The following is a 53,828-nucleotide window of genomic DNA, read 5'->3' on the forward strand; positions in this document are numbered from 1 at the left end:
CTTCTCTCCAATCTGACGCAGAGTCATTCCCTGGCTGCGAAGCTCTATTATTTCCTTCTCGTGTTCCTGAATGTGGCTGTATTTTCTGGGCATAGCAAAGACCTCCTGTAGTAGTTTTATTCTACCACAGGAGGCCTTCTTTTTTCATTTTCTACTTTTACTGGAGCGGTTCATGCCGCGGAGGCGTTTTTCTGTATATTTTCCCCGAAATATTGCAATTTGTAAATCATTCTCCCGCAAAACCGCAGAATGCGGTTTTGGAGAAAAAAGCTTTTTGCGCCGCTTTTTCTCGAAAAAGCGGCAAACCTCAAGTCCGGGCCGGGACCTTGCCGGTGTTGAGCCGCCAGACGATCCGGTCGATGAGGAAACTGCCCCCCAGCAGGACCACCGCCCATAGGCAGGACACCCAGACCGGCTGCTCATAGATCTTGAAGAAGGGATAGGGCCCTTCCAGCACCCGGGCCAGGTTCATGGCCAGAGCCGCCGCGCCATAGAGGAGGGTGGGCACCAGGTCATACAGGGCCGCCCGGCGGGGCAGCCGGGGCGCCCGCTCAAAGAGCACCAGGGAGAAAAAGGACACCACCGGGTTCAGGAAATGATGATAGAGCATGGAGCCGGTGAGCAGCAGCACATAATACCCGCCGGGGCCGTAGATGGGCGCCAGGACAAAGACCACCGTCAGGAAGGTGAGCATCAGACAGCAGGTGGACATGTACTTGAGGGTTTTCACCCAGCGGGGCACCTCGCCCCCGGTGAGGAGGGCGCCGATCTGGGCCGCCGCCATCAGGGCACAGGCCAGAGTGGAAAAGAGATTGCTGTTCTCGGTGTAAAAGGTAAACATTTCCATCCCCACTCCCTCCCAGCTGATGGGCAGGGCAATACTCTCCCAATAGAGGATGAGCAGGTTGCAGAAGATGGAGAGCAGTTTTTGCAGTTTGGTCGTTCTCATGGGTCGATTCTACGGTACTCCTAATGGGGGCCGAAAGGGCAAAAGCGGGCGAAACCGCCCGCTTTCCGCCCCGGCCCTGTATGGCTGGGATTATTTTGCTGTGTTGATAAAGCTGCGGTTGTCCCACAGATACTTGATGCCCGACAGGGCGGTGACCAGGGCCACCAGCCAGCAGAGGACCATGCTGATGGTCCCCACCGCCAGCGGGTCGCTGGGCCCCGAGAGGGCTGCCGCAAAGTAATAGAAGATGATGGTCAGCATCTGGAGCACGGTCTTGACCTTGCCCCACATGTTGGCGGCGATCACCTTGCCGTCCTTGGCGCCGGCGGCCACCATCCGCAGGCCGGACACCGCAAACTCCCGGGCCAGGATGATGGCCAGCACAATGGGCGAGCAGATGCCGTCCCGCATCATGTAGAGGAACGCCACCGTGGTCAGCAGCTTGTCGGCCAGGGGGTCGGCGAATTTGCCGAAATCGGTGACCATATGCCACTTGCGGGCCAGATGGCCGTCCAGAAAATCGGTGAAGCTGGCCAGGGCAAAAACGACGCCCGCCACTAGATACCAGCTGGAATTAAAGTTGGATGTGCCGTACTGGGACAGGGACGCAAAGACCATGAACACCGGCACCAGCAAAATCCGCGCCAGGGTGAGCTTGTTCGGCAGATTCATAGAGTCCTCCTTGTTTTCCGTTCCGGCATATTTTGATATTATATGCCGGTTTGTAGTTTATTTTTCCTCCACGACGCCGTACAAATCGTACAGATCGCTTTCTTCTACACGGATGGTATAAAATTCGCCAGGATAGAGGGGGGTCTCGCTGGAAACGCAGACGCAGCCGTCCACCTCGGGGGCGTCCCCTGCCGTCCGGCAGAGGTAGAGCCCGCTCTCCTCGTCGATGCCGTCGCAGAGGGCCCGCACCGTCTGGCCCACCTTGGCGGCCTGCTTCTGGGACATGATGCCGGTCTGAATCTGCATCACCAGTTCGGCCCGGCGGTCTTTGGTCTCCTGGTCCAGCTGGCCCTCCATCCGGGCGGCCAGGGTGTTCTCCTCGGCCGAGTAGGCAAAGCAGCCCAGGCGGTCGAACTGGACCTCCTTGACAAACTGGCACAGCTCCTCGAACTGCGCCTCGGTCTCACCGGGGAAGCCCGCGATCAGGGTGGTCCGCAGGGTGATGCCGGGGATGGCGGCCCGCAGGCGGCCGATGACTTCCAGCAGCTCGGCCCGGGTGCTGCGGCGGTTCATGTTGTGGAGGATCTCGTCGTTGCAGTGCTGGATGGGCAGGTCCAGATAGGGCACCACCTTTTTGTTCCGCTGCATGGCGGCGATGAATTTATCGGTGATCCGCTCGGGGTAGGCGTACATAATCCGGATCCACTCAATCCCCTCGATCTCGTTGATCCGGTCCAGCAGCTCGCAGATGCTGCCGGGCTGGCCCCAGTCCTCGCCGTAGGCGGTGGGGTCCTGGGCCACCACAATCAGCTCCTTGACCCCCTCAGAGGCCAGCCAGCGGGCCTCGGCCAAACAGTCCTCCAGGGGGCGGCTGCGGAGCGGGCCCCGGATCAGGGGAATGGCGCAGTAATGGCAGCGGTTGTTGCAGCCTTCGGCGATCTTTAAGTACGCATAGTGGGCCGGGGTACCGATCACCCGCTTGCCTCCCAGGGGGAACTCCTTCTTGGGGCCGTAGCTCTCCAGCTGCTCGCCGCCGGTCACCCGGGCGACGATGGAATCGATCACACCGTTGGAGGCACAGCCCACCACGGCATCCACCTCGGGGATCTCCTCCCGGATCTGACTGCGGTACCGCTCGGCCAGGCAACCGGTGACCACCACCTTCAAATTGGGGTTCTGCTCCTTGCAGGCGCAGGCCTCGAGGATGTTCTCGATGGCTTCGGCTTTGGCGCTCTCGATGAAGCCGCAGGTGTTCACCAGGGCCACATCCGCCTCGCTGAGGTCAGCCACCGTCTCGTGGCCGGCGGCCAGCAGGGTGTGGACCATGCAGTCCAGGTCCACCTGGTTTTTGGGGCAGCCAAGGGATATACAGGCAATTTTCATAGGCTTTTAACCTTCCTTTGTCGTTGTTGTCAAGTTACAGATCGGAGGTTTGTTCCACCTCGGCCAGGGCACGGCGCACCACCGGATAGCCGAAGCCCCGCCGCAGCAGAGCCGCAGCCACCAGATCCCGCCGGCCGGCGGCCAGCTTGGCCTGGTAGCGCCCCTGCACCAGGGCTATGGCAGCGGCCAGCTCGGGGTCCTCCCCCTCTTCGGGAGCGGCGTAGACTTCCTCCAGGGCCTGCTGGACCTGTTGGTTGGTCAGGCCCTTGCCCCGCAGGACGTGGGCCGCAGCGCGGCGGCTTTTGCGGGCGTAGAGCAGGCTCTGGGCCCGCATCAGGGCGTACCGGGTATCGTCCAGCCAGCCCTGCTCCACCAGGTCGGCGATGGCCTGGGCCGCGGCGGCCTCGGTATATCGGCGGCAGAGCCGGTCGTAGAGCTCAGCGGCCGAGTGCTCCCGGGCCGCCAGATATTCCAGCCCGGTGGCCCGGGCTTTGGCCGGATCGGCCGATTTTTCCGCCTCGGGGCGGCGGCGTCTTGCCCAGGCCATGGGTTAATCCTCCACCATGATATCCAGTTCGCTCTCGTTGCTGGGAGCCGGGGCCTTGACCACCGGCTCACGACCGGCACGGGGCTTCTCCTCCCCTGCTGGGGCCGCCGGAGCTGCGGCGGCGCGGGGGCCGGGGCGGCGGGTAGCGTAGAGCTTGTCGGCGTTGGCCCGGATCTGGCCCTCGATGTCGTCGGCAATCTCGGGATTCTCTTTCAGGAACTGTTTGGCGTTGTCCCGGCCCTGGCCCAGGCGGATATCGCCGTAGTTGAACCAGGCGCCGCTCTTCTGGACGATGCCCAGCTTGACGCCCACATCCACCAGCTCGCTCATCTTGGAGATGCCCTCGCCGAACATGATGTCGAACTCCGCCTCACGGAAGGGGGGCGCCACCTTGTTCTTAACCACCTTGGCGCGGGTGTGGTTGCCGATGAACTGGCCGGAAGAATCCTTCAGGCCCTCCACCCGGCGGACGTCGATCCGCACCGAGGAATAATACTTCAGAGCCCGGCCGCCGGTGGTGACCTCCGGGTTGCCGTACATGACGCCCACCTTCTCGCGCAGCTGGTTGATAAAGACACAGACGGTGTTGGTCTTGCCGATGACCGAGGTCAGCTTCCGCATGGCCTGGCTCATGAGGCGGGCCTGGAGGCCCACATGGCTGTCGCCCATCTCGCCCTCGATCTCGGCCCGGGGCACCATGGCGGCCACCGAGTCGATGACAATGGCGTCAATGGCGCCGGAGCGGACCAGGGCCTCGCAGATTTCCATGGCCTGTTCTCCGGTGTCCGGCTGGCTCACCAGCAGGCTGTTGATATCCACCCCCAGGGCCTCGGCATAGGTGGGGTCCAGAGCGTGTTCAACGTCGATGAAGGCCACCTCGCCGCCCTTCTTCTGGGCCTCAGCCAGGATGTGGAGGGCCAGGGTGGTTTTACCGCTGGATTCGGGTCCATAGATCTCGATGATACGGCCGCGGGGCACACCGCCCACACCCAGGGCCAGATCCAGCCCCAGGCTGCCGGTGGAGATGGCCTCCACCTGCATGGCGGCATTATCTCCCAGTTTCATGATGGCGCCTTTGCCGAACTGCTTCTCGATCTGGGAGAGGGCAGTGGCCAGGGCGTCCTTTTTTGCGTTGGGCTCGGTCTTCTGTACGGCCGTGGAGACCGCGTTATTCTGATTTTTTGCCATAGTGTTTTCTCCTTTGTCTTGGCTTTGGCCCCGGATTTCAGGGCCATCGCGGGGGATCATTTTATGTCCGCTTCCAGTATACCACAAAGAAAAAATATTACAACAAGAAGTTGTTGATTTATTTCATTTTTTGAGGGCGCCGGGCCGTGACGCACCGGTCGTTTCCACCGTAATCTTTCCGGCAGGCGATTTCAACCCAGCCGGACCGGGCCAGCAGTTCTTCCACCGCCTGACGCTGCTGCCAGCCGATTTCCAGAGCCAGGGCACCGCCGGGGCGAAGGGCTCTCTGGTAGTGTTCCGCAATGGCCCGGTAAAATTCCAGGCCATCCTCCCCTGCCGCCAGAGCCATGGCAGGTTCCCGGGCGGTTTCGGGCTGGAGATCTTTCATCTCCTCGGCGGTCAGATAGGGGGGATTGGAGACGATGAGGTCCAGCTCCCCCTCCGGCAGGGTCTGCCAGTAGGTGAAAAGATCCCCCGCCACCGGCTCCACCGCCGGGGCCGCAATTCCCTGCCCGGCCAGGGCCTGGGCCGCGTTCTCGGCGAGATAGCGGAAAGCCTCGGGGCTTTTTTCGAGGCATACTACCCGGGCCCCGGGGCAGAACATCTTGACCCCCAGCCCCAGGCAACCGGTGCCGGCGCAAAGATCCAGCACCCGGGGGGCCGAAATGCCCGCCAGCATCCCTGCGGCAGTCTCGGCCACCACCTCGGTATCCCCCCGGGGGCAAAGCACTCCCGGCCCCACCGCCAGCTCAAAATTCAAAAAAGGCCACCGCCCATAGAGGTATTGCAGGGGTTCCCGTTCCGCCCGCCGGGCGGCCAGGGTTTCCAGCGTGGCCGCCTCTGCCTCGGTCAAAGGCGCTTCGGTCAGGCGAGGGTTCCGCCCGGTGGCCAGCCGGAACAGCTCCCCGGCGTCAAAATCGGCGTCCGGACAGCCCACCGCGGCCAGCTGGGCCTCCACCTGCTCCACCGCCTGGCGGGGGGTGAGACCCGGCCTTACCATTGGCCATCCTCCCGGCGCTCGGGCAGAACAGGGGTCACGGCGGCAATGGCCACCTCGATCATACTGTCGTCCGGCTCGAATACGGTCAGCCGCTGGACCCAGAGACCGGGCTGACGGACCAAATTGGTGATCAGGTTATCCGACCGGCCGCACCATTTCAGCAGCTCGTAGCTGATCCCCATGACCAAGGGCAGCAAAAGCAGCTTGAACAGCACCCGCAGCCCCACGCTGCCCCAGGGCAGCACGCTGTACAGAAAGACGCTGACGATTACCACCAGGATCAAAAAGCTGGTGCCGCAGCGGGGATGGAACCGGGTATATTTCCGGATATTCGCTACGGTCAGCTCCTCCCCCGCCTCGTAGCAGGCGATGGTCTTGTGCTCGGCGCCATGGTACTCAAACACCCGGTGTATCTCCTTCATGTGGGAGATCAGAACCATATAACCCAGGAAGATGGTCACTTTAAACAGAGCTTCCAGAATCACCCGGGGCCACCGGCCCAGCTCCACAAAATAGCCCACGCCCCCCACCAGAAGGGTGGGCAGCACCGTAAAGATCAGGATGGCGCCCAGGCCGCCGACCACCGCCGCTGCCGCCAGAACCAGGTCCTCGGCCTTTTTGCCCAGGTGTTCCCCGATCCACTTTTCAAAGGCGGTCTCCTCGGCGGCTTCGTCGTACTCCTCGCCCATACTCACCTGGGCCGAGTACATCATATAGCGGTAGCCCATCACCAGGCTCTCGATCATGGAGACCACGCCCCGGACCAGGGGCAGCCGGGCCAGCCCCGTATGCCGGGGGGTGGGCTCGAGCTTGGTCTCGATGGTGCCGTCGGGCTTGCGGACCGCGCAGCAGATCCGCTCCGGGCCCCGCATCATGATGCCTTCCAGCAGGGCTTGGCCGCCCACACTGGTTTTAAAACATTCCGGTTTTTTCATAGATTGTGTGTTTCTCCTGTTGATGATATCCCCTCAAAAGGGGCTCGCCCTTTTTCAAGAAAAGCGGCGCAAAAAGCAAAAGGGGGCTTACTTCCGGTAGATGGGCAGCCCCAGGGTGACCACAGTCCCCCGGCCCAGGGTGCTCCGCAGATCCAGCGTACCATCCAGAGCGGTCATAATGGATTCCACCAGCGCCAGGCCGATGCCACTGCCCCGGACCGCATTTTTTCCCTTGAAGAACTTGGCCTTGACATTGCCCAGATCCTCGGGGGGGATGCCCCGGCCCTGATCGATGATCTCGATAAAGGCCTTGTATTCCCCGGCCCAGATCTTGACGGTAATCCGCCCGCCGGGGGCCGAGTATTTGATGGCGTTGTCCAGAATATTGATGAACACCTGGCGCAGGCGGTCCGGGTCGGCGTGGACCGGGATCATCTCCTCCGGCTCGGCGTAGGAGAGCACCAGCCCCGCCTGGCGGATCCGCGGCTCGCAGAAGAGCACCGCGTCGGTGAGCTCGGCCACCAGGTCCAGGGGGCGGCATTCCATCTTGATGCCGCCGTTTTGCAGCCGGCTGAAATCCAAAAGTTCCTCCACCATGTTGTAAAGGCGGGTGGTCTCGCTGCTGATGATCTGGAGGCCCTTGCGGTAGTTTTCGTCGGAGGGGTCGTCCAGGGTGTTCAGGGTTTCCACCCATCCCCGAATGGAGGTCAGAGGGGTGCGCAGCTCGTGGGAAACCGAGCTGATGAACTCGTTTTTCATCCGCTCGGTCTCGGCCAGGCCTTCAGCCATCCGGTTGATGGTGCTCCGCAGACGGTCCATCTCGTCCCGGGGAACCACGGCCTCGGGCAGCCGGACGTCCAGGTCCCCCCGGGCGATGTCGGCGGCGATCCGCTCCACCTGGCCCAGAGGGGCCACAATGCTCCGCACGAAATACAGCCCCGAAGCCACCGTAAAGGCCAGGGCCACCAGCACCACCAGCGCGCTGAGCAGAAAGGCGTTTTTGATCTGGGTCTGAATCAGGGTCATACTGGTGACCAGCCGCATGGCCACCACGTCCTCGGCGGCATAGGGAACCAGGCAGCAGACCGACATCACCGGCTCCCCGGAGGAAGTCTCATAGAGTGCCACCCCCATGCCGTCGGGGGCAGTCTGGGCCTGTTCAAAGTCCTCCCAGGTGACGATGCCCTCGGCTCCGGTGCCGCTGGTGGAGGCGATGACCTCGCCGTAGCTGTCCAGCAGCATAAACTCGTATTTGTCCTTGTCGGAGAACTGTTCCACCATCCGGCGCAGGGCTACGCTGCGGTTGGCCGCGGCCTTCTGGGAGGTATCGCCGCTGTACACCTTGAGCTGGCCGGTAATGGAGGAGAACCGCTGGTACATGCTCTGCTGCACCCCGTCGTAGTAGCTCTCGGTGTAGTTGTAGAGGAACATCCCCTCCACCACCAGCATCAGCAGCACCGTGATCAGCAGGTTGCCCCGCAGCCAGCGGGCGGTGATGCCATTTTTCAGGCCAGGGTTTTTCTGTTTTCTTGCCATCTTTCGGTGCGGTTCACTCCTCCCAGCGGTAGCCGTAGCCCCAGACCGTCAGGATGTGGGCGGGGTGGGAGGGCTCGTCCTCCACCTTCATCCGCAGACGGCGGATGTTGACATCCACAATTTTGACGTCGCCGAAATAATTCTCGCCCCAAACCCCTTTCAGGATCTTTTCCCGCACCAGGGCGGTGCCCGGGTTGCGGAAGAACAGCTCCATGATCTGGAATTCCACCTGGGTCAGCTCGATGGGCTGGCCCCGCTTGAGCAGCACCCGGCGGTTCTGGTCCAGCACAAATTCGCCGCTCACCAGGACGGTGGGGTTCTCTTCCGGTTCCTGGGCCGGGGCGGTGCGTCCCACCCGACGGCAGAGTGCCCCCACCCGGGCCAGCAGCTCGCTGACGCTGAACGGCTTGGTCATATAATCGTCCGCCCCGATGGAAAGGCCCCGGATCTTGTCCTGTTCCTGGCCCTTGGCGCTCAGGATGATGATGCCGATCTGCTGGTCGGTGCGGCGGATGGTCTCGCAGAGGGAAAATCCGTTCATCCCGGGCAGCATCACATCCAGAATCGCCGCGCTGCAGCCGGGCTGCTGTTCCAGCAGCGCCAGGGCCTCTTCGGCGCTGGCGGCTTCCAGGGCTTCCATCCCGGCCATCCGCAGGTTAAGGGCAATCATCTCCCGGATGCTGGCCTCGTCTTCCACGATGAGCACTTTCACCATAGGGGTTTCCTCCGTTTTCCGCGTTTTACAGGATATACAGGGACCGCGACAGCCGGTAGAGCGGGTCTTCAATCACCGCATCCGGCTCCAGCCGGGCCTGGATCTGGCGGGAGGCAATGACCCCCAGCCGGGTCCAGCCGACGGAGGACTCCGCCGTCCCGGCGATCCGTACCGTCATATACAGCTGCTCACCGTCCAGGCTCCGCAGTTCCACAGCATTTTCGTATTCGGTGCTGTCGGTCAGCAGAAGGTTGCCCTCCCACTCCATCGGCAGCTCCAGGTAATAGCCCATCTCCTCATCCAAAAGGCCAAAGCTCTTTTGGGGCTGGGGGCTGGTGTAATCCATCCAGACGATAAAATCCATCCGGCGGCCCTGGCTCATATTCAGCAGGCCCGCTTCCTCCGGCTGGGTGGGGATCTCGACCACCCCATCCCCGTCCAGGTCCTGGCTGATCAGGGTGGAGACGTTGCGGAACGAGGCCTCATACAGCTCATTGGTGCCAATCTGCTGGGCCGGTTCCATCTGCTGGGTTTCCTCGTTGAACCGCAACAACACCGAGGCCAGATTGGTGCCCGAGACGCCGGTCCAGCCGTCCAGCACCAGATACTGGCCGCCGTCGGCCCCCACTCCCGCCGCCAGAGAGGCACAGCCCACAAACCGGTCGGGGAAAAGCCCCATCACCGCCACCTGACGGAAGCCTCCCTCCCGGTCGGAGGTCAACAGCTCGATCTGGACGCCCCCTTCTTCACTGGTGCCCATCAGAATCAAATCTTCGCAGCTTTTGCTGGTGATCTGCTCGATGAGGTACTGCTCACAGGGCTGTTCCAGAATGGAGAGGATCTGTCCGTCCGCATAGGAATAGACCGCCAGGTAATACTCCTCCGGGGAGGCTGCATACCCCAGCACAATCTGGTCGGCGCCGCCCTCCTGCAAGTGGGCGAACCGGACGCTGTCCACCGACTCGGTCAGCCCCTCGATGGCGTCCTTCACCTTCCATTTTCCCTCGGTGTCCCGCTGGAGCAGGGCCAGGCAGACATTGGGGGTACCGCTGGTGGTGTAAAGAACCGCCGCGTCCTGGACCCCATCGCCGTCGTAGTCGCTCATGAGAAAGGGGGAAACCAGTTCCCCGCTGAGAGGATATTTGAGCTGGGCGCTCTCCCCCAGCCACTCATTCAGGGCCGACTGGATCATGCCGTAATCGCCCGCCAGCTGAGGCGCCCGGAGCAGTTCCTCCATCGAGGCGCGGCTGCCCAGGAACCCATTGCATCCTGCCAGCATGAGACAGGCCAAAAGCCCCGCCAGAATTCTTGCACGCCGCTTCATCCGTCGCCCCCCTTTCTCCCCCCGGCCAGGGCAGCCCCGGCGGAAGGGTGTATCGAACAGATACAGTATATCACGCTAGGATGGCGATTCCAAGTGTCATTCCACAGACTCCCACCGCAAACCCCGCTGCAGCGTCGGCTTTCTGTCCCAGGGAAAAGCCGTTGACCAACAGCTCGGCCACGCTGACCCAGCACATCACCCCAGCAGCCAGGAGGGACATTCCCTGCAAGAGCATTTCGTTCAAAAAGGGGGCCAGCACCAGATAGGCCAGCACCGCCCCCACCGGCTCGGCCAGGCCCGAGGCGAAGGCCGCCCCGGCGCTCTTGACCCGGTTGCCGGTGGCGTACCAGAGGGGGGCGGCGGTGCTGATCCCCTCGGGCAGGTTGTGGAGGGCGATGGCCAGAGAGAGCCGCAGCCCGGCCCGAGGGTCCTGCACCCCGCTGAAGAGGGTCAGAATCCCCTCCGGCAGGTTGTGGAGCACCAGAGCCAGCCCCACCGCAATGCCGCAGTGAAGCGCCCGGCTGCGGGAAAGAGCGATGTCCCCCACCTCCGGTTCCCCGGCCAGCTGAGTCATCAGCCGGCCTTCATCGGGCAGCAGCTCCCCCATCAGGGCGGCCAGGGCCATCCCCGCCGCCAGCAGCAGCCCCACAGCGGCCCCGGCCCCAGCGGACGAAAGCCGGGTCTCAAAAAAAGCAAGGCTCCCCGGCAAAAGATCCCCCAGACTCACCGAGAGCATTACCCCCGCCGCAAAACCCAGGCTGCGGGCCAGCATCCGGCCGGTGGGCACAAACCAGAGCACCGTCAGCCCGCCCAGCCCGGTGGACAGCCCCGCCAATATGGTCATACAGAGCGCTGCCAGAAACGGATTTTGTTCCATTCGATTTTCCCCCTTGCTGGTTTTTTCAAACAAAGGGCTTTGCAGCCCTTCTCTTAGGGTATCTATGCAGGGGGGCGGTCTTTTTTGCCTGAAAAACACAAAAAGCCCCTCCCCCATCGCTGGGGGAAGGGCTTCGGTTCAAGAATTTATTGGCAGCGGTTCGGCCCTGTTAAGGCTTAGACCAGCTCCAGGATCGCCATCTCGGCAGCGTCGCCGCGGCGAACGCCAATCTTGATGATGCGGGTGTAGCCGCCGTTGCGGTCAGCGTACTTGGGGCTGATCTCGTCAAACAGCTTCTTGGCCACATCCTCCTTGGTAACGTAGCTGTAAACCTGACGCTTGGTGTGCAGGTCGCTGCTCTTACCCAGGGTAATCATCTTCTCGGCCATGGAACGAACGTCCTTGGCACGGGTAACGGTGGTTTCGATCTTGCCATTCTCTAACAGGTAGGTAACCATAGCGCGCATCATTGCCTTGCGGCTGTCGCTGGTTCTACCGAGCTTTCTGGTACCGGGCATCCCGTTTCACTCCTTAAAATATTTTAATTAGTCATCGTCTGTGTTCAGCTTGAAGCCCAGGGAGTCCAGCTTTGCCATGACTTCCTCAAGGCTCTTGCGGCCGAGGTTGCGAACCTTCATCATTTCGTCCTCGCTCTTGCTGACCAGGTCCTCAACCGTGTTGATGCCTGCGCGCTTCAGGCAGTTGAAGGAACGAACGCTCAGGTCCAGCTCTTCGATGGTCATCTCGAGAGCCTTCTCCTTGTCGTCGTTGGTCTTCTCCACCATGATTTCGGCGCCGGCGGCCTCATCCGACAGGTTGACAAAGAGGTTCAGGTGCTCGGTCAGGACGCGGGCGGCCAGACTGACGGCCTCCTGCGCGTTGATCGTACCATCCGTCCAGACCTCGATGGTCAGCTTGTCGTAGTCGGTGATCTGCCCAACGCGGGTGTTGTCCACGCTGTAGTTCACCTTCAGCACGGGGGTATAAATACTATCAACGGGGAGAGTGTTGATATCGTTCTTCTCGATGATAGCCTGTTTGTTGCGCTCCGCGGGCACATAGCCGCGGCCCTTGTCGAAGGTCAGCTCCATGACGAGCCGGGCGCCCTCGCCCAAGGTGGCGATGTGCCATTCGGGATTCAGGATCTCGATCTCATCGCCCTGATTGATGTTGTCGGCGGTGACCTCACAGGGGCCCACTGCCTCAACACGCACTGTTTTAGGCCCGTCAGAGTAGAGCTTTGCAGCAACACCCTTCAGGTTCAGGACAATTTCGGTAACGTCTTCCTTGACGCCCTCAATGGTGGAGAACTCGTGGACCACGCCGTCGATCTTGACGCTGGTCACGGCGACACCAGGCAGAGACGAAAGAAGTACACGACGCAGGCTGTTGCCCAGTGTGATGCCAAAGCCCCGCTCCAGCGGCTCTGCCACGAATTTGCCGTAGCGGCCATCCGGCGAAAGGCTTGCCGTTTCGATTTTGGGACGTTCAATCTCCATCATATCTATGCCCTCCTTGTACAACCGATGTCTCCATCGGCCCATTTATGAAATTCTTTCAGAAAAGAACGTGAGTTGGCAGGCGCCCATGCGGGGAGCCTGTCCCCCCAAAAATGGTTTTACTTGGAGTACAGCTCGACGATGAGGTGCTCTGCGACTTCGTAGTCGATGTCGCTGCGCTCGGGCAGACGAGTGACGGTGCCCTTCAGGGTGCCGGCCTCGCGCTCCAGCCATGCGGGCAGAGCAACGACAGGGGCCTCGGGGCCAACCAGCTTAGCAAACTTAGCGGAAGAGCGGCTGCTCTCGCGCACTTCGATCACATCGCCGGCCTTGATCTGGTAAGAGGGGATGTTGACCTTCTTGCCATTGACGGTGAAGTGAGCGTGGGAGACCAGCTGACGGGCGTCGCGGCGGGTCTGAGCGTAGCCCAGGCGGAACACGACGTTGTCCAGACGGCACTCCATCATCTGCAGCAGGTTCTCACCGGCCTGGCCGGGACGAGAAGCTGCCTTCTCGAAGGCGTTGCGGAACTGCTTCTCCAGAACGCCGTAGATGAACTTAACCTTCTGCTTCTCCTTCAGCTGCATCGCATACTCGGACTGCTTCTTGCGCATGTTGTTGCCGGAGTTGCGGGTGGTATTCTTCTTCGCATAGCCCATGACTGCAGGAGAAATGCCCAGGGCCTTGCAACGCTTTGCGATAGGCTGCGTATTCTTTGCCATAATTTAGTTTCCTCCTTCAATCAGACACGGCGGCGCTTCGGGGGACGGCAGCCGTTGTGGGGGATGGGGGTCACGTCCTTAATCAGAGTGACCTCCAGGCCAGTCGCCTGAAGTGCGCGGATAGCGGACTCACGGCCAGCGCCGGGGCCCTTGACGTAGACCTCAACGGTCTTCATGCCGTGCTCGATTGCGGTCTTGGCTGCGGTCTCGGCAGCAGACTGGGCTGCAAACGGGGTGCTCTTGCGGCTGCCACGGAAGTTCAGGCTGCCGGAGGAGCACCAAGACACTGCGTTGCCCTGCAGGTCGGTGATGGTCACGACCGTGTTGTTGAACGTAGACTGGATATGAGCCTGACCGGCTGCGATATTCTTACGCTCCTTCCGCTTGGTGCGGACGGCGCCTTTTTTGGCGTTATTCACATTAGCCATTTCTCAAATCCTCCTTACTTCTTCTTGTTGGCAACAGTGCGCTTCGGGCCCTTGCGGGTACGAGCATTGGTCTTGGTGCGCTGGCCACGGCAGGGCAGATTCTTGCGATGGCGAATGCCGCGATAGGACTGGATCTCAACCAGGCGCTTGATGTCCAGAGCAACGTTGCGGCGCAGGTCGCCCTCAACGATGATGTTAGCCTGATCGATGTAGTCACGGATCTTAGCCTCTTCCTCGAGGGTCAGGTCCTTGACGCGGGTGTCGGGGTTGATGCCAGTAGCTGCCAGGATCTTGTTGGCAGTGGTCTGACCGATACCGTAAACATAGGTGAGACCCACCTGGATCCGCTTCTCGCGGGGCAGGTCAACGCCGGCAATACGTGCCATAATAAATTTCCTCCAAATCATCCCATGTCAGTGTCGGGGTCTGCGCCGGGACTCTACGCACTCGACCCCCAGGCGCCTGGAATTAGCCCTGGCGCTGCTTATGCTTGGGGTTCTGGCAGATGACCATCACGCGGCCTTTGCGGCGGATGACCTTGCACTTTTCGCAGATGGGCTTCACGGAAGGTTTAACCTTCATGATGATGAACCTCCTTTTGATAGTTCCCCTGGCACTTATTTAGAGCGCCAGGTGATGCGGCCCTTCGTCAGATCGTAGGGCGACATTTCGACTGTGACCTTGTCTCCGGGCAGGATGCGGATGAAGTTGGTCCGCAGTTTGCCGGAGATGTGCGCTAAGAGGACGTGGCCACTGGGCGTGAGCTTCCCGGTTGCCTTATCCTCGCTCAACATTTCCACCTTAAAGATGGCGTTGGGCATGGCCTCGCGCACAATGCCTTCGATTTCGATGACATCTTCTTTAGACAAGCTAATTGCCTCCTTATTGGATCTGCTCAGTTTGCCTTGTGCGGACGGGCGGCAGTGAACGCCACATACTTTTTCTCCGCGGCACGAAATCCGCCAACAGGCAGAATGACCCTGCCTGCCGAGAAAGCATCTGGCTCCCACAGCCATTATCAGATTATACACCTTTTCTGCAAGATTTGCAAGAGTTTTTTCCGTCTTTCCGATAAAAATTTCCGCCTTTGAGACAAAGGCGGAAATTCTCTCTGCCTTCGGGTGTTTTGCACCCTTTGGGCAAAAATGTGAAGATTTTTTTGGCGAATCCTCCGACACACACCTTATTAAAGGGTGAAGTCGGGGTCCTCCCAGCCGCGGGTCATGACCTCGGTGTGATCTTTCAGGATGGCCACCGAGTGCTCGAAGTGAGCCGCCAGACCACCGTCCCGGGTTTTGACCGTCCAGCCATCGGAGAGAGTCTTGATCTTGTAGTCATACTGACAGATCATCGGCTCGATGGCAATGGTCATGCCGGGCACCAGCCGGGGGCCACGGCCGGGGTTGCCGTAGTTGGGCACCTCAGGGTCCTCGTGGAGCTCCTTGCCGGTGCCGTGGCCCACAAAGTCCCGCACCACCGAGAAGCCCGCTGCCTCGCAGTAGCTCTGGACCGCGTGGCCGATGTCGCCGATCCGGTTGCCTGCCACGGCCTGGGCGATGCCCAGATGCAGGGCCTCTTTGGTGACGTCCAGCAGACGCTGGGCCTCCAGGTCGATCTTGCCGCAGGCATAGGTGCAGGCGTTGTCGCCGTTGAAGCCGTCCACCTTGGCGCCGGTATCAATGCTGATGATATCGCCCGGGCGGATGACCACATCATGGGAGGGAATGCCGTGGATGACGGTATCGTTCAGGCTGATGCAGGCCGAGCCGGGGAACCCATACAGGCCCTTGAAGTTGGGCTTGCCGCCGTGCTTGATGATAAAGTCATAGATCAGCTTATCCAGCTCCCAGGTGGTCATGCCGGCCTCGATGTGCTCGCCGCCGTACTTGAGCGCCGCGGCACTCAGGGCGTTGGCGCGCCGCATGCCGTCCAGTTCTTTTGCGTTTTTAATTTGGATCAATGTACCTTACGCCTCCAAAGCCTTCATGACCTCGGCCGTGGTGTCTGCGATGGACTCGCAGGGGGGGATTACCGCCAGCTTGCCCCGCTCGCGGTAGAATGCCACCAGCGGCTCGGTCTGTTCGTGATATGCCTTGAGCCGGTCCAGAACGGTGGCGGGCTCGTCGTCCTTGCGGATCACCAGCTTGCCGCCGCAGAGGTCACAAACCCCTTCGACCTTGCTCTTCTTGGACTGGATGTGGTAGCTGGCGCCGCACTTCTCGCAGACGCGGCGGCCGCTCATCCGGTCGATGATGGTCTGATCGGCCACCGACAGCTCCAGGACCTTGTCGATCCGGATGCCCATGGCCTCGATGGCCTCGGCCTGGGCGATGGTGCGGGGCACGCCGTCCAGGATGAAACCCTTGGCGCAGTCGTCCGCCGCCAGCCGCTCTTTCAGGATGCCGATGATCACCTCATCGGGCACCAGAGCGCCTGCGTCCATGTAGCTCTTGGCTTTCAGGCCCATCTCGGTGCCGTCCTTAACGGCGGCACGCAGGATGTTGCCGGTGCTGATGGCCGGGATGTCCAGCTTTGCGCAGAGGATCTCGGCCTGGGTGCCCTTGCCTGCACCCGGGGCGCCTAAAAGAATCAGATTCATAGTGCATATCCCCTTTTCTTTTTTTAAACACGATGCAAAAAAGCACTGAAAAATCGAGGGACCTCTCTTTTCCAGTGCTTTCTCACAACAGTGCTTATTCTGTTTTAACGATCAGCCCAGGAAGCCCTTGTGGTTGCGCATCATCATAAAGCTGTCGAGGCTGCGGGTGGTGTCCAGCGCCACACCAACCACGATCAGCATACTGGTACCGCCCAGCTGAATGCTCATGCCGGTGAGGTTGCCCAGAATGATCGGCAGTACAGCCACCGCAGCCAGGAACAGAGCGCCAACCATGGTGATCTTGTTCAGGGTGCGGGTGATGAAATCGCTGGTGGGCTTGCCGGGACGGAAGCCGGGAATCGAGCCGTTGTTGCGGCGCAGATTGTTGGCGATTTCAACGGGGTTGTACTGGATGGTAACGTAGAAGAAGTTAAACAACAGGATCAGCAGCAGGTAAATGACGATATAGGCGAAGGACGTGTAGTTGAACGTGTTGAAGAACGCCGACCAAATCGGGTGCTCCGCCGGATCGAGATTCAAGAAGCTGCCGATGGTTCCCGGGATGGAGACCAGCGCACTCGCGAAGATGATCGGCATGACGCCGCTCATGTTCAGCTTGAGGGGCAGGTAGGTGTTCTGGCCGCCCATCTGCTTCCGGCCCACCACGCGCTTGGCGTACTGGATGGTGATGCGGCGCTCTGCATTGGTCATAATGACAATGAAGACGATCACCGCCAGAGCCAGGACAACCAGCAGAGGCAGGTAGAAGTAGAACTGGGGCTCCCCGGCCGCGGCACGGGTCAGCATACCGGTCACGGTGCTGTACAGGGAAGACCAGTGGGAGACGACCGAGGCAAAGATCAGCAGGGACAAGCCGTTGCCGATGCCCTTGTCGTCAATCTGCTCACCACACCAGGTGATCAGCTGCGCGCCGGCCGTAAAGCTCAGGATGATGACCAGAGCACAGAAGATCCCAGCGGCGCCGGAAGTGTACTTCAGAGCGCCCATGCTGCGGACCACGAAGTAGTAGCCGATGGACATCACCAGAGCGATGCCGCCGCCCACATACCGGGTGATCTGCTGGATCTTCTGCTGGCCGTCGGGCTCTTTGGCCATGGCTTCCAGGCTGGGGATCGCCACGCACAGCAGTTGCACAATAATGGATGCGTTGATATAGGGTGTCACACCTAACGCGAAAATCGTACACCGGGACAGCGCGCCGCCGCTCATCATATCGAGATAGGTGAGCATGTTGCCGTTCGAGAACATCTGCGTCAGTGCAGAGCCGGTCACGAACGGTACCGGAATGGCACAGCCCAGCCGATAGACCACGAGGATCGCCAGCGTGAACAGGAGACGATTTCTAAGCTCGGGGATTTTCCATGCGTTTCGGAATGTTTGGAACACCTTACATCACCTCAGCCTTTCCGCCTGCCTTCTCGATTTTCTCTTTGGCAGAAGCAGAAAAGGCTGCGGCCTTGACGGTCAGAGCCTTGGTCAGCTCGCCGTTGCCCAGGATCTTGACGCCGTCCAGGGTCTTCTTGACCAGGCCCTTTGCCTTCAGGGCCTCGGTGTCGACCACAGCGCCGGCCTCGAAAACCTTCTCCAGGTCAGCCACGTTGACGATGGCGTACCGGGTAGCAAAGATGTTATTGAAGCCAACCTTGGGCAGGCGGCGCTGCAGCGGCATCTGGCCGCCCTCGAAACCGGCGCGCTTGACGCCGGAGCGGGCCTTCTGGCCCTTGCTGCCGAAGCCGGCAGTCTTGCCATTGCCGGAGCCAATGCCGCGGCCCTTGCGGGTCACAGCCTTGTTAGCGCCGGGAATCGCGTGTAATTCATGAAGTTTCATTGCGTGTACCCCCTGCTCTGTTACGCTTCGGTGACGCTCAGCATGAAGGCGATCTTAGCGATCTTGCCCTGCGTTGCGGCATTGTCAGGCTGAACGGTAACGTCGCCCGGCTTCTTCAGGCCCAGAGCGGCGGCGGTGGCGATCTGCTTCTCGCCGCGGCCGATCAGGCTCTTCTTCAGCTCGATTTTGAGCATCTTCTCTGCCATGGTGTGTTACCTCCTTAACCCAGAATTTCTTTGACGGTCTTGCCGCGCTTCTCAGCGACAGACTCGGCGCTGACCAGGCCGCACAGGCCCGCGAAGGTTGCAGACACAACGTTGATGGGGTTGTTGGAACGCATGGACTTCGCACGGATGTCCTTGATGCCAGCAGCCTCGATGACGGCACGCACAGGGCCGCCGGCGATCATGCCGGTACCGGGGGCAGCGGGCTTCAGCAGGACGGAGCCTGCGCCGTACTTGCCCACGATCTCGTGAGGAATGGTGGTGCCCTTCATGGCAACCTTGTGCATGTTCTTCTTGGCAGCAGCCTCGCCCTTGCGGATAGCCTCGGGGACTTCGCCGGACTTGCCGATGCCGTAGCCGATGGTGCCCTTGCCGTCGCCGACAACCACCAGAGCGGCAAACTTCATGATACGACCGCCCTTAACGGTCTTGGATACGCGGTTGATGGAGACCACCTTGGTGATCATGCCGTCATCTTCACGGTTTCTCATAGCCATAATGTGTTTCCTCCTCTCATTACAGCTTCAGGCCGCCCTCGCGGGCACCCTCAGCCAGGGCCTTAACACGGCCATGATACACGAAACCGCCACGGTCGAACACGACCTCGGTGATGCCCTTCTCCAGGGCCTTGGCGGCGATCTTCTTGCCGATCGCGGTAGCAGCCTCAACGTTGCCGCCGAAGCCTTCAAAGTCCTTGTCCATAGTGGACGCCGACACCAGGGTCACGCCCTGCTCATCGTCGATGATCTGAGCGTAAATGTGCTTGGCGGAGCGGAAAACATCCAGGCGAGGACGAGCGGCAGTGCCGCTGATCTTGCCGCGAACGCGGCGATGACGACGAAGACGAGCTTCGTTCTTGTCGATCTGCTTAACCATTGTCTTTCACTCCTTACCTTATTTCTTGCCCTTGCCGGCTTTGCCTTCCTTGTGCTTGACAACCTCGCCCTTGTAGCGGATGCCCTTGCCCTTGTACGGCTCGGGCGGCTTCTTGGCGCGGACCTCGGCGGCAAACTGGCCGACCTTCTGCTTGTCAATACCGGTAATGGTGAAGTTGTTGGGATCCTGCCAGGTAATCTTGATGTCATCGGTATCCGAGACGACCACCTGGTGAGAGAAGCCCAGGTTCATGACCAGGTCAGAACCCTGCTTCTGGCAGCGCAGGCCGACGCCCACGATCTCCATCTGCTTCTCGTAGCCGTTGACAACACCGTTCACCATGTTGGCGATGTTGGTGCGGGTCAGGCCGTGCAGGCTCTTGGACAGGTTCTCGTCATTGGGGCGGGTAACCAAAACCTCATTGCCCTCGACCTTGACGGTCATGAGGGGATGATAGTTGGAATTCAGGCTGCCCTTGGGGCCCTTCACGGCGACGGTGTGAGCTGCCTCATCGACAGTGACAGTGACGCCGGCAGGAATGACGATGGGTTTTCTTCCAATTCTCGACATTGTCTTTTACCCCTTTCTTACCACACAAAGGCCAGGACCTCGCCGCCAACGTGCGCAGCACGAGCAGCCTTGTCGGTCATGATGCCCTTAGAGGTGGAAATGATCGCGGTGCCCAGGCCCTTCATGACCTTGGGCATATCCTCGCAGTTGGTGTAGATGCGCAGGCCGGGCTTGGACACACGGCGCAGGCCGGCGATCACGGGCTCACCGTTCGCCTGATACTTCAGGGTGACCACGATGGTGCCCTGGACAGTGTCGTTCTTAACCTGCATACCCTTGATGTAGCCCTCGTCCACCAGAATCTGGCAGATAGCCTTCTTCATGTTAGAAGCGGGGATCTCCACAGAAGGGTGTTTGGCAGTGCTAGCGTTGCGGATGCGAGTCAGCAGGTCCGCGATAGGATCAGTAATCTGCATGCCACTAACCTCCTTAGATTAGCTCTTGTATTGTTTGTTTTTATAATGATACCGCCCCGAAACCATTTGCCCCGGGGCGGGTATCCGACACAGTTGCCCCCGGTTAATTACCAGGAAGCCTTCTTCACGCCCGGGATCTCGCCCTTGTAGGCCAGCTCACGGAAGCACACACGGCACACGCCGTACTTGCGCAGCACGGAGTGGGGGCGGCCGCAGATGCGGCAGCGGGTGTATGCGCGGGTGGAGAACTTGGCAGGACGGGCCTGCTTGAGCTTCATAGACAGTTTAGCCATTGTACCAATCTCCTCCCTTAGTTGTTCTCGAACGGAGCGCCCAGAGCCTTCAGCAGCTCCTTGGCCTCTTCGTCGGTCTTGGCGGTGGTGACGAAGCACACATCCATGCCGCGGACGGCGTCGACCTTGTCGAAGTCGATCTCGGGGAAGATGATCTGCTCCTTGATGCCGCAGGCGAAGTTGCCGCGGCCGTCGAAGGCGTTGCCGTTGATGCCGCGGAAGTCACGGACGCGGGGCAGTGCGATGTTGAAGAAACGATCCACAAACTCGTACATACGCTCGCCACGCAGGGTGACCTTGCAGCCGATGGGGGTGCCAGCGCGCAGCTTGAAGTTAGCGACGCTCTTCTTGGCGCGGCAGACAACCGCCTTCTGGCCAGTGATCTGGCCCAGATCCTTCATGACAGCCTCCAGGATCTTCTCGTTGTCCTTGGCCTCGCCGCAGGCAACGTTGATGACGACCTTGTTCAGCTTGGGGATCTGCATAACGCTCTTGTAACCGAACTTCTTGTTCAGAGCAGGAGCAATTTCATTGACGTACTGTTCTTTCAAACGAGCCATTGTTCCTTACTCCTTTCTTACAGCTCAGCGCCGCACTTCTTGCAGACGCGAACCATCTTGCCGTCCTTCTCGACGTGGCCGACGCGGACAGCCTTGCCGCACTTGGGGCAGATGGGCATGACCTTGGAGGCGTACATAGCGCCTTCGGCCTTGACGATGCCGCCCTGCTCGCCCTGACGGCGGGGCTTGACGTGCTTAGTAACCATGTTCTGGCCTTCAACAATGACCTTGCCTTCGGCGGGGCTGACCTGCAGAACCTTGCCGGTGTGGCCCTTGTCCTTGCCGCTGATGATCATAACGTTGTCGCCGGTTTTAACATGAAGATTATTCATAATTTAAAACCTCCTTACAGCGATTCCGGAGCCAGGCTCAGGATCTTGGTGTAGCCGGCCTCACGCAGCTCACGGGCAACGGGTCCAAAGATACGGGTGCCCTTGGGGCTCTTGTCGGCCATGACGATGACGGCGGCGTTCTCGTCGAAACGGATGTAGGAGCCGTCGTCACGGCGGACGCCGTGCTTGCTGCGCACGATAACGGCCTTCACGACGTCGCCCTTCTTAACGGTGCCGCCGGGGGCTGCCTTCTTGACAGAGCAGACCACGACGTCGCCAATATTTGCGTATCTCTTGCGGGTACCGCCCAGCACACGGAAGCACATCAGTTCTTTGGCACCGGTGTTGTCGGCAACTTTGAGATAAGTTTGCATCTGAATCATATCAGATATCTCCTTTCAAACTGTTCAAAGCAGCGGGCTAAAATTACTTAGCCTTCTCAACGATACGGACCAGGCGCCAGCGCACATCCTTGCTCAGGGGGCGGCACTCCATGATCTCAACACGGTCGCCGATACCACACTCGTTCTTCTCGTCACGAGCCTTGAACTTAGCGGTACGCTTCAGGATCTTCTTGTACAGGGGGTGCTGCACGCTGTCCTTCACGGCAACCACGATGGTCTTATCCATCTTGTCGGATACAACGATACCGACGCGGGTCTTTCTCAGATTACGTTCTTCCATCGTTTAACCTCCTTACTGCTTCTCAGCCAGAACGGTCATCACGCGGGCGATGTCCTTCTTGACTGCTTCGATGCGGCCGGGGTTCTCCAGCTGGTTGATGGCATGCTGGAAACGCAGGTTAAACAGCTCAGCCTTCAGGTCTGCCAGCTTGCTGGTCAGCTCTGCAGACTGCATCTCGCGGAGTTCATTAGCCTTCATTGGTGCCATCCTCCTTCACGGAGTCCTCACGGACAACAAATTTGCACTTGATGGGCAGCTTGTGCATAGCCAGGCGCAGAGCCTCGCGGGCAGTTGCCTCATCGACATCAGCCAGCTCGAACAGGACACGGCCGGGCTTCACGACTGCAACCCAGTACTCGGGAGAGCCTTTACCGGAACCCATTCGGGTCTCAGCGGGCTTCTCGGTGACGGGCTTGTCGGGGAAGATCTTGATCCAGACCTTGCCGCCACGCTTGATATAACGGGTCATGGCGACACGGGCGGCCTCGATCTGCTTGGAGGAGATCCAGGCCGGCTCCAGGGCAACAAGGCCGTACTGGCCCTGGCACACCACGTTGCCGCGGGTAGCCTTGCCGGTCATGCGGCCGCGCTGAACGCGGCGGTACTTAACACGCTTAGGCAGTAACATTACTTGTTGCCTCCTTCCTTCTTCTGAGCGTTCTTAGCGCTCTTGAGGACCTCGCCCTTGTAGATCCACACCTTGACGCCGATGCGGCCGTAGGTGGTGGCAGCCTCTGCAAAGCCGTAGTCGATGTCGGCGCGCAGGGTCTGCAGGGGGATGGTGCCCTCGTGGTAGCTCTCGGTGCGGGCGATGTCAGCGCCGCCCAGACGGCCGGAGCACATAGCCTTGATGCCCTTAGCGGGGACAGTGCTGCGGTCACGGGGGCTCATGGCATTGCGCATGCACTGCTTCATGGCACGACGGAAGGTGACGCGGTTCTCCAGCTGACGAGCGATGTCCTCGGCAACCAGCTGAGCGTTGGTAGCAGCGCTCTTAACCTCGATAACGTTGACGACGATGTTCTTGCCGTACTTCTTGGAGAGCTTGTTCTGCAGCGCGACGCGCTCCTCACCGCCCTTGCCGATCACCATACCGGGCTTAGCGCAGTAGATGCTGACGGTCACGCGGGGAGCGGAGGTGGAGGGGTCCACGCTGCGCTCGATCTCGATCTTGGGGACACCAGCGTCCTTGAGCTGAGCCTTCAGCTCAGTGCGGATCTTGTGGTCCTCCATCAGGTTATCGCTGAAGTCCTTCTTGGAAGCAAACCAGCGGCTGTCCCAGTCTTTAATCACACCGACACGAATACCGTGCGGATTAACTTTCTGGCCCATTTGTTTACCTCCTTACTCTTTCTCTTTCAGAACAACGGTCATGTGGCTGGTGCGCTTCAGGATGCGGTAGCCGCGGCCCTGTGCACGAGGCATCATGCGCTTCAGCGTGGGGCCGGGGCAGACGAAGCACTCGGCCACGTAGAGGTTGTTCTTGTCCATATTGAAGTTGTTTTCCGCATTCGCGGCTGCAGACTTCACCAGCTTGAGAAGGGGCTCGCAAGCGGCCTTCGGGGTGTACTGCAGGATTGCCAGCGCTTCGTCCAGGGGCTTGTTCCGGATCAGATCCATGACGATCGAAACCTTCCGGGGACTAATGCGGGCATAACGAAGAATTGCCCGAGCTTCCATGTTTGCGTTCCTCCTTCTCTTACTTCGAATTGCCGGTGTGACCCTTGAAGGTACGGGTGGGCACGAACTCGCCGAGCTTGTGGCCAACCATGTCCTCAGTCACATACACGGGCACATGCTTACGACCGTCGTGGACGGCGAAGGTGTGGCCGACGAACTCGGGGAAGATGGTGGAGGCACGAGACCAGGTCTTAATGACCTGCTTCTTGCCGGAAGCGTTCATCGCTTCAACGTGCTTCATAAGAGCAGCCTGGACGAAAGGTCCTTTTTTAATACTTCTACCCATTGTCGTAAACTCCTCTCTTACTTACCTGCACGCTTCACGATCAGCTTATCGGAGCGCTTGTGGTGCTTACGGGTCTTGAGGCCCAGAGCGGGCTTGCCCCACGGAGTCATAGGCCCAGAGTGGCCGATCGGAGCGCGGCCCTCGCCACCGCCGTGCGGGTGGTCGTTCGGGTTCATGACGGTACCACGGCTGCCGGGACGGACGCCCATGTGGCGCTTGCGGCCGGCCTTGCCCAGGTTGACGTTCTCGTGGTCGATGTTGGAGACCTGGCCGATGACTGCGGTGCAGTTCAGGGGCACATTGCGCATCTCGCCGGAGGGCAGACGGATCAGGGCGTAGCCGTTCTCCTTAGCCATCAGCTGAGCCATGTTGCCAGCGGAACGAACCAGCTGAGCGCCGCGGCCGGGGTAGAGCTCGATGTTGTGGATGATGGTACCAACGGGGATGTTCTCAAAGGGCAGGCAGTTGCCGGGCTTGATGTCGGCGCCGGCGCCGCTGACGATCACATCGCCGACCTTCAGGCCTTCGGGGCAGATGATGTAGCTCTTCACGCCGTCGGTGTACTCCACCAGGCAGATGAAGGCGCTACGGTTCGGATCGTACTCGATGGTCTTGACGGTAGCGGGCATATCGGTCTTCTGACGCTTGAAGTCGATGACACGATACTTGGTGCGGTTGCCGCCGCCGTGGTGGCGGACGGTGATGCGGCCGGTGTTGTTGCGGCCGCTGTGCTTCTTCATGGGCTCCAGCAGGCTGCGCTCGGGAGCGACCTTAGACAGGACACTGTAGTCCGTGACGGTCATGCCGCGGCGGCCCGGGGTAGTGGGGCCATACTTTTTGATAGCCATTGTGCTATTCTCCTTTTGTTATCTTATGAATTATTATCGGGGTCATATCCCCATAGAGGGACCCTCGGCGGGTCCGATCAAACCATGCTGTTGAAGAACTCGATTTCCTTGGAGTCCTTGGTCAGGGTGACAATCGCCTTCTTGGAAGCGGCGGTGTAACCAGCATGCATGCCCTGGCGGCGGAAGCGGCCACGCACCGAGATGGTGTTGACCTTGGCAACCTTAGCGCCGGGGAACAGGGTCTCGACAGCCTGAGCGATCTCGATCTTGGTAGCGTCGGTGGCGACCTTGAAGGTGTACTTCTTGTCGGCGATGCCAGCCATGGAGTTCTCGGTGATGACCGGCTTCAGGATGATGTCATGTGCGGTTTTCATTAGCCAAGCACCTCCTCGAGCTTCTTCGCTGCGCCCTCGCTGATGATCAGCTTGTCGGCGTTCAGCACATCGTAGGTGTTCACGCTGCCAGCGAAGGTGGTCTTGACGCCCTGGATGTTAGCGGCGCTCTTGACGAACTTCGCATCGACAGTCTCGTTGACCAGCAGGTTCTTCTTGCCGGCGCCGACAGCGTTCAGCATTGCAACAACCGCCTTGGTCTTGTACTCCTCGACAGCCATCTTGTCAACCACGATCATGTTGCCGTTGGCAGCCTTGTCGGACAGAACGCTCAGCAGAGCCAGGCGCTTGACCTTGTTGTTGATGTGGTAGTTGTAGCTGCGGGGCTTGGGGCCCAGAGCGACGCCGCCGTGAGTCCACTGGGGAGCACGGATGGAGCCCTGACGAGCGTGGCCGGTGCCCTTCTGGCGCCAGGGCTTCTTGCCGCCGCCGGAGACTTCCTTGCGGATCTTGGTGTTCTGGGTGCCCTGGCGCTGGTTGGCCAGGAAGTTCACAACTGCAATGTGAACAGCCTTCTCGTTCGGGGTAATGCCGAACACGGCGTCGGAAAGCTCGATCTCGCTGACCTTTTTGCCGTTCATATCGACTACGTCAAATTTTGCCATTGTAGCTTTCCTCCTTACGCCTTCACGCTGTTGGCCAGGGTAACGATGGTGCCCTTGGTACCGGGGATCGCACCCTTGACAGCGATCAGATTGTTCTCGGTGTCAACCTTGACAACCGTCAGGTTCTGCACGGTGACCCGCACAAAGCCCATGTGGCCGGGCAGACGCTTGCCGGGGAACACGCGGGACGGGGTGGAAGTGGAGCCGTTGGAACCGGCATGCCGTGCGACGGGGCCGGTGCCGTGGCTCTCGCGCAGACGGTGCTGACCGTAGCGCTTGATAACGCCCTGGTAACCCTTGCCCTTGGAGATGCCTGCGACGTCAACCTTATCGCCAGCGGCGAAGACGTCAGCCTTCAGGACATCGCCCACGTTCAGGCCGGAGACATCCTCCAGACGGAACTCGCGCAGGGTCTTCTTGGGGGCGACATTGGCCTTCTTGAAGTGGCCAGCGGCTGCCTTGTTGACCTTCTTGGCGGAAACCTCGCCGAAGCCCAGCTGAACAGCCTGATAGCCGTCGCTCTCGACGGTCTTCTTCTGCACGACGGTGCAGGGACCTGCCTCGATGACGGTCACGGGAATGACCTTGCCGTTCTCGTCGAACAGCTGAGTCATACCGACTTTTTTGCCGATAATGCCTTTAACCATTTTCTTTTCCTCCTGTAAAGGTTATTGGTTGGCGGCGCACGTCACCGCCAACATGACCCCTCGGGAAACGAGGGCATCGATTGTTCGCCAAGCCCTTACAGCTTGATCTCGATGTCCACGCCAGCGGGGAGCTGGAGGCTCATCAGAGCCTCGACCGTCTTGTTGGACGGCTTCAGAATGTCGATCAGACGCTTGTGGGTGCGGCTCTCAAACTGCTCGCGGCTGTCCTTGTACTTGTGGGTCGCGCGCAGGATGGTGACCACCTCGCGATCGGTGGGCAGGGGGATGGGGCCGGACACGCGGGCGCCGGTGCGCTTTGCGGTCTCCACGATCTTCTCTGCTGCGGCATCGATCAGCTGAGCATCATAGCTCTGCAGACGAATTCTGATTTTCTCTTTGACTGCCATTGCTTACGCCTCCTGAAAAATGTTTTTGCCCTAGGCGAGCCGATAAATTGCTCTACACAGTTCCGGGTGTCTCACGGTTTTGCATTAGAAAAGCCGGTGAACCGTCGCGCAGTTCTCCCGGAAAACCTATTAGCAAATCAAACCCGGACATTGGTTCACGCGGGCAGGGAGTAACTTGCCTGCCTTGCGGGAACATATCCCATCGCTGTCAGTAATTTTTTCGCCCGGTTCTTAGATCGGACATACTCCGCGGAAAAACCCGACTCGGCTATAGCCGGCCGGCAACCTCCCGCATCAACGCATATCGTGGCCTGCACGACTTGTATCATCGCACAAGCCCTTTGCAGCCGAGAGATATTTTATCACATCTTCGATGATTATGCAAGCCTTTTTAGTGAAAAAACAGAATTTTATCTTTTATTTTTCTCCCTTTCGCCAAAAGCCATACTTTCTGTATAAAATGCACAATTCAGCGTCCAATCGCTGGAAAAAGCGGCAGCGGGCAGGGCCCAAAAACGGCCTGCCCGCTGCTGAGTATGCCCGACCCTTGGCCGGGTTATGCACCCGGCAGGGAAAAGGCGGTTTTATTTTTTCCGGAGCTGTTCCGGCAGCTCCTCCCGCGGGGTGATATACACGGTGGTGTAGACCTCATAGAGGACCATGCCCGGCTTTGCGCCGGCGGCTTTCCAGATGTTCTTCACCTCGGTGGTATCCACCGCCACCTTGGCCCCCGCCCCGGCCTTGAAGGCACTGGAGTAGAGCACCGCCAGTTCGGCGGCCTCCTGGCGGGTGGAGTCGGGAATCTCCTGGCCCCGGCTCATCGCCACCACATGGCTGCCGGGGGCTTTCTGGACATGGAACCAGAGATCCTTGCCCCGGGCAGTGTGGAGGGTCAGCCGGTCGTTCTGGGCGTTGTTCCGGCCCACCAGAACCTCAAAGCCGTCCGAGGAGGTAAACCGCAAAAAGTCGGCGGGTTTTGCTTTTTTATCCCGGGGCTTGTAGTATTTCAGGTAGCCCTGGCTCTTGAGCTCGGCCCGGATCTCGTTGAGAGCGGCCTCGCCGGAGGCGGTCTCCACCTCATAGAGGACGGTTTCCAGGTAGGCGATCTCCTTTTCGCCCTCTTCCAGCAGCTCGGCCAGCATCCGGGCGGCGGTCTGCTTCTTCTTGTAGTTCTTGAAGTAGTTCTGGGCGTTCTGACTGGGGGAATACCGCAGGTCCAGGGGGATGGTGACCTCCTTGCCCTCGTCGTACCAGTTGGAGACGGTGATGCTCTTCATCCCCTTTTGAGCCAGGTAGAGGTTGGCCGAGAGGAGTTCGCCGTACAGCCGGAGGGTCTCGCTCTTTTCGGTGGCGGCCAGCTCTTCCTTCCGGGCAGCCTGTTTGCGGACCGCCCGCTCGTACATATTATGCACCGCCTTGTGGAGCTCCTTGCTCTTGGTGCGGAGCCGCTCCACCCGGTCCTTCTCGGCGTAGTAGCCCTCCAGCATTCCGCCGAAGGAGGGCCACTCCTTTATAATATAGCTCTCGCCGTACTGCCGGGGCCGGAAGAAGGTGAACTCCACCGGTTTCCCCTCGGGGGTCAGGACGCTGCAGGGGCAGCCCCCGGCGACGTGTTCCTCTTTCAGGCCGTCGATGGCCTCCATCAGCTGAACCCGCTGGGCCTGGGTCAGCTCACTGGCCAGCAGGTGTTCTCCCCCAAAGGCGCGCCAGGCGGCTTCCCGGCAGACCACCGGGCCCACCCCGGCCACCGTCTTGTTGAGAGCGTCGGCCACCGGCAGCTCCCGCTGGCAGGCCAGCGACACGATGGAAGCCGCGCTCACCGCCAAAAAGTCGGGCCGGGCGGGTTTGGGGGGCACAGTGTAGGCCAGCCCAGGCAGCAGTTGGCGGATCTCGCTGTCCTCAAAATCCACCCGTTTCAACGCGTCGATGATCTTGCCAGACTGTACCAATACCAGGTTGGAATACCGGCCCATCAGCTCGGCGCAGAGGGTGTTCTGGACCAGGTCCCCCATCTCGTTGGTACAGAGGAAATCAAAGTAGACGATCCGGTCCCCCGGCTCCATGTGGACCCCCAGCAGCCGCCCGCCGGTGAGGTGCTTCCGCATCAGCATGCAGAAGGAGGGCGGGGTCTCGGGGTTCTCGAAACTTTCCTGGGTCAGACAGACCCGGGCCGAGCCGCTGCGGGCCGACAGCAGAAGACTGAAGGTCTCGGTCCGGGTGCGGAGGGTAATTACCAGCTCGTCCCGGGTGGGCTCAAATATTTTTGCGATCTTTGCGTCGGTGAGCTTGGCGTTCAGCTCGGCGGTCACCAGCGCCAGGGTCGCAGCATCCAATGCCATAGTTTTCTGTCTCCCTTATAATACCTATTATAAATATGTAAAGGGGTCGCGGTTCTCCCGGCTGGGAAGAACCTCCAGCCCCGGCAGCTCTTGGCGCAGCCGGGCCGCTACCGCCTCCACCACCGGGAACTCGGTGGCGTAGTGCCCCGCCGCCACCAGCGAAAGCCCCAGCCGCTTGGCGTCGCAGGCGGCGTGGTGGCTGGCCTCACCAGTCAGCAGGCAGTCGGCCCCCTGGGCCAGCGCCTCCTCAAAGAGGCTGCCGCCCCCGCCGCTGATGACGGCCAGGCGCTTCACCACTCGGCCGGTGTCGGCGTACTTCACCTGAACGGCAGGGGTATCCCCCACCGGCGGGACGCAATAAGGCCCCAGCTTTTCCTGGCAGAGGGCCGCCAGCTGAGGGACGGTGCAGGGGTCGATCTCCCCCACCCGGCCGCAGCCATTGGCAAAGGGAACCGGGTCCCGCATCCCGAAGATGCCGGCCAATACGTCGTTGACGCCCCCTTCTGCCGCATCCAGATTGGTGTGCATGGAGATGGCGGAGATCCCCGCCCGGATCAGCTGAAGGGGTACATCCTGGAGGCCCAGCCGCTTGAGGGGGGAGAAGATCACCGGGTGATGGGAGACGATCAGCCCACACTGCCGGGCCACCGCTTCTTCTACCACCTCGGGGGTGATGTCCAGGCAGACCAGGGCCCGCTCCACCGAGCCGCCGCAGTCCACCAAAAGGCCCACATTGTCCCAGCTCTCAGCCAGCTCAGGCGGGGCCATCCGGGCCAGGGCCTCATAAATTTCCGATACGGTTCTCATCTGCAATCGCTCCCTTCATCCCGGGCCAGCAGGCCGTCGATCTCGGCGGCCAGGGGGCTGCCCTCCGGCACGCCCAGCCGGTATTTTTTCAGTTTTCCCCGTTCCAGCGCCCGGTAGGGCTCGCTGTCCGGCCACTCGGCCGTCCGGCCATAAATGCACTGTTCCAGAGTGGGTTCCACCGGCTGGCCGGTGTACTCGGCAGCCATCACCGCATACCAGCGGCCCGCCGCCTGGACCGGCCGGTCACAGACCAGGGTAAAACCCTTTTGGAGCAGCCACCGCCGCAGTTCGGCATGGCGTGTGGCGGGGATCAGGATCAGCCGGGGCCCGCCCACCTGGAACACCCAGGGGGCAGCCTCCAGAATTTCCCAGGTGGTGCGGGCCGACACCCCCGCCAGGACGATGGTGCCCACCTCCCCCGGGGCCAACACAGAAAGACCGTCGCCCAGCCGAAGCTCGACGCGGTCTTGACAGTGCATCTGTTGGATGGTCTGCCTGGCCTTGGCCAGGGGGCCGGGCCGCAGGTCCGACCCGATCACCTTGGGGTAGCGGCCCGACATGGCCAGCGCCGCCGTCAGTTTGCCGTGGTCACAGCCCACGTCGGCCACCGCCAGCCCCGGCCGTGCCAGTTCGGCGGCGGCAGCCAGCCGCTCATCCAGCCCGGCCAAGGGCTCAGCCCTTCGCCGCGAAGTGGGCGTTCAGCTTCTCGATCAGCTCGTCACAGTTCACGCCGTGGACCGCGCAGGCCTCCTCGATGCTCTCGCCCCGGGAGGCGGGGCAGCCCAGGCAGTGCATCCCGATCTCCATGAAATAGGGGGCAGTGGTGTTGTCCATATCCAGCACGTCGCCGATGATGGTCTCCCGGGTTACCTTGAACTCGCCGGGCTTGGTCTCATCCTTCTTGAGCATATTAAAAAGATCAAACATGGTCGGTTTCCTTTCTTTATTCCGGTTATCTGTTATGGGGCGGCGCGGCGGCCGCCTGTACCTACTAATATACCCCAAACCCTGCCGCTTTTGCAAGCCCCCAGGCAGGGCAAAACAAAAGGCCCCTCCCGCCGAAAAGCGGAAAGGGCCGTGCGTCTGTTACAGGGTCTGGCGCTTAGTTCTGCTTGATGCGAGCGAAGCAATCAGAGCAGTAAACGGGACGATCCTCGCGGGGCTGGAAGGGGACCTTGCAGGCCTTGCCGCAGGAAGCGCAGACAGCGTCGAACATCTGGCGCTCGGTGCCGGTGCTGCCGCCGCGCAGGTTGTTCTTGCGGGCATCACGGCAGGGCTTGCAGCGCTGGGGCTGGTTCTCGAAGCCGCGGGATGCATAGAACTCCTGCTCGCCAGCAGTCCAAACAAACTCCTTGCCGCAGTCTTTGCAAACTAAAGTCTTGTCTTCGAACATAGTAGTATCTCCTCTTGTTTAGTTCTTGCCCACGGAAGGATTGTAACCACACCTTTGGTTCTTCGGGACCATCGCGCTGATCGTAAGCTTACCAGGGGCTTGAATGATAATAATCCTCTGGCTGAGGACTCATCCATTGTACCCTGCTTTACAGCATTTGTCAACCGAAAAACCGTTTTATCTCCTGCAAATTGGAATTCCGACCGGATAAGACGGACTTTGCTTTGGATACAAAAGGGCCGCACGCCCCGGCGGGGTGTGCGGCCCGGTGCAGCGCCTCAAACAGCGCGGCAAAACTTACAGATTTTCGAGCACTTCCTTGGTGTCGCGGGCGATCATCAGCTCCTCGTCGGTAGCGATGACCAGGGTGCGAACCTTGGCGCCCCAGGCAGTGATCTCGCAGACATCGCCCTGGATGTGCTTGTTCTTCTCGGTGTCGATCCGGATGCCCAGCCAGTCCATGTGGTGGCAGATCTTGGCGCGGGCCACAGCGTCGTGCTCGCCGATGCCGCCGGTGAAGACGATGGCGTCCACGCCGCCCATGGCTGCGATATAGCCGCCCACCAGCTTCTTGATCTGGTAGTTGAGCATATCGGAAGCCAGCTTGGCGCGCTCGTTGCCCGCCTCGGCAGCGGCCTCCACGTCGCGCTTGTCGCTGGAGACGCCGGAGATGCCCAGCAGGCCGGACTTCTTGTTCAGGATCTCATCCAGCTCGTGGCCGGTGATGTTCAGGGTGTACTTCAGGTAGTTGACCACAGAGGGGTCCAGGTCGCCGCAGCGGGTGCCCATCATCAGGCCGGCCAGCGGGGTCATGCCCATGGAGGTATCCACAACCTTGCCCTGGTCCACCGCAGCAATGGAAGAGCCGTTGCCCAGGTGGCAGGTGATCAGCTTCAGGCGGGTGATGGGCTCCTCCAGGTACTCAGCGGCCTTGTAGCTGACGTACTTGTGGCTGGTGCCGTGGAAGCCGTAGCGGCGGACGCCGTACTTCTCATAGTACTCGTAGGGGATGGCGTACATATAAGCCTTGGGGGGCATGGTGCTGTGGAAAGCGGTGTCGAAGACAGCCACCTGGGGCACCTCCATGCCAAAGACCTTGCGGGCTGCCTCGATGCCCAGGATGCCGGCGGGGTTGTGCAGCGGAGCCAGGGGGCTCAGCTCCCGCAGGGTCTGGATCACCTCGTCGGTGATCAGGCAGCTGGACTGGAACTTCTCGCCGCCGTGGACCACGCGGTGGCCGATGGCGCCGATCTCCTTGACATCCTCAATGCACTTGCCCTCGCCGGTGGTCATCTTCTTGACGACCTCGGCAAAAGCCTCGGTGTGGGTGGGCAGAATGGCCGGGGTGGTGGCCTTCTTGCCGTTGGCCTCGTGGGTGACCATGCTACTCTCCATGCCAATGCGCTCGCACAGGCCCTTGCAGAGCACCTTCTCGCCGTCCATATCAATCAGCTGATATTTGAGGGACGAGGAACCGCAGTTGATAACGAGAACCTTCATCTTCTGTATCCTCCTGTATCAAAAATTTCCCACCCATTCGGCACAGATTCCGGCCCAAACGGTGGATTTTACAGACTTCTAAGTTTATTATATAATAGAAAAAAACGCTTTTCAAGCCAAAACGGGCAGAAAGTCCAAAACTTGTGTACAAGATTTTCCCCGTCCGGTCCAGGAGTATCCCATGAAATTTGCTGGAATCATCGCAGAATACAATCCCTTCCACGCCGGACACGCCTGGCAGCTGGCCCGGGCCCGGGCTCTGGGGGCCCAGCGGGTGGCGGTGGCCCTCAGCTGCGGGCTGACCCAGCGGGGCAGTCTACCCCTTTTGCCCGAGCCGGTGCGGGTGCGGGCGGCGCTGGAAGCTGGGGCGGATTTGGTCTTTGCCCTGCCGGCCCCCTTCGCCTGCGCCGGGGCCGAGACCTTCGCCCGGGCGGGGGTGCGGCTGCTGGCCGCCGCCGGGTGCGATACCCTGATTTTCGGGGCCGAAACCCCCGACCCTGCCCTTCTGATGGAAGCAGCCCGCCTTCTGCTCAGTGAGGAATACCGGGCTGCCCTCAAAATCCAGCTGGCGGGCCCGGCCCGGAACTTCGCCGCCGCCCGGCAGGCCGCAGTGGAAACCCTCTGCCCCGGGGCCGGGTTGGCCGATCTGCTGGACCGGCCCAACAACAACCTGGCGGCGGAATACTGCAAGGCCATCCTGGAACAGGGGGCAGCGCTGGAGATTCTCCCCCTGCCCCGCCAGGGGGCCGACCACGGCGCCGAGACCCCTGGTCCCGTCTACGCCAGCGCCAGCGCTCTCCGTAATCTCTGGGCCCGGCAGGGCCCCGAGGCCCTGGCCCCTTATGTCCCCGCCGAGGCCCTGGCTCTTTATCGGGAAGCCCATGCTCAGGGGCTGGACACCGACCCCCGGGCCGAAAGCCTGGCGGTCCTCTCCCGGCTGCGGGCCCGGGCGGGGCTGCCCGGGGGCTTTTCGGGGGTGCGAGGCCTCTCCGAAGGGCTGGAACACCGGCTGACCGAAGCAATCCGCACCGCCACCACCCTGGAAGGGCTCTGGGATCAGCTGACCACCGTCCGTTATCCTCGCGCCCGGATGCGCCGCCTCTGCACGGATGCCGCCCTGAACTACGGCGGCCCCGGGGCGGCGGAGGGGTGGCTGGCTTTCCCCGAGCTGCCGCCTTATCTCCATCTGCTGGGCGGGCGGCGGGAGGCTCTCCCCCTTCTGAAAAATGCCGCCCTGCCTGCCGGGCACTCTCTGGCCCGGCTGGCCCGAGTGAACGCCGCCTGCGGGGAGATGGCCGCGGCCCAGGCTGCCGCCGCCGATCTGGGGGCTCTCTGCCGCCGGGCCCCCGGCCCTATGGGGCTGGCCTGGACCCAGCCGCCCCTTTTGCTCTGAACAGACCGCCGCGTTTTTACCCAAGAATACAGAAAACCGGCCCGAAATTCGGCGGTTTGGCCAGTGCACTTCCGGCCGCGTTCGCGGTATCATGTAAAGAGAATCTGGGATACAACAGAAATCTTTCTATCCCCCATCATTATACAAAGGAGGAACCCCAACTATGGCCCTGCACGTCATGGACGAGGCCAACCGCTGCCTCGGCTGCAAAAAGCCCCTCTGCCAGGAGGGCTGCCCCATCCACACCAACATCCCCGAAGTGATCCGGCTGCTGAAATCCGGCAACCTCAACGCCGCGGGGCGGATGCTCTTTGAGAACAACCCCCTGACCACCGTGTGCAGCCTGGTCTGCAACCACGAGAAACAGTGCGAGGGTCACTGCATCCGCAACCGGATGCCCTCCCACGACCCGGTCCACTTCTCCATCATCGAGGACTATATCTCCACCACCTACGCCAACCAGATGGTGGCCGGCCCCGCCCCCAAAAACGGGATGAAGGCCGCTGTGGTGGGCTCAGGCCCGGCGGGTCTGACCATTGCGGTGCTGCTGGCCCGCTGGGGTTACGACATCACCATCTTCGAGTCCCAGGATAAAATCGGCGGCGTGATGCGGTACGGCATCCCCAACTACCGGCTGCCCGACAGCGTGCTGGACGACTTCCAGTACCGGCACCTGGAGCTGAAAGGCATCCGGGTGCGGCCCAACACCGCCATTGGCCGGACGCTCACCATTGACGACCTCTTCCGGGACGGCTACAAGAGTGTCTTCATCGGCGCGGGCCTCTGGAAGGCCAACGCCATGCACATTAAGGGCGAATCCCTGGGGAACGTGGCTTTTGGCATCGACTACCTGGCCAACTCCAAGGGGTTCAACCTGGGGGACAACATCGCCGTGATCGGCGTGGGCAACTCGGCCATGGACTGCGCCCGCACCGCCATCCGGAACGGAGCCCGGCACGTCACCTGCTATGCCCGCCGGGATGAGAGCTGCATCAGCGCCTCGGCCTATGAGGTCAGCTACGCAAAGCTCGAGGGAGTGGGCTTCCGGTTTTGCAAAGCCCCGGTGGAGATCCGGGAAGAGGGCCTGGTCTGCCGGGACACCGTCAAAACCGAGGACGGCAGTTTCGTCCAGGTGGAGGGCAGCGAAAAGCTCTACCCCCACACCGGCGTGATTGTCTCGGTGAGCCAGGGCTCCGAGAGCGCCCTTATTGAGACCACCACCGGCATCGACACCAACCATAAGGGCCTTTTGACCGTGGGCCCCGACGGCCGTACCACCCGTCCAGGGGTGTTCGCCGGCGGCGACGCGGTCAAGGGCGCCCGCACTGTGGTGGAGGCCGTCGCCATGGCCAAGGAGGTGGCGGTGGCCATGGACGAGTATATGAAGTCCCTGCCCGCCGACACCACTCCCGACCCCTACGCCAGTCTTCCGGTGGAAGACACTCTGGGGCCGGACGCTCTGGCCGAACAGCAGCGGTAAGGCTCCGGCCCGTCCGCCCATCAAAATTCCCCGGCGCATGACAGCCGGGCCAAGGAGGTTCACCCCATGACCCAACCCCACAACCGCAAAGCGGCTCTGCTTTCTGCCTCGGCCATCCTGCTGGGCAACATTCTGTTCGCTCTAACCCTGAAACTGTTCGTGATGCCCTCCGGGCTGATTATGGGCGGCGCCACCGGTGTCGCCCTGGCGGTCAACCGCGCCTTCGGGCTGTCAGTATCCGGGGTACTGCTGGTTTTCAACGTCAGCATGCTGATCCTGGGCTGGCTGGTGCTGGGGCGGACCTTTGCCATCTCCACCCTGGCCAGTACCTTCCTGAGCCCCGTTGCCCTGGAATTTTGGGAGCGGCTGTTGGGGGACTATGTTCTGACCGACGACCTGCTGCTCTGCACCGTCTTCGCGGGGCTGGGCATCGGCGTCTCTCTGGGTATGGTGATCCGGGCGGGGGCCTCCACCGGCGGCATGGATATCCCGCCCCTGGTGCTGAACAAGCTCTGCCGCCTGCCGGTGTCGGTGAGTATGTTTTTCTTCGACCTTTTGATCCTGCTGACGCAGGCCATGTCCACCCCCGCCGACCAGATCCTCTATGGTATTCTGGTGGTGCTGATTTCCACCACCGTTCTGGATAAAGTGATTATGGTGGGCACCACCCGCACCGAGGTCAAGATCATCAGCAGCAAGGCCGACGAGATCCGCGCCGCTATCCTCTCCCAGATCGACCGGGGCGTCACCATCCTCCACGGCGAGGGCGGCTATCTGCACCAGCCCACCCAGCTTTTGCTCTGCGTCGTCTCCAACCGGGAGCTGCCGAGGCTGGAAAAACTGATCCACTCCATCGACCCGGCCAGCTTTGTGATTGTGGGCCACGTCAGCGAGGTCAGCGGACGGGGCTTCTCGCTGAGCAAGCATTACACCAATCAGGAACACGACCAGGATTAACCGCCCCGAGGCAGATTGATATTTTTTTGGCATTCCAGGCAACCGTTTGTTGTCGAACCTCCCAAAAAGGAGCCGCCAGGGTTGCGAAACAGTAAAATCATGGTATAATTATAGTGACCTACTAGCAGCCACAGGCTGCTATATGAGGTAATTTGGTCTTTTGCGCGAGTTTTTGACTTATGGAGGGAATACCCATGGAAACTTATGGTATCGAAAAATTCGGTATCCTGGCTCCTAAGGCCGTTTACCGTAACCTGACCCCCGCCCAGCTGACCGAGGCCGCCCTGCGCCGCGGCGAAGGCTCTCTGAGCAACACCGGCGCTCTGGTCGTCACCACCGGCAAGTACACCGGCCGCTCGCCCAACGATAAGTTCATCGTTGACAGCGAGGGCGTCCACAACGACATCGCCTGGGGCAAAGTCAACCGCCCCATCAGCCGCGAGAAGTTTGACGCCATCAAGGGCAAAGTCGCCGCTTACCTGCAGGGCCGCGAGATCTTCATCTTCGACGGTTTCGCAGGCGCAGACCCCAAGTACACCAAGAAGTTCCGCATCATCAACGAGCTGGCCAGCCAGAACCTGTTCATCCATCAGCTGCTGATCCGGCCCACCGCTGAGGAGCTGGCAAACTACGGCGAGCCCGACTACACCATGCTGGTGGCCCCCGGCTTCAAGTGCGATCCCGAGGTGGACGGCGTCAACAGCGAGGCCGCCATCATGATCGACTACGAGGCTCACACCATCGTGATCTGCGGCAGCCAGTACAGCGGCGAGATCAAGAAGAGCGTCTTCTCCACCATGAACTACGTCATGACCAAGGAGAACGTCCTGCCCATGCACTGCTCCGCCAACATGGACCCCGTCACCCACGAGACCGCTGTCTTCTTCGGCCTGTCCGGCACCGGCAAGACCACCCTGTCCGCTGACCCCGGCCGCAAGCTGATCGGCGACGACGAGCACGGCTGGAGCCCCGACGGCGTGTTCAACTTTGAGGGCGGCTGCTACGCCAAGTGCATCAACCTCAAGGAAGAGAACGAGCCCGAGATCTACCACGCCATCAAGTTCGGCTCTCTGGTGGAGAACGTGGTCATGGACCCCGAGACCCGCGAGTTCAACTTTGACGACGACAGCCTGACCGAGAACACCCGCGTCGGCTACCCCGTCGATTACATCTCCAACGCCCAGATCCCCGGCGAGGGCGGCATCCCCAAGGTTGTCATCTTCCTGACCGCCGACGCTTTCGGCGTTCTGCCCCCGATCAGCCGCCTGAGCAAGGAAGCTGCTATGTACCACTTCGTCACCGGCTTCACCTCCAAGCTGGCCGGCACCGAGCGTGGCGTTACTGAGCCGCAGCCCACCTTCTCCACCCTGTTCGGCGAGCCCTTCATGCCCATGGATCCCCAGGTCTACGCCAAGATGCTGGGCGACAAGCTGGATCAGTACGGCACCAAGGTCTACCTGGTGAACACCGGCTGGGCCGGCGGCAGCGCAGCCTCCGGCGCAAAGCGGATGAAGCTGAGCTACACCCGCGCCATGGTCACCGCCGCTCTGAACGGCAGCTTCGATAACATCGAGTTCAAGCATCACGATGTCTTCAACGTGGACTACCCCACCAGCTGCCCCGGCGTGCCCGACGAGAAGCTGGATGCCCGCGGCATGTGGGAAGACAAGGCTGCTTACGACGAGCAGGCCAACAAGCTGGCCAAGATGTTCGAGGATAACTTCGCCAAGAAGTACCCCAACATGGCCGCTGAGATCGTCAATGCAGGCCCCAAGGCAAAGTAATTTTGCCCAGAGTTAACCTGAACTGACAAACAGAACACCCCCGAGAGCTTCGGCTCCCGGGGGTGTTTTTTGTTTTATTGGCTGCAGAAGGAGGGCGGCTCTCAGCCCTCGGTGCCGCCGAGGGTGTTCTCGGCGTCCTGGAGCAGCGCCCGCTGGCGGATCTTTTCCAGGGTCTGCTCGCTGAGGATATGCTCGGCCTTGCAGGCGTCCTCGGCGGCGGTCTTTTCGTCCACCCCCAGCTGCATGAAGAAGTGCTGTAATAGCCGGTGGCGGCTGTAAATCCGCTCGGCAATCTCCCGGCCCGGGGGCAGCAGGGTCAGGTTCCCCTCGCCGTCCACGGCGATATAGCCGTTCTCCCGCAGTTTGCGCATGGCGATGCTGACGCTGGCTTTGGTATAGCCCAGCTCGCGCACCACGTCGATGGAGCGCACCTTGCCCAGCCGTTCGGTCAGCATCAGGATGGTTTCCAGATAATCTTCGGCGGATTGATGGATCATCATGGTTTGTTCGGCCTCCCGTTTCCTGCCCGGCCGTAGGGCGGCGGGGCGTTTTCTCCTAGAGTATCACATCCGGCGGCCCAGCGCAAGCGGTCCAGCGGCCTCCGGGGGTTTTATTCTCCCGACGGGCAGGCGGCGCGGTAGGCTGCCGGGCCCGACTCGTACAGGTCCCCGCCCACCGGGTCCAGAATCACCGTCAGGGGCATATTTTCCACCGTCAGCCGGCGGACCGCCTCGCAGCCCAGATCCGGCCAGGCGATGACTTCCAGGCTCTGGACGCTCTGGGCCATCAGGGCCCCAGCGCCCCCCAGGGCCGCCAGATAAACGGCGCCGTTGCGGACCACGGCCTCTTTGACGGCGGCATCCCGCTTGCCCTTGCCGATCATGATTTTGTTCCCCAGATCCAAGAGCCGGGGGGACATGGCATCCATCCGGCCCGAGGTGGTGGGCCCGGCGGAACCGATCACCTGGCCCGGGCGCTCGGGAGTGGGGCCGACGTAATAAATAGCGCTGCCCTCCAGATCAAAGGGCAGGGCCTGGCCTGCATCCAGGGCCTCGATCATTCGTTTATGAGCCTGGTCCCGGGCGGTGTAGATCACCCCCGAGAGCAGAACCGTATCCCCGGCCCGCAGCGGCGCCAGATCGACGGCGGTGCAGGGGGCTGTCAGTTTGTATTCCATGGGTTATGCCTCCCCTCTCACAGCTCTGCGGTGGCCCGGCGGGTCACATGGCAGGACACGTTGACGGCGGCGGGCAGGCCCGCCACATGGGTGGGCATCTGCTCAATGGCCAGGCCCAGGCAGGTGGTCTTGCCGCCGAACCCTTGCGGCCCAATGCCGATCTCGTTGACGGCCTCCAGCAGTTCCCGCTCCAGGGCCGCATAGTAGGGGTCCGGGTTGGGGACGTCCAGGGGGCGGAGCAGGGCTTTCTTGGCCAGGTAGGCCACCTTGTCAAAGCTGCCACCCACGCCGATGCCCAGCACAATGGGGGGGCAGGGGTTGGAGCCCGCCAGCTTGACCGTCTCCAGAACAAACTTCTTGAAGCCCTCAACGCCGTCGGCGGGTTTCAGCATCTGAATCCGGCTCATGTTCTCGCTGCCGAAGCCCTTGGGGGCCACGGTGATCTTGCAGCCGTCCCCATCCACCAGATGGACGGTGATGGCCGCGGGGGTGTTGTCGCCGGTGTTGCCCCGGCGGAGGGGGTCGGCCACAATGCTCTTGCGCAGATAACCCGCGCCGTAACCCTGGCGGACGCCCTCGTGGATGGCCTGTTCAAAGCTGCCCTCGATGTGGACATCGGTGCCCAGCTCCACAAAGACGCAGGCCATGCCGGTGTCCTGGCAGATGGGCAGGTTGGCGGCCTCAGCGGCCCCCAGGTTGTCCCAGAGCAGATTCAGGGTGGTTTTGGCCAGGGGCCAGGGCTCCGAGGCCCGGGCCGCATCCAGGGCCGCCTGCACGTCGGCGGGCAGATGGGTGTTGGCCTCGATGCAGAGCCGGGCCACCGCGGCGGTGATCTCCTGTGTGGAAATGGTTCTCATGGGCAGTCCCCCTTACAGCCGGGCCGCGCCGGTCTCCTGGGCAGCCTTGGCCACGGCATCGGCCACGGCCTGGGGCACCCGGGGATCAAAGGGGCCGGGGATGATGTAGTCGTCGCTCCGCTGCTCGTCGGTGATCAGGTCGGCGATGGCGTAGGCGGCGGCCAGCTTCATCTGGTCGTTGATGTCCCGGGCCCGGACGGACAGAGCGCCCTTGAACAGGCCAGGGAAGCAGAGGACGTTGTTCACCTGGTTGGGGAAGTCGCTGCGGCCGGTGGCAATGACCCGCACGCCGCCCGCCTTGGCCTCGTCGGGCATGATTTCGGGGGTGGGGTTGGCCATGGCAAAGACGATGGCGTCCTTGTTCATGGTCTTGCACATCTCAGCGGTCAGGCAGCCGGGCTTGGACACGCCGATAAAGACGTCCGCCCCAACCAGGGCCTCGGCCAGGCCGCCCTTGATCTGGCGGGGGTTGGTCACCTCGCCCAGCCAGTTCTTGTGGGCCTCGGCGCTGTTGCAGCCCTTATACAGGGTACCGAACTGGTCCACCGCGATGATGTCTTTTGCACCGGCGGTCATCAGCATCTTGATGATGGCGGTGCCCGCAGCGCCGGGGCCGTTCAGGACGATGTGAACATCCTCCATCTTCTTGCCCACCACCCGCAGGGCGTTGATGAGGGCCGCCGTCACCACGATGGCGGTGCCGTGCTGGTCGTCGTGGAAGACCGGGATATCCAGCTCCCGCTCCAGGGTTTCTTCGATCTCAAAGCACTCGGGGCTCTTGATGTCCTCCAGGTTGATGCCGCCGAAGGTGGGGGCGATGGCCTTGCAGGCAGCAATGACGCTGGCGGCGTCGTGGGCGTCGATGCAGATGGGGAAGGCGTCCACCCCGCCGAACTCCTTGAAGAGGACGGCTTTGCCCTCCATCACCGGCAGGCCGGCCGCCGGGCCGATGTCCCCCAGGCCCAGAACTGCGGTGCCGTTGGAGACCACCGCCACCATGTTCCCTTTAAAGGTATATTTATAGACGTCCTCGGGGTTGGCCGCAATCTTGCGGCAAGGCTCGGCCACGCCGGGGGTGTAGGCGGTGGCCAGCTCGTCCCGGTTGGTCACCTCCACCTTGCTGACAATGCCCACCTTGCCCTTGTGGGCCTCGTGCATGGCAAGAGCTGCTTTATTATAATCCATGGTATTGTATCCTCCTGCTCTTTCGCGCTGGATGCGCCGGAATGGTTTCGTCCTCTTTATTGTAACAGAACCGCCCGGGGATTTCCACCGCTCCGGGCGCCTTTCGGCCCCCGGCAAAGCCAAAACCAACTGCCGCAGGCCGGGGCATTTGTGGCAATTTCGTTAAAACGCTTTCTTTTTGGTCGGATCAACGGTATAATATAGCGGCAAAGGCAGACCTTCGGGCTGCCATCCCATCAGACAACAAACCGAACAACAGGAGGATATTCTTTTGAATCATAAATCGTTTGCCGCGCTCTGCCTGGCCGCAGCCTTGGGGCTGAGCGCCGTTCTGGGCGGGTGCAGCTTTTTCAAGGGGGATGCGTCCTCCCAGGCTGCGGGGGTGTCCAGCTTCGGCTCCGCCGCCGACTACGATTACGAGAACTTCCAGTTCAGCCAGGGCCTGACTGCCGACGGCTACTGGGAGGGGGTCAAGGCTCTGGACTATGTCACCCTGCCGGAGGATTTCGCGGCCATCTCCCTGCCCAAGGCTGAGGTGGAGCCCACCGAGGAGGCCATCTCCAACCAGTGGGATTACTTGCTGAGCATGTACAGCACCACCCAGCCCGTCACCGACCGGGCCGCCCAGAACGGCGACGTGGCCAACATTGACTACGCCGGCACCGTGGACGGGGTGGCCTTTACCGGCGGCACTTCCACCGGCTTCGACCTGACCCTGGGCAGCGGGATGTTCATCGATGGTTTCGAGGAGCAGATCGTGGGCCACATGCCCGGGGACCAGTTCGACGTGGTGGTCACCTTCCCCGAGGGGTACAACGACTCCACCGACGCCGAGGGCAATACGGTGCCCCTGAGCGGCCGGGAGGCGGTCTTTGCCGTCACCCTGAACAGTCTGTCCGAGTCTGTCCTGCCCGAGGCCACCGACGCCTGGGTGGATGAGAACTTCGGCGAGAGCGATGACGTTCACACCGTGGAGGAGCTGAACCAGTATTTCTACGACCTGATCTACGAGGACAACCTGGACAACGCCATCCGCTCCTATCTGCTGGAGTCCTCCCAGTTTGACGGCTGCCCCGATGTCATCGCCGACTACCAGGTCACCAGCTGCCTGAACTACTATTACCAGATGGCCTCCTACTACGGCTACACCCTGGACGAGTTCCTCACCACCTACGCCGGGTTCAGCTCCGCCGACGAGATGCTGGCCAGCTACGACGAGGATCTGCGCAGCTACTGCGACGAAGCTCTGGTCTACCAGGCGGTGGCCGAGTCCCTGGGCCTGACCCCCAGCGAAGCCAGCTGCGAAAAGTACGCCGACTACAACGCCAGCTACGGCGAAAACTACGTCAAGATGCTGGCCCTGATCGACGACGTGACCGCTGCTCTGCGGGACGGGGTCCAGCTGGTCTAAGCGCCCAAAGCCCTAAATCCAAACCATCTGCCCGCCCGGGCCGCCCCTCTTGCAGGGTGCACCCGGGCGGGTTTTTGCATATCTGCGAACTTTCTGTTAACTTTTTGGTTTTTGGGCCCGCCCTCTTGACAAGGGCGATGGTTTGCGGTATATTTTTAGCAGTCGAGCAGCTAGAGTGCTAAACAAACTCGACCAACCCGCACAAGGAGGTGCGAATCCCCATGAAACGACCTGTTTTTCCGACATATCCCCCCTGTTCGCATCTCCGCGTGCGGGGCGGTTAGCAGCAGCGCCCCCTGTCCGCCAGCCCGGCGGTGTTGCGCCACACCGGGCCATATTAAAAATCTACGGTATGAATGGAGGCAAACTTTATGAATACCAATCAATATACCCAGAAAACCCTGGAAGCGCTCCAAGCCGCCCAGCAGCTGGCGGTGGAGTACCAGCACAACGCCCTGGAGCCGGAACACCTGCTCCACGCTCTGGCCGCCCAGGAAAACGGCCTGATCCCCCAGCTGCTCCAGAAACTGAACGTGGACCCCGGCAGTTTTACCGCCGCTGTGGCCGAAAAGCTGGCCGCCCTGCCCCGGGTGTCCGGCTCGGGCCGTGACCCCGACAAAGTCTATATCTCCCAGGCCACCGACAAAGTCCTGTCCGCTGCCGCCCGGGAGGCCAAGGCCATGAAGGATGACTTCATCAGCGTAGAACACCTGATGCTGGGCCTGCTGGCCGAAACCAATCAGAATACCTCCGAGCTGTTCCGCGCCTTCGGCATCACCAAGGATAAATTCCTCAAGGAGCTGAGCGGGGTACGGGGCAACCAGCGGGTCACCACCGACAACCCCGAGGACACCTACAACGCCCTGGAGAAATACGGCCAGAACCTGGTGGATCTGGCCCGGAAGCAGAAACTGGACCCCGTCATCGGCCGGGATCAGGAGATTCGGAACGTGATCCGCATCCTGTCCCGTAAAACCAAGAACAACCCCTGCCTGATCGGCGAGCCCGGCGTCGGCAAGACCGCCATCGCCGAGGGTCTGGCCCAGCGGATCGTCCGGGGCGATGTGCCCGAAAACCTGAAGGACCGCACCGTGTTCAGCCTGGACATGGGCGCCCTGGTGGCCGGTGCCAAGTATCGGGGCGAGTTTGAGGAGCGTCTCAAGAGCGTCCTGAACGAAGTCAAGAAGAGCGAGGGGCAGATCATCCTCTTCATTGATGAGCTGCACACCATCGTGGGTACCGGCAAGTCCGACGGCGCCATGGACGCAGGCAACCTGCTCAAGCCCATGCTGGCCCGGGGTGAGCTGCACTGCATCGGCGCCACCACCCTGGACGAGTACCGCCAGTATATCGAGAAAGACCCCGCCCTGGAGCGCCGGTTCCAGCCGGTCCAGGTGGATGAGCCCACTGTGGAGGACACCATCTCCATCCTGCGTGGCCTGAAAGAGCGGTACGAGGTGTTCCACGGCGTCAAGATCAACGACAACGCCCTGATCGCCGCCGCCACCCTCTCCAACCGGTATATCACCGACCGGTTCCTGCCCGACAAGGCCATCGACCTGGTGGACGAGGCCTGCGCCATGATCAAGACCGAGATGGACAGCATGCCCAGCGAGATGGACGACCTGGCCCACCGGATCACCCAGCTGCAGATCGAGCAGGTCAGCCTGAAAAAGGAGACCGACGCTCTCAGCCAGAGCCGCCTCCACGAGCTGGAGAAAGAGCTGGCCGAATTGCAGGATAAGTTCCGCAGCATGAAAGCTCAGTGGGAGAACGAAAAGAACGCCATCGGCAAGGTACAGAGCCTGCGGGAGCAGATCGAGCAGACCAATGCCGCCATTGAGAAGGCCCAGCGGGAGTACGACCTGAACAAGGCCGCCGAGCTGAAATACGGCCGCCTGCCCGAGCTGCAGAAGCAGCTGGCCGAACAGGAGAAGCTGGCCGCCGAGAAGAAGGAGTCCAGCCTGCTGCGGGACCGGGTCACCGAAGAGGAGATCGCCCGGATCGTGGCCCGCTGGACCGGCATCCCGGTGGAGAAGCTGGTGGAAGGCGAGCGGGAGAAGCTGCTCCATCTGGACGAGGTGCTCCACCGCCGTGTGATCGGCCAGGACGAGGCCGTCACCAAGGTGAGCGAGGCCATTCTCCGCAGCCGGGCCGGCATCGCCAACCCCAACCGGCCCATCGGCAGCTTCCTCTTCCTGGGCCCCACCGGCGTCGGCAAGACCGAGCTGGCCAAGGCCCTGGCCCAGAGCCTGTTCGATGACGAGAAGAACATTGTTCGGATCGATATGACCGAATATATGGAGAAGTTCAGCGTCAGCCGCCTGATCGGCGCGCCTCCGGGATACGTGGGTTACGAGGAGGGCGGCCAGCTGACCGAGGCCGTCCGCCGCAAACCTTACAGCGTGGTGCTGTTCGATGAGGTGGAGAAGGCCCACCCCGACGTCTTCAACATCCTCTTGCAGGTGCTGGACGACGGCCGGATCACCGACAGCCAGGGCCGGACGGTGGACTTCAAGAACACCATCATCATCCTGACCTCCAACCTGGGCAGCGACATCATCCTGAACGACCTGGAGAACAGCCGCGCCTCCGGCTCCAACGAGCTGAGCGCCGAGGCCCGCAGCGCCATCGACCAGCTGCTCCGCTCCAAGTTCCGGCCCGAGTTCCTCAACCGGCTGGATGAGATCGTCTACTACAAGAGCCTGACCAAGGAAGAAGCCCGCCAGATCGTGGATCTGCAGCTGGCCGACCTGCGCCATCGGATGGACGAGGGCCGCCATATGAGCCTGGCCATCACCGACGCTGCCAAGGACTATATCATTGATTCCGCCTATGACAGCGTCTACGGCGCCCGGCCCATCAAGCGGTTCATCCAGAGCCACGTCGAGACCCTGATCGCCAAAGCCCTGATCCGGGGCGACTACCCCGAGGGTGCGGCCCTGACGGTGGACTACGACGGCACAGCTCTGACTCTCCGCTGAAAAACCACTGTTTCCCGCCTGTTTTGGGCCTGGGCGCAGCCCTCCGCGCTTGCGTCCGGGTCCAAAATATGATATGATATCTTTTGTCAAGTGCTTTTCATCGTTGAAGGCCTGCGATGGAAAGCACTTTCTTTTTGATTTTTTAAGGCCAACCAAAGAAAGTTGAGTTGATATTTTCCCTTATGGACGATGGCAGTATTACGATGATCGCAGCGCTGGCCGTACTGGTGGCGCTGTCCGCCTTCTTCTCCGCTTCGGAGACCGCGTTTTCCTCCCTGAACCAGATCCGGGTCAAGAGCCGGGCCGAGGACGGTGACCCCTCCGCCAAACGGGTGCTGGCAATGTCGCAGCAGTACGATAAACTGCTCTCCACCATTTTGATTGGCAACAACATTGTCAACATCGCCTCCGCCTCTCTGGGCACCCTGCTCTTTACCGCCCATTTCGGGCCGGAATACGGCGCCACCCTTTCCACCATTGTGATGACGGTGGTGGTGCTGATCTTCGGTGAGATCACCCCCAAGAGCCTGGCCAAAGAGGTGCCCGAGCGGCTGGCCTCGGCGGTTGCACCCGCTCTTCAGCTGCTGATGACGGTGCTGACCCCCCTGAACTGGCTGTTCGCCCAGTGGAAAAAGCTGGTGGGCCGGGGTTTCCACGGCGGAGAGGCCGACACCATCACCGAGGGTGAGCTGATGACCATGGTCAACGAGGCCGAGAGCGACGGCGAACTGACCGACCGGGAGGGCCGCCTGATCCGCAGCGCCATTGAGTTCGACGACGTGGAAGTAGAGGAGATCCTCACCCCCCGCGTGGACGTAGTGGCTGTGGAGGACACCATCTCGGTGGAGGAGCTGACCCAGATCTTCGCAGAGTCGGGTTACTCCCGTCTGCCGGTCTACCACGACACCATCGACAATATCATCGGCGTGGTCCATGAGAAGGACTTCTACCGCGGGCGGCTGAAAAAGCTCACCTCCATCGAGGAGATGATCTCCCCCGCCCTCTACACCACCGGCTCCACCAAGATCTCGGAGCTGATGCGCACCCTGCGCGAAGAACACCATCACCTGGCGGTGGTGGTGGACGAATACGGCGGCACCGAAGGCATCATCACCCTGGAGGACATCCTCGAGGAACTGGTGGGCGAGATCTGGGACGAACACGACGAAGCCACCGAAGATTTCCGCCAGCAGTCGGACGGCAGCTGGCTGGTCTCGGGCACGGCCAACGTGGACGATCTGTTCGAGGTTCTGGGCCTGCCGGAGGACGATGAGATCGACTCCAATACCGTCAACGGCCTGGTCCAGGAAAAGACCGGCCATCTGCCCAAGGTGGGCGACCACTTTACCCTGAACGGTTTCGAGGGCGTTGTAACACGCACAGCCCGCCGCCGGGTAGCCGAGATCCGGCTGACCCCGGTGCCGGCAGAGCCCGCCCCCAGCCACCACTCCTCCCGGGGGTAAGGTCAGCCCGTAACACAACCATCCATAAAAACCTATACAGCAAATAAATCCCCCGCCGGGCGTTCGGAACGGAACGCCCGGCGGGGGATTTTCAGTATGTATCAAAGGCTCTGGCTCGGCGGCGGCATAGACTTATCGTGACGCATCATTGCCTCATGGCGGGCAATGTTATCTTTGGCCTTTGGCAGAAGGCTGACCAGCAGGAAATGATAGATCACCTCCACAATGGCAATAGCCGAGATCCGCGAGAAAGCAAAATCCGCCGTTGTCAAAAGCTGTTCGCGGTTGGAGGAAATCAGCAGATAATCCGCCAGCTCGGCCAAAGGCGACCGGCGATCGCAGGTAATCAGGATGATCGGCACGCAGTTTTTCCGAGCCGCCTGTGCAATCTGATACAGCCGCCGGGACTTGCCCGAGTTCGAGATCAGAAGCAGCGCATCCTGCCGGGTCAGGGTGAGGGCAAAGGCAGCGTTTTTCTCCGAGATTTCTCCCGTGACGCAGCGCAGCCCCAGCTGGTTGAGCTTGAACGCCGCATCCAGCGCCACCGGAATGGTATTGCCCACTGCGGCAATCTGAATGATCTGGGCGTTTTGCAGCACAGCCAGAACCTTTTTCAAATTTTCCGGCTCAATGGCTCCAATGGTGGCCTGCAGTTCCCCGATCTTGTTGGCAAGAATGTTCTGCAAAGACTGTTCAATGTTGTCCAGCCGCACCTCATAGGAAATTTCCGCGGTCTGGCGCTCCCCCACAATATCCCGTGCCAGCGTCAGCTGAAACATACGGTAATTTTCAAACCCCAGCTTTTTGCAAAAACGGGTCACGGTCGCCTCAGAGGTAGAGCTGGCGTGGGCCAGCTCCGCCGAAGTCATATCCACCACCCGCTTAGGGTCTTCCAGAATATAATCTGCAATCCGTTTTTCTGCGTTGAAAAAATGAATGCCTGAGCACAGCAGCGTCAACACGCTGACGGGCGGCTCTGTCATATAAGTTCCTCCCTACATTCGGCATTTTCGGCTCCGTAGATTCTATAACTTAGTTTAACAGGTTACTAAAAAAAAATCAAATATTATGCATACCACACACAAATATGTCAAAACCAACAAATATTTTGTGGATATTTTGTCGTTATGAAAGGAACTTTCTTCTTGTTATTTATTTACAAAAGAAAATCGTCATGCTATAATTTGGTCAAACAAAGCGTCCCAACGCTATCATTCAAGAGAACAAGGAGGAAGTGTATCATGGCAAAAGTTTCAAAAGCGGAACTGCCTTTGATGGCTGAACAGATCGTCCAGTGCCTCGGCGGCAAAGACAACATCGCCCGCATCAACCATTGCGCCACTCGTCTGCGGGTTAATCCCGTAGACTCAAGCAAGGTGGACAAAGACGGCCTGAAAAAGATCAAGGGCGTGATCGGCATCGACGCCAGTACGGGGGAAATTCAGGTCATTGTCGGCGCCATCATCGAGGATCTCTACCTTGCCGTGGAGAAAATCACCGGCAACGGGGGCGGCAAAGTAGCCGATGTACCTTTCTACAAGAAAAAGCCCCAGGAGATGTTCAGCAGTTTCCTGCTGCTGATGGCGGGGTGCCTGAGCCCGGTTATCCCTGCGCTGATCGCCTCGGGCCTGCTGAGCACCGTTCTGACCATCATGACACTGGTGCTTAAGGTAGATGCCGCCACCAGCCCCACCTATGCCATCCTCTACAATCTGTCTCAGACCGTCTTTTACTTCCTTCCTGTGCTGGTCGCTTACACCTCCGCCAAAAAGTTCGGCACCGAGCCGGTGCTGGCGATGGTTCTGGCCTGTTTCCTGCTGTACCCGGATTGGGTTTCGGCTGCGGCAGAGGGCGGTTACACCAGCTACTTTGGTCTGCCCGTTCTGCGCACTACTTATAACGGCGCAGTGATCCAGATCATTCTCTCCATCTTTGTAATGGCCCAGCTCGACAAACTGCTCAAAAAAATCATTCCGGAAGCTGCCCGCCACTTCGTCAAACCTTTTGCGCTGCTGCTCATCATGTCGGTTGTTACCCTGACCGTCACGGGTCCTCTGGGCGGGTTGCTGACCAACTATATCTACGCTGGTGTCAGCGCCATCCGTGAAGTGGCACCCTGGGCCGGCGTCCCCGCCATTGTCCTGCTGAGCACCACCATCGGTCTGGTGGCCCCCGGCTTCCATCTGGCACTGATCCCCATTGCCACCGCCAGCCTGGCCTCGGTGGGGTATGACGACCTGATCAACATCTGGTTCTTCTGCTGCACCATCACCCCGGGCTTCATCGCTCTGGCAGTCGGCCTGCGCACCCGGAAAGGCACCCTCCGTCAAACCGCTTTTGCAGCCTGTCTGTCGGCTCTGCTGGGCGGTATCTCTGAGCCCACCACCTACGGCATCACCTATAAACTGGTGAAACCCTACTATGCCTACCTGATTACCGCCCTGTCCACCGCCGTTCTGGCCGGCCTGCTTCACCTGAAGTGCTACGCCTTTGGCGGGTATTCGCTGACCAACATTCTGCTTTACCTCGGCCCCGATCTGGATTACACCAACTTCCGCAATGCCCTGCTGTTGGTGGGTTATATGGCCGTCATGTCCTTTGTTACCGTCAACCTGATCGGCTTTGACGACTCCAGCTTTGACAACGAAGAAAAAGACCCGGCCTTCGCGCTGAACTGATGGAAGAAGGGACCCGACATGCGTTTTTACGACAAAGCCCTGGTGGATGCCATCCGGGCAAAACAATACACCAAAACCATTGATGGGGTGGAGATTCTGTTTAAACCGGTGCCGGACGCTCCTCCTGCACACTTGGACCCTCGCCTGCGGAACATCATCGAAAAAAAGAAGAGCATGTTCGCCGGCCGTGCCAAAAGCGGCTGGCGGCTCTCCAACGAGCGCTATCGCCCGGACAAAGTCACCTATGATTTAACCGAAACCGAGGTTGAATGTACCGAACAGCTGATTTCCATCCGTGGCGATCACATGATTGATCTCTATATCTACCGCACCCCCAATGCAAAACCCGGCCGGCCGATTCTGGTCTACCTCCACGGCGGCGGCTTTACCGCCGGCGACATCCACCTGTTTGGCTGCCAGATGAAGTACATTGCCGAGCAGTCCGGGGCTGTCGTTCTCTTTCCCGAATACCGCCTGGCCCCGGAATGTCCCTTTCCCGGGCCGATCGAGGATGCCTGGGGCACCGTCCAATGGGCATACGCCCACGCCGCAGAGCTGGGCGCCGATCCCTCCCGGCTGATGGTTGCCGGTGACAGCGCCGGCGGTTCGCTGACCAACGCCTGTGTTCTGCTGGACCAGAACGGGATCATCCGCAAGATCATGGACATCTACCCTTCCTGGGACAGCAGCGACTACCGTATCCAGACCGCCTACACCTGGTCTTATGATGCCTATGAGGTGGTGGAGGAAGACCGCGAACTGGCATACAGCCGGATCGACCGGATCAAAGGCAGCATCGACCATCCGGCCCATTCTCTGGGCAACCTCTATCTCCAGGGCAAAACCACCCCCGAAGATCCGCTGGTTTCCGCCATTTTCGCCAGTGACGAACAGCTTCGCCGGTTCCCCGAGACAGTCATCGTATCCGCTGAATACGACTACCTGCGATTGGGCAGCGATTACGCGGTCCGGCGCCTGACCCAGCTGGGCGTTCCCTGCCGCTCGATCCGCTACTGCGGCACCGACCATGGTTTCCTGGATATGATCGGCACCATCGTTCAATCGGAAGAGCTCTGTCTGACCATCGCCGACGAACTCAACGCCCTTTAACCTTTGCTTTGCGCCAGCCCTTGATTTTCCCTTTTGGGACAAGACCCCATGCAAATTGCATGGGGTCTTGTCCATGTAAAAGTCAAACAAAGCCCCCGCCGGGCGTTCCGTTCCGAACGCCCGGCGGGGGCTTTTCTCTTGGGATTTTGGCTTATTTCTGGGGAGCGGGGGCGGCGATCCGGCCGTAGCAATCGGGCCGACGATCCCGGAAGATCCCCCAGCTGAGCCGGTTTTCCTCCACGGCATCCAGGTCAAAGGTAGCGGTCAGCACCTGCTCGGTGTCCCGGCCGGCCTCGGCCACCAGGGCGCCGGTCTCGTCCGCGATGAAGGAGGAGCCATAGAACTGGAGGGCCGACTTCTGGCCGCCGTTGGCCTCGCAGGGCTCCACCGTCTCCAGGCCGATCCGGTTGGCGGCCGCCAGGGGCACCAGGTTGCTGCCCGCGTGGCCCTGCATGCACCGACGCCAGTGGGGCATGCTGTCGCAATCCAGGATGGGTTCGCTGCCGATGGCAGTGGGATAGAGCAGAATCTCCGCCCCCTCCAGGGCCATGCAGCGGGCCGTCTCGGGGAACCACTGGTCCCAGCAGATGCCCACGCCCACCCGGCCCCAGCGGGTATTCCAGACCTTGAATCCGGTGTCCCCCGGGGTGAAGTAGAATTTCTCCTGATAATAGTGGTCGTCAGGGATGTGGGTCTTGCGGTATATCCCCATCAGGGTGCCGTCGGCGTCGATCATAGCCACCGTATTAAAGAGCTGGGTCCCCGCCCGCTCGTAAAAGCTGACCGGCAGCACCACGTTCAATTCTTTGGCCACCGCCTGGAAGTGCTGCACCGCCGGGTTTTCGGCGGTGGGCAGGGCGTAGCGGTAATATTCATACCGGCGCTCCTGGCAGAAGTAGGGCCGCTCGAACAGCTCGGGCAGCAGGATGATGTTGGCCCCCTGGGCGGCGGCCTGCCGCACCAGGGCGTCGGCCTTGGCGATATTTTCCTCCACAGAGGAGGTGCAGCGCATCTGTACGGCGCCGATGGTTACCTTTCTCATGGTTCCTCCTTGGTCTTTGGGGGTTCAGCGCCCCGCCGGAATCTGCTGGGTGATGCAGTGGATGTTGCCCCCGCCCACGATGATGGGCCGGGCCGGGATGGGCCAGACCTTCCGCCCGGGGAAGAGCCGCCCCAAAAGCTCCACGGCCACGGCGTCGTTTTCGTCCCCGAACTGGGGCAGGATCACTCCGCCGTTGGAAATGTAGAAGTTCACATAGCTGGCCGCCAGACGCTCCCCAGCGGCCCGCTGATCCTCCCCTTCCTCAAAGACAAAGCCGTCCAGCTCCTGCTGGGTGATGCAGACCGGCTTTTTGGGGATGGGCAGTTTGTGGACGGTAAAAGGCCGGCCCTTGGCGTCGGTCTCCGTTTCCAGCACCCGGAAGCTGGCGTTGCTCAGCTCCCACTGGGGGTCGGTCTCGTCATCGGTCCAGGCCAGCACCACCTCGGCGGGGCCCACAAAGGCGCAGATATTGTCCACGTGCTCGTTGGTCTCGTCCCCCCAGATGCCCCTGGGCAGCCAGATGACCTTTTCGACACCAAGATACTGTTTCAGCTGGGCCTCGATTTCCTCTTTGGTCAGCTGGGGGTTCCGCCCGCCGCTCAACAGGCAGGCCTCGGTCACCAGCAGGGTGCCCTCGCCGTCCGAGTGGATGGAACCTCCCTCCAGCACAAAGTGCTGTGCGTCGTAGCAGTCCAGCCCCAGGGCCTCGCAGATGGCCCGGGCGGCGGCGTTGTCCTGCTCCCAGTGGGCGTACAGACCATCGAAGCTGCCGCCCCAGGCGTTGAACTGCCAGTCGATTCCCCGCACCTGGCCCGCCTCGTTCACCACGCAGGTGGGGCCCACATCCCGGGCCCAGGCGTCGTCGGTGGGGATGGACAGCACATGAATCTTTTCATCTTGGGCGAAAGCCGCCTGGGCCTGGGCCAGGTGCTCCGGCCCCGCCAGCATCCAGACTTCCTCGCTGTCGGCGATGGCCTGGGCCACCTGGATAAAGGCCCCCTGGGCCTCGGCCCCGCCATAAGGCCAGGAGCCCGGCCGCACCGGCCAGATCATCATACAGCCCCGGTGGGGCTCATACTCCGCCGGCATCCGGAACCCCTCTGCCGCCGGAATGGTGGAACGAATTTGCATGGTTTCCTCCTGCTGCGGCGCCCATCAGGGCTTGCAGCCGCAGTCGATCTCTGTTATAGTGTGGTTACGCCGTGTGTCCGGTGCAGACCTGGAC

Annotated in this window: 65 protein-coding genes (1 of these 65 running past the window's edge); 9 read left to right on the forward strand and 56 right to left on the reverse strand. The window is 61.0% G+C overall.

The features are described 5' to 3' along the window. Positions 1 to 307: 307 nt before the first annotated feature. The 48 genes from JCM17207_RS06860 to JCM17207_RS07095 all read right to left on the reverse strand — a co-directional run bounded on the left by JCM17207_RS06860 (position 308) and on the right by JCM17207_RS07095 (position 33,082). Entirely contained in the window at positions 308 to 949 is a 642-nt protein-coding gene (locus JCM17207_RS06860; protein WP_238316874.1) for a Pr6Pr family membrane protein, read from the reverse strand. 90 nt (positions 950 to 1,039) lie between these two features. Continuing rightward, positions 1,040 to 1,621: a CDP-diacylglycerol--glycerol-3-phosphate 3-phosphatidyltransferase gene (gene pgsA, locus JCM17207_RS06865; protein ID WP_238316875.1), complete on the reverse strand. Its 582-nt coding sequence runs from the start codon at positions 1,619 to 1,621 to the stop codon at positions 1,040 to 1,042. 57 nt (positions 1,622 to 1,678) lie between these two features. Further along, positions 1,679 to 3,004, reverse strand: a complete 1,326-nt coding sequence (gene rimO / locus JCM17207_RS06870) for a 30S ribosomal protein S12 methylthiotransferase RimO (RefSeq protein ID WP_238316876.1) — start codon at positions 3,002 to 3,004, stop codon at positions 1,679 to 1,681. A gap of 34 nt (positions 3,005 to 3,038) precedes the next feature. Next, positions 3,039 to 3,551 (reverse strand): regulatory protein RecX, encoded by a 513-nt coding sequence (locus JCM17207_RS06875; protein ID WP_238316877.1) that lies wholly within the window; start codon positions 3,549 to 3,551, stop codon positions 3,039 to 3,041. Between the two features lie 3 nt (positions 3,552 to 3,554). Then, positions 3,555 to 4,739: a recombinase RecA gene (gene recA / locus JCM17207_RS06880; RefSeq protein WP_238316878.1), complete on the reverse strand. Its 1,185-nt coding sequence runs from the start codon at positions 4,737 to 4,739 to the stop codon at positions 3,555 to 3,557. A gap of 118 nt (positions 4,740 to 4,857) precedes the next feature. Then, positions 4,858 to 5,739, reverse strand: a complete 882-nt coding sequence (gene prmC, locus JCM17207_RS06885; protein ID WP_238316879.1) for a peptide chain release factor N(5)-glutamine methyltransferase — start codon at positions 5,737 to 5,739, stop codon at positions 4,858 to 4,860. Further along, positions 5,733 to 6,674 (reverse strand): DUF1385 domain-containing protein, encoded by a 942-nt coding sequence (locus JCM17207_RS06890; RefSeq protein ID WP_238316880.1) that lies wholly within the window; start codon positions 6,672 to 6,674, stop codon positions 5,733 to 5,735. Before JCM17207_RS06890 ends, prmC begins: the two co-directional genes overlap by 7 nt. Positions 6,675 to 6,761: 87 nt before the next feature. Then, positions 6,762 to 8,210: a sensor histidine kinase gene (locus JCM17207_RS06895; protein ID WP_373871936.1), complete on the reverse strand. Its 1,449-nt coding sequence runs from the start codon at positions 8,208 to 8,210 to the stop codon at positions 6,762 to 6,764. Positions 8,211 to 8,223: 13 nt separating this feature from the next. Further along, positions 8,224 to 8,925 carry a response regulator transcription factor gene (locus JCM17207_RS06900; RefSeq protein ID WP_238316881.1) on the reverse strand — a complete coding sequence of 234 codons (702 nt, stop codon included), beginning with the start codon at positions 8,923 to 8,925 and terminating at the stop codon, positions 8,224 to 8,226. A 25-nt stretch (positions 8,926 to 8,950) separates the two neighbouring features. Continuing rightward, on the reverse strand, positions 8,951 to 10,249 hold the full coding sequence (locus JCM17207_RS06905) for a hypothetical protein (RefSeq protein WP_238316882.1): 1,299 nt from the start codon (positions 10,247 to 10,249) through the stop codon (positions 8,951 to 8,953). Between the two features lie 70 nt (positions 10,250 to 10,319). Then, complete coding sequence (locus tag JCM17207_RS06910) at positions 10,320 to 11,126, reverse strand: ZIP family metal transporter (protein ID WP_238316883.1); 807 nt, start codon at positions 11,124 to 11,126, stop codon at positions 10,320 to 10,322. A gap of 176 nt (positions 11,127 to 11,302) precedes the next feature. Next, positions 11,303 to 11,644: a 50S ribosomal protein L17 gene (rplQ, locus tag JCM17207_RS06915; RefSeq protein WP_238316884.1), complete on the reverse strand. Its 342-nt coding sequence runs from the start codon at positions 11,642 to 11,644 to the stop codon at positions 11,303 to 11,305. Positions 11,645 to 11,671: 27 nt separating this feature from the next. Continuing rightward, positions 11,672 to 12,628 carry a DNA-directed RNA polymerase subunit alpha gene (locus JCM17207_RS06920; protein WP_238316885.1) on the reverse strand — a complete coding sequence of 319 codons (957 nt, stop codon included), beginning with the start codon at positions 12,626 to 12,628 and terminating at the stop codon, positions 11,672 to 11,674. Positions 12,629 to 12,744: 116 nt separating this feature from the next. Beyond that, positions 12,745 to 13,347, reverse strand: coding sequence for a 30S ribosomal protein S4 (gene rpsD, locus JCM17207_RS06925; protein ID WP_238316886.1), 603 nt, complete (start codon positions 13,345 to 13,347; stop codon positions 12,745 to 12,747). Between the two features lie 20 nt (positions 13,348 to 13,367). After that, a complete protein-coding gene (rpsK, locus tag JCM17207_RS06930; RefSeq protein ID WP_238316887.1) occupies positions 13,368 to 13,775 on the reverse strand; it encodes a 30S ribosomal protein S11 in 408 nt (135 codons plus the stop codon). A gap of 14 nt (positions 13,776 to 13,789) precedes the next feature. Continuing rightward, positions 13,790 to 14,161 carry a 30S ribosomal protein S13 gene (gene rpsM, locus JCM17207_RS06935; protein WP_238316888.1) on the reverse strand — a complete coding sequence of 124 codons (372 nt, stop codon included), beginning with the start codon at positions 14,159 to 14,161 and terminating at the stop codon, positions 13,790 to 13,792. A gap of 82 nt (positions 14,162 to 14,243) precedes the next feature. Then, the gene (gene rpmJ, locus JCM17207_RS06940) at positions 14,244 to 14,357 is read right to left on the reverse strand and encodes a 50S ribosomal protein L36 (protein ID WP_005921832.1); all 114 of its coding nucleotides are present in this window, start codon (positions 14,355 to 14,357) and stop codon (positions 14,244 to 14,246) included. Between the two features lie 35 nt (positions 14,358 to 14,392). Further along, the gene (gene infA / locus JCM17207_RS06945; protein WP_238316889.1) at positions 14,393 to 14,644 is read right to left on the reverse strand and encodes a translation initiation factor IF-1; all 252 of its coding nucleotides are present in this window, start codon (positions 14,642 to 14,644) and stop codon (positions 14,393 to 14,395) included. A 317-nt stretch (positions 14,645 to 14,961) separates the two neighbouring features. Beyond that, positions 14,962 to 15,735 carry a type I methionyl aminopeptidase gene (map, locus tag JCM17207_RS06950; protein ID WP_238316890.1) on the reverse strand — a complete coding sequence of 258 codons (774 nt, stop codon included), beginning with the start codon at positions 15,733 to 15,735 and terminating at the stop codon, positions 14,962 to 14,964. 6 nt (positions 15,736 to 15,741) lie between these two features. Beyond that, entirely contained in the window at positions 15,742 to 16,374 is a 633-nt protein-coding gene (locus JCM17207_RS06955) for an adenylate kinase (RefSeq protein ID WP_238316891.1), read from the reverse strand. Positions 16,375 to 16,485: 111 nt separating this feature from the next. After that, positions 16,486 to 17,781: a preprotein translocase subunit SecY gene (gene secY / locus JCM17207_RS06960; protein ID WP_238316892.1), complete on the reverse strand. Its 1,296-nt coding sequence runs from the start codon at positions 17,779 to 17,781 to the stop codon at positions 16,486 to 16,488. Position 17,782: 1 nt separating this feature from the next. Further along, positions 17,783 to 18,223 carry a 50S ribosomal protein L15 gene (rplO, locus tag JCM17207_RS06965; RefSeq protein ID WP_238316893.1) on the reverse strand — a complete coding sequence of 147 codons (441 nt, stop codon included), beginning with the start codon at positions 18,221 to 18,223 and terminating at the stop codon, positions 17,783 to 17,785. 20 nt (positions 18,224 to 18,243) lie between these two features. Beyond that, positions 18,244 to 18,429, reverse strand: a complete 186-nt coding sequence (gene rpmD, locus JCM17207_RS06970; protein WP_238316894.1) for a 50S ribosomal protein L30 — start codon at positions 18,427 to 18,429, stop codon at positions 18,244 to 18,246. Positions 18,430 to 18,443: 14 nt separating this feature from the next. Continuing rightward, a complete protein-coding gene (gene rpsE / locus JCM17207_RS06975; RefSeq protein ID WP_238316895.1) occupies positions 18,444 to 18,944 on the reverse strand; it encodes a 30S ribosomal protein S5 in 501 nt (166 codons plus the stop codon). 19 nt (positions 18,945 to 18,963) lie between these two features. Beyond that, positions 18,964 to 19,323, reverse strand: a complete 360-nt coding sequence (gene rplR, locus JCM17207_RS06980; protein ID WP_238316896.1) for a 50S ribosomal protein L18 — start codon at positions 19,321 to 19,323, stop codon at positions 18,964 to 18,966. A gap of 18 nt (positions 19,324 to 19,341) precedes the next feature. Next, a complete protein-coding gene (gene rplF / locus JCM17207_RS06985; protein ID WP_238316897.1) occupies positions 19,342 to 19,893 on the reverse strand; it encodes a 50S ribosomal protein L6 in 552 nt (183 codons plus the stop codon). Between the two features lie 17 nt (positions 19,894 to 19,910). Next, positions 19,911 to 20,309 carry a 30S ribosomal protein S8 gene (gene rpsH, locus JCM17207_RS06990; RefSeq protein WP_005934908.1) on the reverse strand — a complete coding sequence of 133 codons (399 nt, stop codon included), beginning with the start codon at positions 20,307 to 20,309 and terminating at the stop codon, positions 19,911 to 19,913. A gap of 107 nt (positions 20,310 to 20,416) precedes the next feature. Then, on the reverse strand, positions 20,417 to 20,602 hold the full coding sequence (locus JCM17207_RS06995; RefSeq protein ID WP_087231894.1) for a type Z 30S ribosomal protein S14: 186 nt from the start codon (positions 20,600 to 20,602) through the stop codon (positions 20,417 to 20,419). A 17-nt stretch (positions 20,603 to 20,619) separates the two neighbouring features. Beyond that, positions 20,620 to 21,162, reverse strand: coding sequence for a 50S ribosomal protein L5 (gene rplE, locus JCM17207_RS07000; protein WP_238316898.1), 543 nt, complete (start codon positions 21,160 to 21,162; stop codon positions 20,620 to 20,622). 17 nt (positions 21,163 to 21,179) lie between these two features. Beyond that, positions 21,180 to 21,494 carry a 50S ribosomal protein L24 gene (rplX, locus tag JCM17207_RS07005; RefSeq protein WP_238316899.1) on the reverse strand — a complete coding sequence of 105 codons (315 nt, stop codon included), beginning with the start codon at positions 21,492 to 21,494 and terminating at the stop codon, positions 21,180 to 21,182. 14 nt (positions 21,495 to 21,508) lie between these two features. Further along, positions 21,509 to 21,877: a 50S ribosomal protein L14 gene (gene rplN, locus JCM17207_RS07010; protein WP_087246324.1), complete on the reverse strand. Its 369-nt coding sequence runs from the start codon at positions 21,875 to 21,877 to the stop codon at positions 21,509 to 21,511. Between the two features lie 43 nt (positions 21,878 to 21,920). Beyond that, positions 21,921 to 22,178, reverse strand: a complete 258-nt coding sequence (gene rpsQ / locus JCM17207_RS07015; RefSeq protein WP_238316900.1) for a 30S ribosomal protein S17 — start codon at positions 22,176 to 22,178, stop codon at positions 21,921 to 21,923. 12 nt (positions 22,179 to 22,190) lie between these two features. Continuing rightward, on the reverse strand, positions 22,191 to 22,376 hold the full coding sequence (gene rpmC, locus JCM17207_RS07020; protein ID WP_238316901.1) for a 50S ribosomal protein L29: 186 nt from the start codon (positions 22,374 to 22,376) through the stop codon (positions 22,191 to 22,193). Continuing rightward, on the reverse strand, positions 22,366 to 22,806 hold the full coding sequence (gene rplP, locus JCM17207_RS07025) for a 50S ribosomal protein L16 (RefSeq protein WP_238316902.1): 441 nt from the start codon (positions 22,804 to 22,806) through the stop codon (positions 22,366 to 22,368). Before rplP ends, rpmC begins: the two co-directional genes overlap by 11 nt. Continuing rightward, on the reverse strand, positions 22,806 to 23,510 hold the full coding sequence (gene rpsC, locus JCM17207_RS07030; protein ID WP_238316903.1) for a 30S ribosomal protein S3: 705 nt from the start codon (positions 23,508 to 23,510) through the stop codon (positions 22,806 to 22,808). Before rpsC ends, rplP begins: the two co-directional genes overlap by 1 nt. Before the next feature lie 12 nt (positions 23,511 to 23,522). After that, positions 23,523 to 23,858, reverse strand: a complete 336-nt coding sequence (rplV, locus tag JCM17207_RS07035; RefSeq protein WP_097785327.1) for a 50S ribosomal protein L22 — start codon at positions 23,856 to 23,858, stop codon at positions 23,523 to 23,525. Positions 23,859 to 23,877: 19 nt separating this feature from the next. Next, positions 23,878 to 24,144: a 30S ribosomal protein S19 gene (gene rpsS / locus JCM17207_RS07040; RefSeq protein ID WP_005921883.1), complete on the reverse strand. Its 267-nt coding sequence runs from the start codon at positions 24,142 to 24,144 to the stop codon at positions 23,878 to 23,880. Positions 24,145 to 24,161: 17 nt separating this feature from the next. Next, entirely contained in the window at positions 24,162 to 24,992 is an 831-nt protein-coding gene (gene rplB, locus JCM17207_RS07045) for a 50S ribosomal protein L2 (RefSeq protein WP_238316904.1), read from the reverse strand. 77 nt (positions 24,993 to 25,069) lie between these two features. After that, positions 25,070 to 25,366, reverse strand: a complete 297-nt coding sequence (gene rplW / locus JCM17207_RS07050) for a 50S ribosomal protein L23 (RefSeq protein ID WP_238316905.1) — start codon at positions 25,364 to 25,366, stop codon at positions 25,070 to 25,072. Further along, the gene (gene rplD, locus JCM17207_RS07055; protein ID WP_238316906.1) at positions 25,366 to 25,989 is read right to left on the reverse strand and encodes a 50S ribosomal protein L4; all 624 of its coding nucleotides are present in this window, start codon (positions 25,987 to 25,989) and stop codon (positions 25,366 to 25,368) included. The genes rplW and rplD overlap by 1 nt, the downstream gene beginning before the upstream one ends. 14 nt (positions 25,990 to 26,003) lie before the next feature. Next, positions 26,004 to 26,636, reverse strand: coding sequence for a 50S ribosomal protein L3 (rplC, locus tag JCM17207_RS07060; RefSeq protein WP_238316907.1), 633 nt, complete (start codon positions 26,634 to 26,636; stop codon positions 26,004 to 26,006). A 95-nt stretch (positions 26,637 to 26,731) separates the two neighbouring features. Then, a complete protein-coding gene (gene rpsJ, locus JCM17207_RS07065; protein WP_238316908.1) occupies positions 26,732 to 27,043 on the reverse strand; it encodes a 30S ribosomal protein S10 in 312 nt (103 codons plus the stop codon). A gap of 584 nt (positions 27,044 to 27,627) precedes the next feature. After that, positions 27,628 to 29,382: an Rqc2 family fibronectin-binding protein gene (locus tag JCM17207_RS07070; protein WP_238316909.1), complete on the reverse strand. Its 1,755-nt coding sequence runs from the start codon at positions 29,380 to 29,382 to the stop codon at positions 27,628 to 27,630. Positions 29,383 to 29,409: 27 nt separating this feature from the next. Then, positions 29,410 to 30,189: a Nif3-like dinuclear metal center hexameric protein gene (locus JCM17207_RS07075; RefSeq protein ID WP_238316910.1), complete on the reverse strand. Its 780-nt coding sequence runs from the start codon at positions 30,187 to 30,189 to the stop codon at positions 29,410 to 29,412. Further along, a complete protein-coding gene (locus JCM17207_RS07080; protein WP_238316911.1) occupies positions 30,186 to 30,857 on the reverse strand; it encodes a class I SAM-dependent methyltransferase in 672 nt (223 codons plus the stop codon). The genes JCM17207_RS07075 and JCM17207_RS07080 overlap by 4 nt, the downstream gene beginning before the upstream one ends. A gap of 4 nt (positions 30,858 to 30,861) precedes the next feature. After that, positions 30,862 to 31,116 carry a DUF1858 domain-containing protein gene (locus tag JCM17207_RS07085; protein ID WP_238316912.1) on the reverse strand — a complete coding sequence of 85 codons (255 nt, stop codon included), beginning with the start codon at positions 31,114 to 31,116 and terminating at the stop codon, positions 30,862 to 30,864. Positions 31,117 to 31,291: 175 nt separating this feature from the next. After that, positions 31,292 to 31,582, reverse strand: a complete 291-nt coding sequence (locus JCM17207_RS07090) for a zinc-ribbon domain containing protein (protein WP_238316913.1) — start codon at positions 31,580 to 31,582, stop codon at positions 31,292 to 31,294. A gap of 297 nt (positions 31,583 to 31,879) precedes the next feature. Beyond that, the gene (locus JCM17207_RS07095; protein ID WP_238316914.1) at positions 31,880 to 33,082 is read right to left on the reverse strand and encodes an acetate/propionate family kinase; all 1,203 of its coding nucleotides are present in this window, start codon (positions 33,080 to 33,082) and stop codon (positions 31,880 to 31,882) included. A gap of 181 nt (positions 33,083 to 33,263) precedes the next feature. On the opposite strand from JCM17207_RS07095, the gene JCM17207_RS07100 reads away from it, so the two are divergent. From JCM17207_RS07100 to pckA, 4 genes are all read left to right on the forward strand, one after another. Beyond that, positions 33,264 to 34,475 carry a nucleotidyltransferase family protein gene (locus tag JCM17207_RS07100; RefSeq protein ID WP_238316915.1) on the forward strand — a complete coding sequence of 404 codons (1,212 nt, stop codon included), beginning with the start codon at positions 33,264 to 33,266 and terminating at the stop codon, positions 34,473 to 34,475. A gap of 163 nt (positions 34,476 to 34,638) precedes the next feature. Continuing rightward, a complete protein-coding gene (locus JCM17207_RS07105; RefSeq protein WP_238316916.1) occupies positions 34,639 to 35,955 on the forward strand; it encodes an NAD(P)-dependent oxidoreductase in 1,317 nt (438 codons plus the stop codon). A gap of 66 nt (positions 35,956 to 36,021) precedes the next feature. Further along, complete coding sequence (locus tag JCM17207_RS07110; protein WP_238316917.1) at positions 36,022 to 36,912, forward strand: YitT family protein; 891 nt, start codon at positions 36,022 to 36,024, stop codon at positions 36,910 to 36,912. 194 nt (positions 36,913 to 37,106) lie between these two features. Next, entirely contained in the window at positions 37,107 to 38,696 is a 1,590-nt protein-coding gene (gene pckA / locus JCM17207_RS07115) for a phosphoenolpyruvate carboxykinase (ATP) (RefSeq protein ID WP_238316918.1), read from the forward strand. 101 nt (positions 38,697 to 38,797) lie between these two features. On the opposite strand, the gene JCM17207_RS07120 is transcribed toward pckA, so the two are convergent. The 4 genes from JCM17207_RS07120 to JCM17207_RS07135 form a co-directional block, all read right to left on the reverse strand. Further along, positions 38,798 to 39,196: a metal-dependent transcriptional regulator gene (locus tag JCM17207_RS07120; protein WP_238316919.1), complete on the reverse strand. Its 399-nt coding sequence runs from the start codon at positions 39,194 to 39,196 to the stop codon at positions 38,798 to 38,800. Between the two features lie 110 nt (positions 39,197 to 39,306). After that, on the reverse strand, positions 39,307 to 39,873 hold the full coding sequence (locus JCM17207_RS07125) for a Fe-S-containing hydro-lyase (protein ID WP_238316920.1): 567 nt from the start codon (positions 39,871 to 39,873) through the stop codon (positions 39,307 to 39,309). Positions 39,874 to 39,890: 17 nt separating this feature from the next. Next, a complete protein-coding gene (locus tag JCM17207_RS07130; protein WP_238316921.1) occupies positions 39,891 to 40,730 on the reverse strand; it encodes a fumarate hydratase in 840 nt (279 codons plus the stop codon). Between the two features lie 12 nt (positions 40,731 to 40,742). Then, entirely contained in the window at positions 40,743 to 41,915 is a 1,173-nt protein-coding gene (locus tag JCM17207_RS07135) for an NAD(P)-dependent malic enzyme (RefSeq protein ID WP_238316922.1), read from the reverse strand. 271 nt (positions 41,916 to 42,186) lie between these two features. Here JCM17207_RS07135 and JCM17207_RS07140 point away from each other — a divergent pair, with 271 nt between their 5' ends. The 3 genes from JCM17207_RS07140 to JCM17207_RS07150 all read left to right on the forward strand — a co-directional run bounded on the left by JCM17207_RS07140 (position 42,187) and on the right by JCM17207_RS07150 (position 47,773). Then, on the forward strand, positions 42,187 to 43,326 hold the full coding sequence (locus tag JCM17207_RS07140; RefSeq protein ID WP_238316923.1) for an FKBP-type peptidyl-prolyl cis-trans isomerase: 1,140 nt from the start codon (positions 42,187 to 42,189) through the stop codon (positions 43,324 to 43,326). 371 nt (positions 43,327 to 43,697) lie between these two features. After that, on the forward strand, positions 43,698 to 46,310 hold the full coding sequence (gene clpB / locus JCM17207_RS07145; protein ID WP_238316924.1) for an ATP-dependent chaperone ClpB: 2,613 nt from the start codon (positions 43,698 to 43,700) through the stop codon (positions 46,308 to 46,310). A 182-nt stretch (positions 46,311 to 46,492) separates the two neighbouring features. Beyond that, positions 46,493 to 47,773, forward strand: a complete 1,281-nt coding sequence (locus JCM17207_RS07150; protein ID WP_238316925.1) for an HlyC/CorC family transporter — start codon at positions 46,493 to 46,495, stop codon at positions 47,771 to 47,773. 101 nt (positions 47,774 to 47,874) lie between these two features. Here JCM17207_RS07150 and JCM17207_RS07155 read toward each other — a convergent pair whose 3' ends face one another. Beyond that, positions 47,875 to 48,756, reverse strand: coding sequence for a MurR/RpiR family transcriptional regulator (locus JCM17207_RS07155; protein ID WP_238316926.1), 882 nt, complete (start codon positions 48,754 to 48,756; stop codon positions 47,875 to 47,877). A 258-nt stretch (positions 48,757 to 49,014) separates the two neighbouring features. Between JCM17207_RS07155 and JCM17207_RS07160 the strand changes: the two genes are divergently transcribed. Beyond that, complete coding sequence (locus JCM17207_RS07160) at positions 49,015 to 50,451, forward strand: PTS transporter subunit EIIC (protein ID WP_238316927.1); 1,437 nt, start codon at positions 49,015 to 49,017, stop codon at positions 50,449 to 50,451. 18 nt (positions 50,452 to 50,469) lie between these two features. After that, the gene (locus JCM17207_RS07165) at positions 50,470 to 51,561 is read left to right on the forward strand and encodes an alpha/beta hydrolase (protein ID WP_238316928.1); all 1,092 of its coding nucleotides are present in this window, start codon (positions 50,470 to 50,472) and stop codon (positions 51,559 to 51,561) included. Between the two features lie 151 nt (positions 51,562 to 51,712). On the opposite strand, the gene aguB is transcribed toward JCM17207_RS07165, so the two are convergent. From aguB to JCM17207_RS07180, 3 genes are all read right to left on the reverse strand, one after another. Then, positions 51,713 to 52,603, reverse strand: coding sequence for an N-carbamoylputrescine amidase (aguB, locus tag JCM17207_RS07170; protein ID WP_238316929.1), 891 nt, complete (start codon positions 52,601 to 52,603; stop codon positions 51,713 to 51,715). 24 nt (positions 52,604 to 52,627) lie between these two features. Beyond that, a complete protein-coding gene (gene aguA / locus JCM17207_RS07175) occupies positions 52,628 to 53,734 on the reverse strand; it encodes an agmatine deiminase (protein ID WP_238316930.1) in 1,107 nt (368 codons plus the stop codon). 64 nt (positions 53,735 to 53,798) lie between these two features. Next, positions 53,799 to 53,828, reverse strand: partial view of a LysR family transcriptional regulator gene (locus tag JCM17207_RS07180; protein ID WP_238316931.1) — the 3' end only. It continues 849 nt past the right edge of the window; 30 of the gene's 879 nt are visible here — the last part of the coding sequence; its start codon lies beyond the right edge, outside the window — the gene reads right to left on this strand; its stop codon occupies positions 53,799 to 53,801.

The organism is Faecalibacterium gallinarum, from assembly GCF_022180365.1.
In the GTDB taxonomy this organism is placed as follows: Bacteria; Bacillota; Clostridia; order Oscillospirales; family Ruminococcaceae; genus Faecalibacterium; species Faecalibacterium gallinarum.

Bases quoted from the DNA above. Each gene is read 5' to 3' on its own strand.
- rplD (WP_238316906.1), bottom strand. From the start codon at position 25,989: ATGGCAAAATTTGACGTAGTCGATATGAACGGCAAAAAGGTCAGCGAG.
- JCM17207_RS06910 (WP_238316883.1), bottom strand. From the start codon at position 11,126: ATGGAACAAAATCCGTTTCTGGCAGCGCTCTGTATGACCATATTGGCG.
- JCM17207_RS07120 (WP_238316919.1), bottom strand. From the start codon at position 39,196: ATGATGATCCATCAATCCGCCGAAGATTATCTGGAAACCATCCTGATG.
- rpsD (WP_238316886.1), bottom strand. From the start codon at position 13,347: ATGGCAAAGAATACGCAGCCTATCGCAAAGCGTTGCAAGGCCCTGGGC.
- aguA (WP_238316930.1), bottom strand. From the start codon at position 53,734: ATGCAAATTCGTTCCACCATTCCGGCGGCAGAGGGGTTCCGGATGCCG.
- JCM17207_RS07155 (WP_238316926.1), bottom strand. From the start codon at position 48,756: ATGACAGAGCCGCCCGTCAGCGTGTTGACGCTGCTGTGCTCAGGCATT.
- rpsK (WP_238316887.1), bottom strand. From the start codon at position 13,775: ATGGCTAATGTGAATAACGCCAAAAAAGGCGCCGTCCGCACCAAGCGG.
- JCM17207_RS07100 (WP_238316915.1), top strand. From the start codon at position 33,264: ATGAAATTTGCTGGAATCATCGCAGAATACAATCCCTTCCACGCCGGA.
- rplE (WP_238316898.1), bottom strand. From the start codon at position 21,162: ATGGCTCGTTTGAAAGAACAGTACGTCAATGAAATTGCTCCTGCTCTG.
- JCM17207_RS06995 (WP_087231894.1), bottom strand. From the start codon at position 20,602: ATGGCTAAACTGTCTATGAAGCTCAAGCAGGCCCGTCCTGCCAAGTTC.
- JCM17207_RS07110 (WP_238316917.1), top strand. From the start codon at position 36,022: ATGACCCAACCCCACAACCGCAAAGCGGCTCTGCTTTCTGCCTCGGCC.
- JCM17207_RS07090 (WP_238316913.1), bottom strand. From the start codon at position 31,582: ATGTTCGAAGACAAGACTTTAGTTTGCAAAGACTGCGGCAAGGAGTTT.
- JCM17207_RS07125 (WP_238316920.1), bottom strand. From the start codon at position 39,873: ATGGAATACAAACTGACAGCCCCCTGCACCGCCGTCGATCTGGCGCCG.
- pckA (WP_238316918.1), top strand. From the start codon at position 37,107: ATGGAAACTTATGGTATCGAAAAATTCGGTATCCTGGCTCCTAAGGCC.
- JCM17207_RS07150 (WP_238316925.1), top strand. From the start codon at position 46,493: ATGGACGATGGCAGTATTACGATGATCGCAGCGCTGGCCGTACTGGTG.
- JCM17207_RS06920 (WP_238316885.1), bottom strand. From the start codon at position 12,628: ATGATGGAGATTGAACGTCCCAAAATCGAAACGGCAAGCCTTTCGCCG.
- JCM17207_RS06875 (WP_238316877.1), bottom strand. From the start codon at position 3,551: ATGGCCTGGGCAAGACGCCGCCGCCCCGAGGCGGAAAAATCGGCCGAT.
- pgsA (WP_238316875.1), bottom strand. From the start codon at position 1,621: ATGAATCTGCCGAACAAGCTCACCCTGGCGCGGATTTTGCTGGTGCCG.
- rpsH (WP_005934908.1), bottom strand. From the start codon at position 20,309: ATGCAGATTACTGATCCTATCGCGGACCTGCTGACTCGCATCCGCAAC.
- recA (WP_238316878.1), bottom strand. From the start codon at position 4,739: ATGGCAAAAAATCAGAATAACGCGGTCTCCACGGCCGTACAGAAGACC.
- rpsC (WP_238316903.1), bottom strand. From the start codon at position 23,510: ATGGGCCAGAAAGTTAATCCGCACGGTATTCGTGTCGGTGTGATTAAA.
- rplR (WP_238316896.1), bottom strand. From the start codon at position 19,323: ATGGTTAAGCAGATCGACAAGAACGAAGCTCGTCTTCGTCGTCATCGC.
- rplP (WP_238316902.1), bottom strand. From the start codon at position 22,806: ATGTTACTGCCTAAGCGTGTTAAGTACCGCCGCGTTCAGCGCGGCCGC.
- clpB (WP_238316924.1), top strand. From the start codon at position 43,698: ATGAATACCAATCAATATACCCAGAAAACCCTGGAAGCGCTCCAAGCC.
- rplW (WP_238316905.1), bottom strand. From the start codon at position 25,366: ATGAAAACCGCACATGACATCATCCTGAAGCCGGTCATCACCGAGAAC.
- rpmC (WP_238316901.1), bottom strand. From the start codon at position 22,376: ATGAAGGCTAATGAACTCCGCGAGATGCAGTCTGCAGAGCTGACCAGC.
- rpsS (WP_005921883.1), bottom strand. From the start codon at position 24,144: ATGGGTAGAAGTATTAAAAAAGGACCTTTCGTCCAGGCTGCTCTTATG.
- prmC (WP_238316879.1), bottom strand. From the start codon at position 5,739: ATGGTAAGGCCGGGTCTCACCCCCCGCCAGGCGGTGGAGCAGGTGGAG.
- rpmJ (WP_005921832.1), bottom strand. From the start codon at position 14,357: ATGAAGGTTAAACCTTCCGTGAAGCCCATCTGCGAAAAGTGCAAGGTC.
- JCM17207_RS07075 (WP_238316910.1), bottom strand. From the start codon at position 30,189: ATGAGAACCGTATCGGAAATTTATGAGGCCCTGGCCCGGATGGCCCCG.
- JCM17207_RS06900 (WP_238316881.1), bottom strand. From the start codon at position 8,925: ATGGTGAAAGTGCTCATCGTGGAAGACGAGGCCAGCATCCGGGAGATG.
- rplV (WP_097785327.1), bottom strand. From the start codon at position 23,858: ATGGAAGCTCGGGCAATTCTTCGTTATGCCCGCATTAGTCCCCGGAAG.
- JCM17207_RS06890 (WP_238316880.1), bottom strand. From the start codon at position 6,674: ATGAAAAAACCGGAATGTTTTAAAACCAGTGTGGGCGGCCAAGCCCTG.
- JCM17207_RS06860 (WP_238316874.1), bottom strand. From the start codon at position 949: ATGAGAACGACCAAACTGCAAAAACTGCTCTCCATCTTCTGCAACCTG.
- JCM17207_RS07165 (WP_238316928.1), top strand. From the start codon at position 50,470: ATGCGTTTTTACGACAAAGCCCTGGTGGATGCCATCCGGGCAAAACAA.
- rpsQ (WP_238316900.1), bottom strand. From the start codon at position 22,178: ATGGAAGAACGTAATCTGAGAAAGACCCGCGTCGGTATCGTTGTATCC.
- rplC (WP_238316907.1), bottom strand. From the start codon at position 26,636: ATGGTTAAAGGCATTATCGGCAAAAAAGTCGGTATGACTCAGCTGTTC.
- JCM17207_RS07135 (WP_238316922.1), bottom strand. From the start codon at position 41,915: ATGGATTATAATAAAGCAGCTCTTGCCATGCACGAGGCCCACAAGGGC.
- rplO (WP_238316893.1), bottom strand. From the start codon at position 18,223: ATGAAACTTCATGAATTACACGCGATTCCCGGCGCTAACAAGGCTGTG.
- rplN (WP_087246324.1), bottom strand. From the start codon at position 21,877: ATGATTCAGATGCAAACTTATCTCAAAGTTGCCGACAACACCGGTGCC.
- JCM17207_RS07105 (WP_238316916.1), top strand. From the start codon at position 34,639: ATGGCCCTGCACGTCATGGACGAGGCCAACCGCTGCCTCGGCTGCAAA.
- JCM17207_RS06895 (WP_373871936.1), bottom strand. From the start codon at position 8,210: ATGGCAAGAAAACAGAAAAACCCTGGCCTGAAAAATGGCATCACCGCC.
- JCM17207_RS06955 (WP_238316891.1), bottom strand. From the start codon at position 16,374: ATGAATCTGATTCTTTTAGGCGCCCCGGGTGCAGGCAAGGGCACCCAG.
- rplX (WP_238316899.1), bottom strand. From the start codon at position 21,494: ATGAATAATCTTCATGTTAAAACCGGCGACAACGTTATGATCATCAGC.
- rplF (WP_238316897.1), bottom strand. From the start codon at position 19,893: ATGTCGAGAATTGGAAGAAAACCCATCGTCATTCCTGCCGGCGTCACT.
- rpsJ (WP_238316908.1), bottom strand. From the start codon at position 27,043: ATGGCAGTCAAAGAGAAAATCAGAATTCGTCTGCAGAGCTATGATGCT.
- JCM17207_RS07130 (WP_238316921.1), bottom strand. From the start codon at position 40,730: ATGAGAACCATTTCCACACAGGAGATCACCGCCGCGGTGGCCCGGCTC.
- JCM17207_RS07070 (WP_238316909.1), bottom strand. From the start codon at position 29,382: ATGGCATTGGATGCTGCGACCCTGGCGCTGGTGACCGCCGAGCTGAAC.
- rimO (WP_238316876.1), bottom strand. From the start codon at position 3,004: ATGAAAATTGCCTGTATATCCCTTGGCTGCCCCAAAAACCAGGTGGAC.
- rplQ (WP_238316884.1), bottom strand. From the start codon at position 11,644: ATGCCCGGTACCAGAAAGCTCGGTAGAACCAGCGACAGCCGCAAGGCA.
- JCM17207_RS07160 (WP_238316927.1), top strand. From the start codon at position 49,015: ATGGCAAAAGTTTCAAAAGCGGAACTGCCTTTGATGGCTGAACAGATC.
- rpmD (WP_238316894.1), bottom strand. From the start codon at position 18,429: ATGGCAGAGAAGATGCTCAAAATCGAGCTGAAGAAGAGCCTGATCGGC.
- JCM17207_RS07085 (WP_238316912.1), bottom strand. From the start codon at position 31,116: ATGTTTGATCTTTTTAATATGCTCAAGAAGGATGAGACCAAGCCCGGC.
- JCM17207_RS06905 (WP_238316882.1), bottom strand. From the start codon at position 10,249: ATGAAGCGGCGTGCAAGAATTCTGGCGGGGCTTTTGGCCTGTCTCATG.
- JCM17207_RS07095 (WP_238316914.1), bottom strand. From the start codon at position 33,082: ATGAAGGTTCTCGTTATCAACTGCGGTTCCTCGTCCCTCAAATATCAG.
- rpsE (WP_238316895.1), bottom strand. From the start codon at position 18,944: ATGGCTATGAGAAACCGTGAAGATGACGGCATGATCACCAAGGTGGTC.
- rplB (WP_238316904.1), bottom strand. From the start codon at position 24,992: ATGGCTATCAAAAAGTATGGCCCCACTACCCCGGGCCGCCGCGGCATG.
- aguB (WP_238316929.1), bottom strand. From the start codon at position 52,603: ATGAGAAAGGTAACCATCGGCGCCGTACAGATGCGCTGCACCTCCTCT.
- rpsM (WP_238316888.1), bottom strand. From the start codon at position 14,161: ATGGCACGTATTGCCGGCGTTGACCTGCCCCGCGAGAAGCGGATCCAG.